The 56,472-nt window shown below is 62.2% G+C and carries 54 protein-coding genes and 3 tRNA genes (1 of these 57 only partly in view); 35 read left to right on the forward strand and 22 right to left on the reverse strand.

Going from position 1 to position 56,472, the window contains the following annotated elements; translation table 11 throughout:
- Positions 1-426: 426 nt before the first annotated feature.
- The 7 genes from BC443_RS08095 to BC443_RS08125 all read left to right on the forward strand — a co-directional run bounded on the left by BC443_RS08095 (position 427) and on the right by BC443_RS08125 (position 10,255).
- Positions 427-2,439 carry an NADPH-dependent 2,4-dienoyl-CoA reductase gene (locus BC443_RS08095; protein WP_139284272.1) on the forward strand — a complete coding sequence of 671 codons (2,013 nt, stop codon included), beginning with the start codon at positions 427-429 and terminating at the stop codon, positions 2,437-2,439.
- A gap of 263 nt (positions 2,440-2,702) precedes the next feature.
- Entirely contained in the window at positions 2,703-3,752 is a 1,050-nt protein-coding gene (locus tag BC443_RS08100; protein ID WP_071231340.1) for a low specificity L-threonine aldolase, read from the forward strand.
- A gap of 333 nt (positions 3,753-4,085) precedes the next feature.
- Positions 4,086-6,008 (forward strand): PrkA family serine protein kinase, encoded by a 1,923-nt coding sequence (locus BC443_RS08105; protein ID WP_071231341.1) that lies wholly within the window; start codon positions 4,086-4,088, stop codon positions 6,006-6,008.
- Between the two features lie 112 nt (positions 6,009-6,120).
- Positions 6,121-7,404, forward strand: a complete 1,284-nt coding sequence (locus tag BC443_RS08110; protein ID WP_071231342.1) for a YeaH/YhbH family protein — start codon at positions 6,121-6,123, stop codon at positions 7,402-7,404.
- A 50-nt stretch (positions 7,405-7,454) separates the two neighbouring features.
- The gene (locus BC443_RS08115; protein WP_071231343.1) at positions 7,455-9,011 is read left to right on the forward strand and encodes a SpoVR family protein; all 1,557 of its coding nucleotides are present in this window, start codon (positions 7,455-7,457) and stop codon (positions 9,009-9,011) included.
- Positions 9,012-9,118: 107 nt separating this feature from the next.
- Complete coding sequence (locus BC443_RS08120; protein ID WP_071231344.1) at positions 9,119-9,394, forward strand: Lrp/AsnC ligand binding domain-containing protein; 276 nt, start codon at positions 9,119-9,121, stop codon at positions 9,392-9,394.
- Positions 9,395-9,436: 42 nt separating this feature from the next.
- Positions 9,437-10,255: a DNA/RNA non-specific endonuclease gene (locus BC443_RS08125; RefSeq protein WP_247643242.1), complete on the forward strand. Its 819-nt coding sequence runs from the start codon at positions 9,437-9,439 to the stop codon at positions 10,253-10,255.
- Between the two features lie 153 nt (positions 10,256-10,408).
- Here the strand turns inward: BC443_RS08125 and BC443_RS08130 are convergent.
- The 3 genes from BC443_RS08130 to BC443_RS08140 all read right to left on the reverse strand — a co-directional run bounded on the left by BC443_RS08130 (position 10,409) and on the right by BC443_RS08140 (position 10,765).
- Positions 10,409-10,495, reverse strand: a tRNA-Leu gene (locus BC443_RS08130).
- 31 nt (positions 10,496-10,526) lie between these two features.
- Positions 10,527-10,613: transfer RNA gene (locus BC443_RS08135), tRNA-Leu, on the reverse strand.
- 65 nt (positions 10,614-10,678) lie between these two features.
- Positions 10,679-10,765, reverse strand: a tRNA-Leu gene (locus BC443_RS08140).
- Positions 10,766-11,034: 269 nt separating this feature from the next.
- Between BC443_RS08140 and rnr the strand changes: the two genes are divergently transcribed.
- From rnr to BC443_RS08190, 10 genes are all read left to right on the forward strand, one after another.
- Positions 11,035-13,473: a ribonuclease R gene (gene rnr / locus BC443_RS08145; protein ID WP_071231345.1), complete on the forward strand. Its 2,439-nt coding sequence runs from the start codon at positions 11,035-11,037 to the stop codon at positions 13,471-13,473.
- Between the two features lie 49 nt (positions 13,474-13,522).
- Positions 13,523-14,338, forward strand: a complete 816-nt coding sequence (gene rlmB / locus BC443_RS08150) for a 23S rRNA (guanosine(2251)-2'-O)-methyltransferase RlmB (RefSeq protein WP_071231346.1) — start codon at positions 13,523-13,525, stop codon at positions 14,336-14,338.
- 266 nt (positions 14,339-14,604) lie between these two features.
- Positions 14,605-15,024, forward strand: a complete 420-nt coding sequence (rpsF, locus tag BC443_RS08155; RefSeq protein ID WP_071231347.1) for a 30S ribosomal protein S6 — start codon at positions 14,605-14,607, stop codon at positions 15,022-15,024.
- Between the two features lie 26 nt (positions 15,025-15,050).
- Positions 15,051-15,278: a 30S ribosomal protein S18 gene (gene rpsR / locus BC443_RS08160; protein ID WP_035472385.1), complete on the forward strand. Its 228-nt coding sequence runs from the start codon at positions 15,051-15,053 to the stop codon at positions 15,276-15,278.
- A 76-nt stretch (positions 15,279-15,354) separates the two neighbouring features.
- Positions 15,355-16,206, forward strand: coding sequence for a hypothetical protein (locus tag BC443_RS08165; protein ID WP_071231348.1), 852 nt, complete (start codon positions 15,355-15,357; stop codon positions 16,204-16,206).
- Positions 16,207-16,222: 16 nt separating this feature from the next.
- Positions 16,223-16,669, forward strand: a complete 447-nt coding sequence (rplI, locus tag BC443_RS08170; RefSeq protein ID WP_071231349.1) for a 50S ribosomal protein L9 — start codon at positions 16,223-16,225, stop codon at positions 16,667-16,669.
- Between the two features lie 282 nt (positions 16,670-16,951).
- Positions 16,952-18,337, forward strand: coding sequence for a replicative DNA helicase (gene dnaB / locus BC443_RS08175; protein ID WP_071231350.1), 1,386 nt, complete (start codon positions 16,952-16,954; stop codon positions 18,335-18,337).
- A 119-nt stretch (positions 18,338-18,456) separates the two neighbouring features.
- Complete coding sequence (locus BC443_RS08180) at positions 18,457-18,750, forward strand: hypothetical protein (RefSeq protein ID WP_071231351.1); 294 nt, start codon at positions 18,457-18,459, stop codon at positions 18,748-18,750.
- A gap of 89 nt (positions 18,751-18,839) precedes the next feature.
- Entirely contained in the window at positions 18,840-20,612 is a 1,773-nt protein-coding gene (locus BC443_RS08185; RefSeq protein WP_170835862.1) for a bifunctional diguanylate cyclase/phosphodiesterase, read from the forward strand.
- Between the two features lie 169 nt (positions 20,613-20,781).
- Positions 20,782-21,084 carry a DUF6482 family protein gene (locus tag BC443_RS08190; RefSeq protein ID WP_071231353.1) on the forward strand — a complete coding sequence of 101 codons (303 nt, stop codon included), beginning with the start codon at positions 20,782-20,784 and terminating at the stop codon, positions 21,082-21,084.
- A 64-nt stretch (positions 21,085-21,148) separates the two neighbouring features.
- Here the strand turns inward: BC443_RS08190 and BC443_RS08195 are convergent, their stop codons facing one another.
- Complete coding sequence (locus BC443_RS08195) at positions 21,149-21,460, reverse strand: hypothetical protein (protein WP_071231354.1); 312 nt, start codon at positions 21,458-21,460, stop codon at positions 21,149-21,151.
- 138 nt (positions 21,461-21,598) lie between these two features.
- Here BC443_RS08195 and hemH point away from each other — a divergent pair, with 138 nt between their 5' ends.
- Positions 21,599-22,582 (forward strand): ferrochelatase, encoded by a 984-nt coding sequence (gene hemH / locus BC443_RS08200; RefSeq protein ID WP_071231355.1) that lies wholly within the window; start codon positions 21,599-21,601, stop codon positions 22,580-22,582.
- 52 nt (positions 22,583-22,634) lie between these two features.
- Here the strand turns inward: hemH and BC443_RS08205 are convergent, their stop codons facing one another.
- From BC443_RS08205 to BC443_RS08235, 7 genes are all read right to left on the reverse strand, one after another.
- Positions 22,635-23,033, reverse strand: a complete 399-nt coding sequence (locus tag BC443_RS08205) for a Na+/H+ antiporter subunit G (RefSeq protein ID WP_170835863.1) — start codon at positions 23,031-23,033, stop codon at positions 22,635-22,637.
- Between the two features lie 5 nt (positions 23,034-23,038).
- Complete coding sequence (locus tag BC443_RS08210; RefSeq protein ID WP_071231356.1) at positions 23,039-23,308, reverse strand: K+/H+ antiporter subunit F; 270 nt, start codon at positions 23,306-23,308, stop codon at positions 23,039-23,041.
- A complete protein-coding gene (locus BC443_RS08215) occupies positions 23,305-23,802 on the reverse strand; it encodes a Na+/H+ antiporter subunit E (RefSeq protein WP_071231357.1) in 498 nt (165 codons plus the stop codon). Before BC443_RS08215 ends, BC443_RS08210 begins: the two co-directional genes overlap by 4 nt.
- Entirely contained in the window at positions 23,799-25,316 is a 1,518-nt protein-coding gene (locus BC443_RS08220) for a monovalent cation/H+ antiporter subunit D (RefSeq protein ID WP_071231358.1), read from the reverse strand. The genes BC443_RS08215 and BC443_RS08220 overlap by 4 nt, the downstream gene beginning before the upstream one ends.
- A complete protein-coding gene (locus BC443_RS08225; RefSeq protein ID WP_071231359.1) occupies positions 25,313-25,663 on the reverse strand; it encodes a Na+/H+ antiporter subunit C in 351 nt (116 codons plus the stop codon). The genes BC443_RS08220 and BC443_RS08225 overlap by 4 nt, the downstream gene beginning before the upstream one ends.
- Positions 25,663-28,467 (reverse strand): monovalent cation/H+ antiporter subunit A, encoded by a 2,805-nt coding sequence (locus BC443_RS08230; RefSeq protein ID WP_071231360.1) that lies wholly within the window; start codon positions 28,465-28,467, stop codon positions 25,663-25,665. Before BC443_RS08230 ends, BC443_RS08225 begins: the two co-directional genes overlap by 1 nt.
- Before the next feature lie 296 nt (positions 28,468-28,763).
- Positions 28,764-28,958, reverse strand: a complete 195-nt coding sequence (locus BC443_RS08235) for a hypothetical protein (protein ID WP_071231361.1) — start codon at positions 28,956-28,958, stop codon at positions 28,764-28,766.
- A 490-nt stretch (positions 28,959-29,448) separates the two neighbouring features.
- Between BC443_RS08235 and BC443_RS08240 the strand changes: the two genes are divergently transcribed.
- The 3 genes from BC443_RS08240 to BC443_RS08250 all read left to right on the forward strand — a co-directional run bounded on the left by BC443_RS08240 (position 29,449) and on the right by BC443_RS08250 (position 33,658).
- Positions 29,449-30,717, forward strand: a complete 1,269-nt coding sequence (locus BC443_RS08240) for a lytic murein transglycosylase (protein WP_071231362.1) — start codon at positions 29,449-29,451, stop codon at positions 30,715-30,717.
- 215 nt (positions 30,718-30,932) lie between these two features.
- A complete protein-coding gene (flhF, locus tag BC443_RS08245; protein WP_071231363.1) occupies positions 30,933-33,188 on the forward strand; it encodes a flagellar biosynthesis protein FlhF in 2,256 nt (751 codons plus the stop codon).
- Positions 33,185-33,658, forward strand: a complete 474-nt coding sequence (locus BC443_RS08250) for a hypothetical protein (protein WP_071231364.1) — start codon at positions 33,185-33,187, stop codon at positions 33,656-33,658. The genes flhF and BC443_RS08250 overlap by 4 nt, the downstream gene beginning before the upstream one ends.
- Positions 33,659-33,715: 57 nt before the next feature.
- Here the strand turns inward: BC443_RS08250 and BC443_RS08255 are convergent, their stop codons facing one another.
- Entirely contained in the window at positions 33,716-34,426 is a 711-nt protein-coding gene (locus BC443_RS08255; RefSeq protein WP_071231365.1) for a 16S rRNA (uracil(1498)-N(3))-methyltransferase, read from the reverse strand.
- 216 nt (positions 34,427-34,642) lie between these two features.
- On the opposite strand from BC443_RS08255, the gene purD reads away from it, so the two are divergent.
- From purD to coq7, 4 genes are all read left to right on the forward strand, one after another.
- Entirely contained in the window at positions 34,643-35,938 is a 1,296-nt protein-coding gene (purD, locus tag BC443_RS08260) for a phosphoribosylamine--glycine ligase (RefSeq protein WP_071231366.1), read from the forward strand.
- A gap of 182 nt (positions 35,939-36,120) precedes the next feature.
- The gene (locus tag BC443_RS08265; RefSeq protein ID WP_071231367.1) at positions 36,121-36,993 is read left to right on the forward strand and encodes a phosphoribulokinase; all 873 of its coding nucleotides are present in this window, start codon (positions 36,121-36,123) and stop codon (positions 36,991-36,993) included.
- 33 nt (positions 36,994-37,026) lie between these two features.
- Positions 37,027-37,371, forward strand: coding sequence for a histidine triad nucleotide-binding protein (locus BC443_RS08270; RefSeq protein WP_071231368.1), 345 nt, complete (start codon positions 37,027-37,029; stop codon positions 37,369-37,371).
- 77 nt (positions 37,372-37,448) lie between these two features.
- Positions 37,449-38,090 carry a 2-polyprenyl-3-methyl-6-methoxy-1,4-benzoquinone monooxygenase gene (coq7, locus tag BC443_RS08275; RefSeq protein ID WP_071231369.1) on the forward strand — a complete coding sequence of 214 codons (642 nt, stop codon included), beginning with the start codon at positions 37,449-37,451 and terminating at the stop codon, positions 38,088-38,090.
- 160 nt (positions 38,091-38,250) lie between these two features.
- On the opposite strand, the gene BC443_RS19205 is transcribed toward coq7, so the two are convergent.
- Positions 38,251-38,382, reverse strand: a complete 132-nt coding sequence (locus BC443_RS19205) for a hypothetical protein (RefSeq protein ID WP_276232020.1) — start codon at positions 38,380-38,382, stop codon at positions 38,251-38,253.
- Between the two features lie 87 nt (positions 38,383-38,469).
- A complete protein-coding gene (locus tag BC443_RS08280) occupies positions 38,470-38,928 on the reverse strand; it encodes a hypothetical protein (RefSeq protein ID WP_071231370.1) in 459 nt (152 codons plus the stop codon).
- A 388-nt stretch (positions 38,929-39,316) separates the two neighbouring features.
- On the opposite strand from BC443_RS08280, the gene BC443_RS08285 reads away from it, so the two are divergent.
- Positions 39,317-40,084, forward strand: a complete 768-nt coding sequence (locus BC443_RS08285) for a hypothetical protein (protein WP_071231371.1) — start codon at positions 39,317-39,319, stop codon at positions 40,082-40,084.
- A gap of 9 nt (positions 40,085-40,093) precedes the next feature.
- Here BC443_RS08285 and BC443_RS08290 read toward each other — a convergent pair whose 3' ends face one another.
- A complete protein-coding gene (locus BC443_RS08290) occupies positions 40,094-40,606 on the reverse strand; it encodes an opioid growth factor receptor-related protein (RefSeq protein ID WP_071231372.1) in 513 nt (170 codons plus the stop codon).
- 190 nt (positions 40,607-40,796) lie between these two features.
- On the opposite strand from BC443_RS08290, the gene BC443_RS08295 reads away from it, so the two are divergent.
- Complete coding sequence (locus BC443_RS08295) at positions 40,797-41,495, forward strand: HEPN domain-containing protein (protein WP_071231373.1); 699 nt, start codon at positions 40,797-40,799, stop codon at positions 41,493-41,495.
- A gap of 102 nt (positions 41,496-41,597) precedes the next feature.
- Here BC443_RS08295 and BC443_RS08300 read toward each other — a convergent pair whose 3' ends face one another.
- The 6 genes from BC443_RS08300 to BC443_RS08325 all read right to left on the reverse strand — a co-directional run bounded on the left by BC443_RS08300 (position 41,598) and on the right by BC443_RS08325 (position 46,893).
- The gene (locus BC443_RS08300) at positions 41,598-42,368 is read right to left on the reverse strand and encodes a DUF3944 domain-containing protein (RefSeq protein ID WP_071231374.1); all 771 of its coding nucleotides are present in this window, start codon (positions 42,366-42,368) and stop codon (positions 41,598-41,600) included.
- A gap of 11 nt (positions 42,369-42,379) precedes the next feature.
- Positions 42,380-43,321 (reverse strand): GTPase, encoded by a 942-nt coding sequence (locus BC443_RS08305; RefSeq protein ID WP_071231375.1) that lies wholly within the window; start codon positions 43,319-43,321, stop codon positions 42,380-42,382.
- A gap of 33 nt (positions 43,322-43,354) precedes the next feature.
- Positions 43,355-44,386, reverse strand: a complete 1,032-nt coding sequence (locus BC443_RS08310) for a WYL domain-containing protein (RefSeq protein ID WP_071231376.1) — start codon at positions 44,384-44,386, stop codon at positions 43,355-43,357.
- Between the two features lie 297 nt (positions 44,387-44,683).
- Positions 44,684-45,103: an OsmC family protein gene (locus tag BC443_RS08315; RefSeq protein WP_071231377.1), complete on the reverse strand. Its 420-nt coding sequence runs from the start codon at positions 45,101-45,103 to the stop codon at positions 44,684-44,686.
- Positions 45,104-45,199: 96 nt separating this feature from the next.
- On the reverse strand, positions 45,200-45,865 hold the full coding sequence (gene murU, locus BC443_RS08320) for an N-acetylmuramate alpha-1-phosphate uridylyltransferase MurU (protein ID WP_071231378.1): 666 nt from the start codon (positions 45,863-45,865) through the stop codon (positions 45,200-45,202).
- On the reverse strand, positions 45,862-46,893 hold the full coding sequence (locus BC443_RS08325) for a phosphotransferase (RefSeq protein ID WP_071231379.1): 1,032 nt from the start codon (positions 46,891-46,893) through the stop codon (positions 45,862-45,864). The genes murU and BC443_RS08325 overlap by 4 nt, the downstream gene beginning before the upstream one ends.
- A gap of 356 nt (positions 46,894-47,249) precedes the next feature.
- On the opposite strand from BC443_RS08325, the gene lptD reads away from it, so the two are divergent.
- From lptD to BC443_RS08365, 8 genes are all read left to right on the forward strand, one after another.
- Positions 47,250-49,715 (forward strand): LPS assembly protein LptD, encoded by a 2,466-nt coding sequence (gene lptD / locus BC443_RS08330; RefSeq protein WP_071231380.1) that lies wholly within the window; start codon positions 47,250-47,252, stop codon positions 49,713-49,715.
- 88 nt (positions 49,716-49,803) lie between these two features.
- Positions 49,804-50,763, forward strand: coding sequence for a peptidylprolyl isomerase (locus BC443_RS08335; protein WP_071231381.1), 960 nt, complete (start codon positions 49,804-49,806; stop codon positions 50,761-50,763).
- Entirely contained in the window at positions 50,763-51,770 is a 1,008-nt protein-coding gene (pdxA, locus tag BC443_RS08340) for a 4-hydroxythreonine-4-phosphate dehydrogenase PdxA (RefSeq protein ID WP_071231382.1), read from the forward strand. The genes BC443_RS08335 and pdxA overlap by 1 nt, the downstream gene beginning before the upstream one ends.
- 15 nt (positions 51,771-51,785) lie before the next feature.
- Entirely contained in the window at positions 51,786-52,631 is an 846-nt protein-coding gene (gene rsmA, locus BC443_RS08345; RefSeq protein WP_071231383.1) for a 16S rRNA (adenine(1518)-N(6)/adenine(1519)-N(6))-dimethyltransferase RsmA, read from the forward strand.
- Complete coding sequence (gene apaG, locus BC443_RS08350) at positions 52,628-53,011, forward strand: Co2+/Mg2+ efflux protein ApaG (RefSeq protein WP_071231384.1); 384 nt, start codon at positions 52,628-52,630, stop codon at positions 53,009-53,011. Before rsmA ends, apaG begins: the two co-directional genes overlap by 4 nt.
- A gap of 105 nt (positions 53,012-53,116) precedes the next feature.
- Positions 53,117-53,965: a symmetrical bis(5'-nucleosyl)-tetraphosphatase gene (locus tag BC443_RS08355; protein ID WP_071231385.1), complete on the forward strand. Its 849-nt coding sequence runs from the start codon at positions 53,117-53,119 to the stop codon at positions 53,963-53,965.
- A gap of 197 nt (positions 53,966-54,162) precedes the next feature.
- A complete protein-coding gene (gene glpE / locus BC443_RS08360) occupies positions 54,163-54,492 on the forward strand; it encodes a thiosulfate sulfurtransferase GlpE (protein ID WP_071231386.1) in 330 nt (109 codons plus the stop codon).
- A gap of 33 nt (positions 54,493-54,525) precedes the next feature.
- Entirely contained in the window at positions 54,526-55,692 is a 1,167-nt protein-coding gene (locus BC443_RS08365; protein WP_071231387.1) for a polynucleotide adenylyltransferase, read from the forward strand.
- A 109-nt stretch (positions 55,693-55,801) separates the two neighbouring features.
- On the opposite strand, the gene BC443_RS08370 is transcribed toward BC443_RS08365, so the two are convergent.
- Positions 55,802-56,472, reverse strand: partial view of a gluconate:H+ symporter gene (locus tag BC443_RS08370; protein ID WP_071231388.1) — the final stretch only. The gene runs 676 nt beyond the window's last position; 671 of the gene's 1,347 nt are visible here — the last part of the coding sequence; its start codon lies off the right edge, out of view; its stop codon occupies positions 55,802-55,804.

Raw genomic sequence — 56,472 nt, forward strand, 5'->3', positions numbered from 1 at the left:
GACCGGTAGTTCAGCTGGTTAGAATGCCGGCCTGTCACGCCGGAGGTCGCGGGTTCGAGTCCCGTCCGGTCCGCCATCGACGTCTTCTGTTCCGAGCATCTCCTCGCCGTTTTCTCCGCTGTTGCGATGTCGTCAAGCCGACGCGTGACTCATTCGATGTTTTCACGCCATTCGGCGGTCTTCGCGCCATTCGATAGTCTTCACGCCATTCGACAGTCTTCGTGCCCCAGCCTCGCTCGTATTTTATCGATCTGTCTTGTTTTGCCTTGTCTTGTTCCGTTCGGCTCAGCGCTGCTCGTCCTCGGCCGCACCCTGATACCGCTTTGGTGGAATGGTTCCCGTCGGCGTTTTCGTTACACTGATGTTCATACGTGCGTTTGAAAGCCGCTATCGGCGGTAAGCGCCCCGACATGAGTGGATCCGACCGTGACGCGTTTTCCCCATCTCTTTCGCCCTCTGCAAGTCGGCTCGTTGACACTGCGCAATCGCGTGGTGATGGGGTCGATGCATACCAATCTGGAAGAAGCGCCGAACGGCTTCGAGCGTCTGGCGGCGTTCTATGCGGAACGGGCGCGTCACGGTGTCGGCTTGATCGTTACCGGCGGCATCGCGCCCAATGCGGAAGGGGCGGTCTTCCAGGGCGCAGCCAAGCTCACCAATCGCGCCGAGGTCGAGCGGCATCGCCCCGTCGTGGAAGCAGTGCACGCCCACGGCGCTCATGTCTGCCTGCAGATACTGCATGCGGGCCGCTACGCCTATTCGCCGGATCTGGTGGCGCCCTCGGCGATCGCCGCGCCGATCAACCGTTTCACGCCACGTGCGCTGAAGGGCGACGAGGTCGAGCGGCAGATCGACGACTTCGTCCGCTGCGTCAGGCTGGCCCAGGCCGCCGGGTACGACGGCGTCGAGATCATGGGCTCGGAAGGTTACCTGATCAATCAGTTCCTTTGCCGCCGTACCAACCATCGCGATGACGCCTGGGGCGGCGATAGCGCGGGGCGCCGGCGCTTCGCGATCGAGATCGTGCGACGGATTCGCGAAGCCTGCGGCACGGATTTCCTGCTGATCTTTCGACTGTCGATGATCGATCTGGTCGAGGAGGGTAGCACCCGAGAGGAGATCGTGGCGCTGGCGCAGGCGATAGAAGGCGCCGGGGCGGACATGATCAACAGCGGCATCGGTTGGCATGAGGCGCGGGTGCCGACCATCGTCACCAGTATGCCGCGTGCGGCGTTCGTTCCCGTCAGCCGGGCGGTACGCGAGGCGATTTCGATACCGCTGATCGCGACCAATCGTATCAACATGCCGGCGGTGGCGGAGGCGGTGCTGGCCGAAGGGCATGCCGATCTGGTGTCGATGGCGCGTCCCTTCCTGGCCGATCCGGCGTGGATGAGCAAGGCCGAGCAGGGCCGGGTCGACGAGATCAACACCTGTATCGCCTGCAATCAGGCCTGTCTCGATCACACCTTCAAGGGCAAGCTGACTTCCTGCCTGGTCAATCCGCGCGCTTGCCACGAAACCGAGCTGACGCTGACACCGACCGATACGCCCAGACGGATCGCCGTAGTGGGAGCCGGCCCGGCCGGGCTGGCTGCCGCCGTTGCCTGCGCCGAGCGTGGGCATCGGGTCACGCTGTTCGAGCGTGATTCAAAGATTGGCGGCCAGTTCCGGTTGGCGCAGCGGATCCCGGGAAAGGAGGAGTTCGCCGAGACTTTGCGCTATTTCACCACTCAGCTGACGCTGCGCGGCGTGGAATTGCGTCTCGATACCCAAGCCGATGTCCAGCAATTGCGGGGCTTCGACGAGGTTGTCATCGCTACCGGCGTCAAGCCTCGCGAGCTCGAGATCGAAGGCATCGATCACCCCAGCGTGCTGCCCTATCCCGTGGCGATCCAGCATCCCGAGCGAGTGGGGCGACGAGTGGCGATCATCGGTGCCGGCGGGATCGGTTTCGATGTGGCCGAACTGCTGGCCCATGCGGACTCGCCTGCCGAGGACGTCGAGCGCTGGTGCGACGAGTGGGGCGTTGACCTGTCGGTGGCTACCGCTGGCGGGCTGAAGCCGCGGGTGCCGCCAGCGGTGCCGCGCCAGATCACGCTGCTACAGCGCAAGGCCGGCAAGCCGGGCGAAGGACTTGGCGTGACCACCGGCTGGGTTCATCGTGCCGCGCTGCGGGCGCGCCGGGTCGAAACGTTGTCGGGCTGCGTCTATCAGCATATTGACGATGATGGATTGCATGTCAGCGTCAACGGGGAGGCCAGGCTATTGGCGGTCGACAATATCGTGGTCTGTGCGGGTCAGGAGTCGCAGCAGACACTTCATGAGGCGCTGGTCGCAAGCGGCGTGAGGGCTCATCGAATCGGCGGTGCCGATCTGGCTGCTGAGCTCGATGCCAAGCGTGCCATCGAGCAGGGCGTGCGACTGGCGGCGAGTCTATGAGCTGGGGCCGGTTGCGTTGAGTCAGCGTGAGTGGCGAGTGCTCGTGCGCTGCCGAGCGTGGAAGACAGGTGTTAGACTGGAATTTCACCAGTGAGCGCGAGCCGTGCGACGGCGACCCCGTCGCTCCCCGGGTCGCGCTTCTTGTTATTCAGGCTGCCGTGTCTTGCGACCGCCATGCCTGACCCTCAGAAAACGCAGACTCTCGTGCCGTGACCGGCCTTGGTCGCTTTTTCTCGATGGAGGGATCGTACAAGGACCCCCAGATGACATCCGATTGTAACCCTCGCTATCTGGCGAGCGATAACACCTCCGGCATCTGCCCGGAAGCCCTCGATTACTTGATCCGGGCGAATGCCAGCGATGATCTCGCTTACGGCAACGATGCCTGGACCCACCGCGCCGCAGACCGCTTCCGCGAACTGTTCGATTACGACTGTGACGTCTTCTTCGTCTTCAACGGCACCGCCGCCAACTCGCTGTCGCTGGCGGCGCTGGGCCAGAGCTATCACAGCGTGATCTGTCACGAACTGGCTCATATCGAGACCGACGAGTGCGGCGGGCCGGAGTTCTTTTCCAACGGCTCCAAGCTGCTGACCAGCCCCGGCGAAGATGGCAAGCTGACGCCCGAAGGCATCGAGCGGCTGGTGGTGAAGCGTAACGACATTCACTATCCCAAGCCGCGGGTCGTCTCGATCACCCAGGCCACCGAGGTGGGCACCGTCTACTCCCGCGAGGAGCTGCTGGCGATCCGCACCGTCGCGGACAAGTACGACCTGCGTGTCCACATGGACGGGGCGCGCTTCGCCAATGCCTGCAGTGCCTTGGAGGCGTCTCCGGCAGAGCTGACCTGGCAGGCCGGTGTCGACGTGCTCTGTTTCTCCGGTACCAAGAACGGCTTGCCGATGGGCGAGGCGATCCTGTTCTTCAACAAGGAACTGGCCGAGGACTTCGCCTACCGCTGCAAGCAGGCGGGACAGCTGGCATCCAAGATGCGCTTCATCGCCGCCCCTTGGCTGGGGCTGCTCGAGTCCGGCGCCTGGAAAAGCAATGCCGATCATGCCAATGCCATGGCGCGTTATCTCGCCGACGGGCTGGCCGCGCTACCCGGTGCTTCGCTGATGTTTCCGACGCAGGCCAACAGCGTCTTCGTCAGCCTGCCCGAGCCGGTCATTTCGCAATTGCGCGCCAAGGGCTGGACCTTCTACACCTTCATCGGCGCTGGCGGTGCGCGATTCGTGTGCTCCTGGAATACCACGTCAGAGCTGCTCGACCAGCTATTGGCCGACGCCCGGGCCGCTTTCGACGCGCCCTGATGCAGGCCGGCGCCCTGAGGGCTCGGGCGCCGGTTTTCCCGTCTTTTTCTCCTTGCTCGATTCGCGAAAGAATTTTGTCGTGATTTTTCTGTGAGTTACCGAAAACCGCGCGATGCGGCGCGTTTTGTCGGCGCAAAATTCCCCGTGCATCGAAACCGGATCGTGGTAGCGTGTTCTAAAGCGTGTGTTCCGACGCTGCGTTGAAAAGACTCGCGAAACGGGTCTGCCCGACGCTTCGTGCATCTGTCTATGTCTGTCTATGCTGTTAGTCAGCTAGCCCGGCTGGCAGGGCATCCGTCCTGCGCGGTTGGGGGTCATGACCAGGAGGCTTCCATGAGCATCTTCGATCACGTGCAGAGCCGTTACGAACAGGTTCAACAGGAAGAAATGAGCCTGCAGGAATATCTAGAGCTGTGCCGGAAGGATCCCCGTGTCTACGCCAACGCCGCCGAGCGGATGCTGAGTGCCATCGGGGAACCGGAAGCGATCGACACGGCCAAGGACCCTCGCCTTTCCCGTATTTTTTCCAACAAGGTCATTCGCCGCTATCCCGCCTTTGCCGAGTTCTATGGCATGGAAGAGGCGATCGAACAGATCGTTGCCTACTTCCGGCATGCGGCTCAGGGGCTCGAGGAGCGCAAGCAGATTCTCTACCTGCTGGGCCCGGTCGGTGGCGGCAAGTCGTCGCTGGCCGAGCGCCTCAAGCTGCTCATGGAGCGTGTGCCGTTCTACGCGATCAAGGATTCGCCGGTCTACGAGTCGCCGCTCGGGCTGTTCTCGCCGGAAGAGGATGGCGAGTTGCTCGAGAAGGAATACAACATTCCGCAGCGCCATCTGCGGGGGCCGATGTCGCCCTGGGCCGCCAAGCGCCTCAAGGAGTACGGCGGCGATCTGTCGCAGTTCCGCGTGGTGCGTCTGCATCCGTCGCGACTCAATCAGATTGCGGTGTCCAAGACCGAGCCGGGCGACGAGAACAACCAGGATATCTCGTCTCTGGTGGGCAAGGTCGATATCCGCCAGTTGGAGCTCTATTCCCAGGACGATCCGGATGCCTACAGCTTCTCCGGCGGCCTGTGCAAGGCCAACCAGGGGCTGATGGAGTTCGTCGAGATGTTCAAGGCGCCGATCAAGGTGCTGCATCCGCTGCTCACGGCCACGCAGGAGGGGAACTACAACCCTACCGAGGGCATGGGGGCCATTCCCTTCGATGGCATTATCATGGCTCACTCCAACGAGAGCGAGTGGCAGCAGTTCCGTAACAACCGCAACAACGAGGCATTTCTCGACCGCGTCTATATCGTCAAGGTGCCTTACTGCCTGCGCGTTTCCGAAGAGATCAAGATCTATCAGAAGCTGCTGGAGCATTCGTCGCTCAACGAAGCCCCCTGCGCGCCGGATACGCTGCGCATGCTGGCGCAGTTTTCGGTGCTGTCGCGGCTCAAGGAGCCGGAAAACTCGAGCATCTATTCGAAGATGCGGGTCTACGATGGCGAGAACCTGAAGGATACCGATCCCAAGGCCAAGTCGATCCAGGAGTACCGTGACGCGGCCGGGGTCGATGAAGGCATGAACGGACTCTCCACGCGTTTCGCCTTCAAGATCCTCTCCAAGGTGTTCAACTTCGATGCCCACGAGATCGCCGCCAACCCGGTGCATCTGCTTTACGTGCTGGAGCAGGCGCTGGAACGCGAACAGTTGCCCAAGGAGGTCCACGAGCGCTACCTGCGGTTCATCAAGGAGTACCTGGCGCCACGCTACGTCGATTTCATCGGCAAGGAGATCCAGACTGCGTATCTCGAGTCCTATACCGAGTACGGCCAGAACATCTTCGACCGCTACGTGACCTACGCCGACTTCTGGATCCAGGACCAGGAGTATCGCGATCCGGAGACCGGCGAGCTGTTCGACCGGCAGTCGCTCAACGAGGATCTCGAGAAGATCGAGAAGCCCGCCGGGATCTCCAACCCCAAGGACTTCCGCCACGAGGTCGTCAATTTCGTGCTGCGCGCTCGTGCCCACAACAACGGCATGAACCCGAGCTGGCAGTCCTACGAGAAGCTCCGCGGCGTGATCGAGCACAAGATGTTCGCCAATACCGAGGAGTTGCTGCCGGTCATCTCGTTCAATGCCAAGGCGTCGGCGTCGGATCAGCGCAAGCACGAGGATTTCGTCGATCGCATGGTGCAGCGCGGCTACACCGAAAAGCAGGTGCGCCTGCTCTCCGAATGGTATCTGCGGGTGCGCAAGTCGCACTAGCGCGTGGTTAGTTGATGTCAGCAGGAGCGGCGGCTGCGAGTCGGGCCGCGCTCCCCGAGGCTGAAGGCCATTCTCGGATGGCCGCTATCGCAGCCAGTCTGTGGGAGGTGCCATGAGTTACTTCATCGATCGACGCCCCAACGCACGCCACAAGAGTGCGGTCAATCGTCAACGGTTCTTGCAGCGCTATCGTTTCCACATCAAGCGCGCCGTGGAAGAGTCGGTGAATCGGCGCTCGATCACCGATATGGAGCGCGGCGAAAAAGTCTCGATTCCCACCAAGGACATCTCCGAGCCCTCGTTTCAACATGGGCCGGGTGGCCGGCGTACGGTAGTGAGTCCGGGAAACAAGGAGTTTGCCGAGGGGGATCGGTTGCGCCGCCCCGGGGGCGGAGGCGGTGGTGGCGGCAGTGGCGAGGGTCAGGCAGGGAATCAGGGCGAGGGCATGGACGAGTTCGTGTTCTCGCTGTCACGAGAAGAGTTTCTCGATTTCGTCTTCGATGGCCTGGAGCTGCCGCATCTGGAGCGCAAGCAGCTGCAGGTCCTGGAGGAGACCCGGCCGGTAAGGGCAGGCATCTCCAAGGAGGGCGTGCCGGCACGCATCAATATCGTGCGTTCGATGCGCGAGGCCCAGGCTCGGCGTATCGGCATGCGGGCGCCATTGAAACGAGCGCTGCGCGAGGCCCAGGAGGCGCTCGACATCGAAGAGCGAAAGGACCCGGTGTTGCGCAATCCGGCGCGTATCGATGAGCTGAAATCCGAAATCACCCGGCTGGAGAAGCGGATCGCGTCGATTCCGTTCCTGGATACCTACGACCTGCGCTACAACCACCTCACGCATCAGCCGATGCCATCGAACCAGGCCGTGATGTTCTGCATCATGGACGTCTCCGGCTCGATGACCCAGGCGCACAAGGATATCGGCAAACGCTTCTTCCTGCTGCTCTATCTGTTTCTTGAACGCAATTACGAGAAGGTCGAGCTGGTGTTCGTGCGCCACCACACCGTGGCCAAGGAGGTCGACGAAGAGGAGTTCTTCTATTCGCGGGAGACTGGCGGCACGATCGTCTCCAGTGCCCTGACGCTGGTCAACAGCATCATCGAGGCGCGCTACGCGCCCGAACAGTGGAATCTCTACGTGGCCCAGGCCAGCGACGGCGACAACTGGGATGACGACTCGTCGACCTGTCTCGAGCTGCTCAATGAATCGTTGATGCGCAAGTTGCAGTACTTCACCTACGTGGAGATCACGCCTCATGCCCACCAGGCGCTGTGGGAGGCCTACGATACGGTGCGGGCGGCCTATCCCGAGCGCTTCGCCATGCAGCAGATCGTTCAGGCGGAAGATATCTATCCGGTCTTCCGCGAGCTCTTTCGGCAGCGTGCGCAAGGCTGACATCGATATCGCGGGCAGCAGGATGGGACGGACGCAGCGAGGAAACCACGATGACGCGACGCAAGCCCATAGCCACCGGTTCGGATTGGAACTTCGAGGCGCTCGAGTCCTACGAGCGTGCCATCGCCGAGTTGGCCAGGGAGTATCGGTTGGACACCTACCCCAACCAGATAGAGATCATTACCTCCGAGCAGATGATGGATGCCTACGCCAGCGTGGGCATGCCGATCGGCTATCACCACTGGTCGTTCGGCAAGCAGTTCCTGTCGGTGGAGCAGGCCTACCGTCGTGGCCAGATGGGGCTGGCCTACGAACTGGTGATCAATTCCGATCCCTGCATCGCCTATCTGATGGAAGAGAATTCGCTGATGATGCAGGTGCTGGTCATCGCGCACGCCTGCTACGGGCACAATTCGTTCTTCAAGGGCAACTACCTGTTCCGGACCTGGACCGATGCCTCGGCGATCGTCGATTATCTGGTCTTTGCGCGCAGTTATGTCGCCAAGTGTGAAGAGCGTCACGGAGTCGAGGCCGTCGAGCAGTTGCTCGATGCCTGTCATGCCCTGCAGAACTACGGCGTCGATCGCTACAAGCGGCCTTCGCCGATTTCGGCCGATGAAGAAGCGCGTCGTCAGGAGGAGCGGGAGGCGTATCTGCAGACGCAGGTCAACCGACTCTGGAGCACGATTCCGCCGGTAGTGAGCGAGCTGGCCCAGGAGCCGCTGCATGATCACGAGAACGATCCGCTGGGGCTCCATCGTCACGGTCGCTATCCCAGCGAGCCGCAGGAAAACCTGCTCTATTTCCTCGAGAAGAATGCGCCGCTGCTGGAGCCCTGGCAGCGCGAGATCGTGCGTATCGTGCGCAAGCTTGCCCAGTATTTCTATCCGCAGCGTCAGACCCAGGTAATGAACGAGGGCTGGGCGACGTTCTGGCACTACACCTTGATGAACCGCCTTTATGACGACGGCCTGATCGACGAGGGCATCATGCTCGAGTTCCTGCAGTCGCATACCTCGGTCATCACCCAGCCGGGTTTCGACAGCCCTTATTTCAACGGCATCAATCCGTATGCGCTGGGATTCGCGATGTTCAGCGATATCCAGCGCATCTGCCGGGCACCGACCGAAGAAGACCGCGAGTGGTTCCCCGACATCGCCGGCAGCGACTGGCTGGAGACGCTGCATTTCGCGATGCAGAACTTCAAGGACGAATCGTTCATTCAGCAGTTCCTGTCGCCCAAGGTGATTCGCGATCTCAAGCTCTTCAGCCTGGTCGATGATGACCGCGACGACAGCCTCCAGATCGAGGCGATTCACGACGACCGTGGCTATCGCCGGATCCGCGAGGCGTTGAGCGTGCAGTACGCGCTATCCGCTCGCGAGCCCAACATCCAGGTCTGGGAAGCCGACATTCGTGGCGATCGATCGCTGACGCTGCGCCATGTGCAGGATCGTCGGCGTCCGCTGGGGCAGAGCCTGTTTCCGGTCATGCGCTATCTGCACCAGCTGTGGGGATTTCCCATCAAGCTCGAATCGACGGAAGAAGGCGATATCGTGCGCCGCTATCAATGGCCGATTCCCGAGCCGACGCGAGAATCGGCGTGAATACGCCCGTGCGGCATGCCCAGTCGCAGAGCTGATATACTCGCCCGATCGCTATCATTCTGGTTATGGGTCTGCCGGTTGCGGGCCTGATTCGGTGGGAGAGGGAAATGCAGAACGCCGTCATTCTGATCAATGTCGAAAAGGGCCGGATTCGCGGTGTCGCCGAACAGCTGGCCGACCTGGAGGGAATCAGCGAAGTCTATTCGACCTGCGGTCGCTATGACCTGATTGCCATTGCCCGCACGCGGGATTTCGAGTCCTTGGCCACGCTGGTGACCGAGCGCCTGATGAGCGTCGAGGGGATTCGCGATACCGAGACGCTCAATGCCATGCAGGTGCATTCGCGCCACGACCTCGATGCCATGTTCTCCGTCGGCCTCTGAGTTCCGGTGGCGCGTCGTCGAAGGCGAGGACTGCTGGGGCAGTTGGCTCGCTCGTCTCGGATAGGGCTTGTTTTTGTCGTCGTCATCAGCGGGCTGTGGTACTGGCAGGAAGGCGATGTTCGCGACCGGCTAAGCTGGATGGGCGTGCCCGAGTGGCAGTGGAACGACTGGCGGGGCTGGAACCGCGTGCTGCGCAACGACGGCTTCTTGGTGGGGTGGTCGGACGTGCGGGGCGAGGCGCTGTGGGCGGGCTATGTCCTGAATCGTGTCGATGATCCCCATAGCCAGCCGCGGCCCGATCGCTTCGAGTCCGACTGGCGTAGCCTGTGGCCGATCAGCAGTGATGACTACACCCATAGTGGCTACGATCGGGGGCATCTGGCGCCGAATTATGCGATGTCGGTCGTTCACGGCCGCGATGCGCAGCTGGCCAGCTTCCTGATGACCAACATCACCCCGCAACGGCCCAAGCTCAATCGGCAGCTGTGGCAACGCCTGGAAGAAGCCGTCATCGATGACTTCGTGCCGCGTTTCGGTCGCGTGTGGGTCATTACCGGGCCAGTCTTCGATGATCAACTGCTGCATCGGGTGGGCTTTACCCAGATCCCCGTGGGCTTCTACAAGATAGTGGTCGTTCCCGATCAAACGCCGCGGGCGCTGGCGTTTTTCATGCCCCAGAACGTGGCCGGCAACGAGCCGCTGGACCGTTTCCTGATCACCATCGACGAACTCGAGGCGCGTACCGGGCTCGATTTCTTCCCGCAACTGGCCGACTCCGTCGAGCGTCGAATGGAAGGGCGCGTAGAGACCGCCGGTTGGGGGCTGGAGGCCGTTTCGACACGTCCGGGGCGTTATCAGTAACGTCCGTGGGCGTCGTCGAGCCTGCGTCTTGATGCCGAGCGTTGATGAAACAGAAAGGTGTTGATGAAACAGGAGGGCGTTGAAAAACGGGAAAAGCAGAAACAATGACAAGAGATGAAGCAGAGTGTCGCGAGGAAACGATCACATGACACATGGTGCCCAGGAGAGGACTTGAACCTCCACGTCCGTAAGGACACTAGCACCTGAAGCTAGCGCGTCTACCAATTCCGCCACCTGGGCGTGTCATGCAAATCTGATACTGCAGTCTGGATGGTGCCCGGAAGAGGACTTGAACCTCCACGTCCGTAAGGACACTAGCACCTGAAGCTAGCGCGTCTACCAATTCCGCCATCCGGGCTTATCCGGCCTTGAATGCATGGATTTCGCGAATTTCATTCCCGAAATCCCCACCGCCGTAAGCGATGGTGCCCAGAAGAGGACTTGAACCTCCACGTCCGTAAGGACACTAGCACCTGAAGCTAGCGCGTCTACCAATTCCGCCATCTGGGCCAAGGCGCGATGCATAATACCGACTCTGTGTTCGAATGCAAGCCTCTCGTGTGCGGTATCTGTTTCGCTCCGGCATCACCTGGTGTTGCGGCGATACGCGCCGTCGGCACGGCAATTGGTCACGTTGGACAGTGCATGGTTGGGTCGAGCAGACGTGGCCGCTATACTTGGGGCATGAATCCCAAAAAATCGAACGGCCCAGGCCGCCCGCCGCGTGACTATTCTCTACAACCCAGGCCCCGCTGGCTCAACGCAAGGATGATGGTTGCATGACTCATTGGACGTTGAACGATGATCCGCACGCGGCTCGCGAAACCCAGAAATACGATAACCCCGTGCCCAGTCGCGAATACCTGCTGTCGCGTCTGGAGGAGTACGGCAAGCCGATTACTCATGAAAACATGAGCGCCATGCTGGGGCTCGAGGACGAGAACCAGCTGGAAGCCGTGCGTCGGCGCCTGGCCGCCATGGAGCGCGACGGTCAGATCCTCAGGGACCGCAAGGGCGCCTATGCCCTGATCGACAAGCTCGACCTGATCAAGGGCCGGGTGCAGGGCCACCGGGACGGCATGGGCTTTCTGATTCGCCATGATGGCGTCAAGCCCGACCTGGTGTTGCCGCCGCGCCAGATGCGCCGCGTCTTCGATGGCGACGTAGTGCTGGCACGCATCAGCGGTCAGGATCGTCGTGGCCGCGCCGAAGGCACCATCGCCGAAGTGCTGGCGCGCAATACCCAGACGCTGGTTGGCGTGTTCCGTCAGAACACTTCGGAATTCGCCGTGCTGATACCGGAAAATTCCCGCATCAGCCAGGAAGTGATCATCCCGCACAGCGTCAGCGGTGGGGCAAGAGACGGCCAGATCGTGTCGGTGCGCATCACCCAGCAGCCGGAAACTCGCAAGCAGCCGGTCGGCGAGGTGGTGGAGATCCTGGGGGAGAGGATGGACCCCGGTCTCGAGATCGATATCGCGATTCGTTCCCACGATATCCCGGCAGAGTTCCCGCCGGAAGTGGAGCATCAGATCGCTGGCATGTCGGCCGAAGTGAAGGAAGAGGACAAGGTGGCGCGCATCGACCTGCGCGAGATGCCGCTGGTGACCATCGACGGCGAAGACGCCAAGGATTTCGACGACGCCGTCTGTGCCTGGAAGACGAAAGCCGGGAGCTGGAAACTGGTCGTGGCGATTGCCGATGTTTCCCATTACGTCCGTGGCGGCAGTTCGCTGGATAACGAGGCCCACATTCGCGGCAACTCGGTCTACTTCCCCGGCCAGGTCGTGCCGATGCTGCCGGAGCTGCTTTCCAACGGGCTCTGTTCGCTCAATCCGCACGTCGATCGCCTGACCATGGTCTGCGAGATGAACATTTCGCAGAACGGCACGATCAGCCGCTACAAGTTCTACGAGGCGGTGATCCAGTCTCATGCGCGACTGACCTACAACCAGGTCGGCACCATGCTGGAGGAGCCGGACAGCGAAGAGGGAGTGGCGCTACGCGAGCAGTATCGCGAGCTGGTGCCGTCGCTCGAGAATTTGCACGCGCTCTACAAGGTGCTGCGCAAGGCGCGGGAAGTGCGTGGCGCCATCGACTTCGATACCACCGAAACGCAGATCGTCTTCAACGACGAGCGCAAGATCGAGAAGATCGTTCCGCGCACCCGCAACGACGCCCACAAGCTGATCGAGGAGTGCATGCTGGCCGCCAACGTGGCCACGGCTCGCTTCCTCGACAAGCATGACCTGCCCGCGCTCTATCGTGTTCACCAGTCGCCAGCCTCGGAGCGACTGGAGAACCTGCGCGTGTTCCTGGGTGAGCTGGGCCTGACCCTGGGTGGCGGCGACGAGCCGACGCCCAAGGACTATCAGGCGCTGCGAGAGGTGATCCAGGATCGCCCGGATTTCGACATCATCCAGACCGTGATGCTGCGTTCGATGAGCCAGGCCGTCTATTCGCCGCAGAACGACGGGCACTTCGGGCTCGCCTATCAGGCCTATGCGCATTTCACCTCGCCGATCCGCCGCTATCCCGATCTGCTGGTCCATCGTGCGATCCGTTCCGTCATCCGGGGACCGCGTCAGACCCAGACCGTGCTGCGTGCCGAGGGTGCGCCAGTGGAAAAACCCTCCACCTGGTGCCCGTATACCTTCGAGCAGATGATCGAGCTAGGCGAGCACTGCTCGATGACCGAGCGCCGCGCCGACGAGGCGACCCGTGACGTGACCGACTGGCTGAAGTGCGAGTTCCTCTCGGACAAGGTCGGCGAGGTCTACGAAGGCACGATCGCCTCGGTGACGCAGTTCGGAATTTTCGTGCGCCTCGACGACGTCTACGTGGAAGGGCTGGTGCACGTCACCTCCCTGCCATCCGACTACTATCACTATGAAGCCGAGAAACACCGCCTCAAGGGCGAGCGCAGCGGCGTGGCCTATCGCCTGGGCGACGGCGTGACCGTTCGCGTGGCGCGGGTGGACCTCGACGACCGCAAGATCGATTTCGATCTGGCCGATGCGACACCGCGTCATCACCGCACGCCACGCAGTCACAAGCCCGGTGCCGGAGCCGGCGACAGCGCTGCCCCGGCCAGGAAGTCATCGGGCAAGAATCGCCCCGGCAAACGCGAGCGTCAGGGCGCCTCTGCCGGCAACGAAGAGGGCGGTGCGCCCAAGCGCCGGTCTCGTGGCCCGCGTCAGCGTCGAGGCAAGCGATGAGCACGTCGATCGTTAGAGGCGCACCGGATGGTCCAGGGTGGGTGATGCCATGAGTCGTTCAGCGAACCGGCGTCAATCGGCCAGAACGGGGGAACGTCCCCGCACGCCAGACGGGCTGGAGCCGGTCTATGGCGTACATGCCGTTCGGGCGTCGCTCGAACGGGGCCAGCCGCCCAAGGTGCTGTGGATTCAGCAGGGGCACGCCGAGCACCGCCTGGAAGCCCTTTTACAGCTGGCTCACGCGGCGGGCTGTGATTTGAAGCGGGTGACGCGAGAAACACTGGACGGGATTTCCAACCAGGCCGCCCATCAGGGGGTGATCGGGTTCTGCGAACCGCTGGTCGCGGAGAGCGAAACTACCTTGTGGTGGCGTCTTGAGCAGTGGCTGGCGGACAAGCCCCCGCTGCTGCTGATCCTCGATGGCGTCACTGACCCGCACAACCTGGGCGCTTGCCTGCGCAGTGCCGATGCTGCCGGCGTCAATGGCGTGATCGTGCCCAAGGACAAGTCTGCACCGCTGAACGCCACCGTACGCAAGGTGGCCTGTGGCGCGGCCGAACTCGTGCCGGTGTTTCAGGTCACCAACCTGGCGCGCTGCATGGAGAAGCTCAAGCAGCAGGGCGTCTGGATCACCGGCACCGCCGGCGAGGCCGATGCGCTCGTCTATGACGCCGATTTCACCGTGCCCTGTGCGCTGGTGATGGGCGCGGAAGGCAAGGGCCTGCGCCGCCTGACTCGCGAAGCCTGCGACGGCCTGGTCAAATTGCCGATGCAGGGCGGGGTTTCCAGTCTTAACGTCTCGGTTGCCACCGGGATTTGCCTGTTCGAAGCCGTCCGCCAGCGCGGGCTCGTTGCCGCCGGTTAAACTTGCACCCGGTGGCCCCTGTCTCTACAATTGCGCGGTTCTATGGGCAGGCTATGCTCATGGAATGCGGCTCTGTTCCGGAGATGCCTGATGCGCCAGGTTCGCCTGACGGCTCGGGAGCGCCGGGATAGAGCGCCAATTGGTCTGAATATTCGGATATAGATGCGGTCGAGTACCGCAATCCGGTATCGACTCCTTGCTTCTCGTGGTGGCCCTCTATTGATGATCGGCACCGCGCGGAAGCTGCCAAACCGAAAGGAGCTAACATGCGTCATTATGAAATCGTGTTCATGGTCCATCCGGACCAGAGCGAGCAGGTTCCCGCCATGGTCGAGCGCTACACCAGCCTCGTGACCGAAAACGGTGGCACCGTGCATCGTCTCGAAGACTGGGGTCGCCGTCACTTGGCCTACCCGATCAACAAGATCCACAAGGCACATTACGTGCTGATGAACATCGAATGCAGCGGCGAGACCCTCGACGAGATCGAGAACATCTTCCGCTTCAACGATGCCATCATCCGCAGCATGATCGTGCGCAGCAAAGAGGCCGTGACCGAAGCCTCGCCGATGATGAAGCCGGCTGAAGAAAAGAGCCGTCGCCGTGACGACAAGTCCTCCGAGCGTGGCGATCGTGAGCGTTCCGAGCGCCCCGAGCGCTCCGAAACTGCCGCAGAAACCAACTGATCCGATTTCGCTAAGGAGAGACTCTCATGGCACGTTTTTTCCGTCGCCGTAAGTTCTGCCGCTTCACCGCCGAAGGCGTGAAGTACATCGACTACAAAGACATCGATACGCTGAAGGCCTACGTCACCGAAACCGGCAAGATCGTTCCGAGCCGTATTACGGGTACCCAGGCACGCTACCAGCGTCAGCTGTCCACCGCTATCAAGCGGGCGCGTTATCTGGCGCTGCTGCCGTACTCCGACAGCCACCAGTAAACCCTGATTCGATATCCTTGATCGGTAAACCCGGGTTCCGGTAAACCCAGGTTTCGGTAAACCACAGCGAGGCATCATGCTGGTACTGGCCCGTTGGATCATGCGCGGTACGCCGCAGGCCGTTGCGGCAGCCGCACTGACAGCGCTGGTGCCTTGGCTATTCTGGTTCAGCGCTGCCGTGGCGGGGCTCGTCACGCTGCGTCGAGGCATGACGACCGCAGCACCGGTACTGATCGCAGCGGCGCTGCCTGCCGGCTGGTGGTGGGTGCAGGGCGACGCGGTGCCGCTGGCCAGCATTCTGCTGGTAACGCTGATGGCGACGGTACTGCGATCGCGCATGCGCTGGGCGGAAGCCCTGATCGTCGGCAGCGTGGTCTGCATGGTGATGGTCCAGCTGGGGATCTTTCTCCCGGCGGGCGGCACCGGATCGCTGCTGACGGAGCTTCGCCAAAGCTCGTCAGAGGTTGCCCGCATGCTGGATCAGCTATCGGCGCAGGGCGTCGATACCGAAATGATGGCAGCGCTGGTGATCGGCGGTGCGACCGGCCTGGTGGTATTGCTCGCCGGCATTGCCTGCCTGGCATTGGCTCGTAGCTGGCAGGCCGGGCTCTACAATCCGGGCGGGTTCCGCGAAGAGTTTCACGCGCTGAGGCTCTCGCGGAAGCAGCTCCTGCTGCTGATCGCGCTGATGGTGCTGGGTGTAGTGCTGGCCGTCCCCGCTGCCAGCCTGCTGGCTTGGGTGCCGTTACTGGTCGCCGGTGTGGCGCTGGTACATGGGTTTATCGGTTTGAAGGGAATGAGCGGGTTCTGGCTGGTAGGCTTCTATGCCTTGCTGTTGACCACCTGGCCCACGATTCTGATTGTACTGCTGTTGGCGTTGGTAGATACCTTCGCGGATTTTCGCGGTCGTCTGACACGCAGTGATTGACGAGAGGTTCACGAGAATGGAAGTCATTCTGCTCGATAACATCGGCAAGCTGGGCGATCTGGGTGACAAGGTCACCGTCAAGCCCGGTTACGGCCGTAATTACCTGGTTCCCTACGGCCTGGCCGTACCGGCAACCAAAGACAACGTCGAAGCGTTCGAAGCGCAGCGCGCCGAGCTCGAAGCCCAGGCTGCCGAGCGCAAGGCTCAGGCCGAAACACGCGCCGCTCAGCTCGCCGAAATCGAGCTGTCTCTGGTCGCCAAGGCGGGTGACGAAGGCAAGCTGTTCGGTTCCATCGGTCCGCGCGATCTGGCCGAAGCCATGGCACAGGCCGGTATCGAAGTCGCCAAGAGCGAAGTTCGCATGCCGGAAGGCCCGCTTCGTCAGACTGGCGAATACGACATCGCGCTGCAGCTGCACGCCGAAGTCACTTCCAGCGTTCGTGTCGTGGTCGTAGCCGAGTAAAATCTCGACTGCTATCGTCGATTGACGTCTGGCTCAAGGCACGCAGGGCTCACGCCCTGCGTGCCTTTTTCGTGATCGGCCGGCGTGGCGATGGCCGCGACCGGCCAGGGTCTGTTGCTATTTCAGCGTGAACTGCGTTGCCGCGCCGCATGGCGCCATTTGCCGCGCCACCTGAAGGCGGGCATGAAACGGCAACAGGCCCTAGGTAGAATAGGCCTAGACCAATTCCGCTTGTCCAGCGCACGATCATTCAGCGCAAGATGACATAGGTGAACGCCAAGCATGAACCAACGCGTCGACAACGATCAGGAAACCGCGCAGCTGAAGGTACCGCCGCACTCGCTCGAGGCGGAGCAGTCGGTACTGGGCGGGCTGATGCTCGACAACAGCAGCTGGGATACGGTGTCGGAACGTCTGGTAGCAGACGACTTCTACCGCCATGAGCACCGGTTGACGTTCAATGCGATGGCGGAGCTGGCCGAGAGCGCACATCCGCTCGATGTCGTGACCCTGTCGGAAGCGCTCGAACGCCGGGATCAGCTCGAAAGCGTAGGCGGGCTCGCCTATCTGGCGGAGCTGGCACGCAATACGCCCTCTGCCAGCAATATCCGCGCCTATGCCGATATCGTTCGCGAGCGAGCGACGTTGCGCAAGCTGATCCAGGCTTCGCGCCAGATCGCCGACAGCGCCTATTCGCCGGAAGGGCGGCTGCCGGACGAGCTGGTCAACGAAGCCGAACGGCTGGTATTCCAGATCAGCGAGTCCCGGCCCAAGTTCGGTGGCCCCATCGGCATGAGCCAGCTGCTGACCAAGGCCGTCGATCGGATCGACGAGCTGTTCAACATGAAGGGCCAGATGACCGGGATCTCTACCGGGTTCCGCGATCTGGACGACATGACATCGGGTCTGCAGCCGTCGGACCTGGTGATCATCGCCGGGCGCCCGTCGATGGGCAAGACGACGTTCGCCATGAACCTGGTCGAACATGCCGTCGTCTCCAATGACAAGCCGGTCATCGTCTTCTCGATGGAGATGCCCGCCGAGTCGTTGATGCTGCGCATGCTCTCTTCCCTGGGCAGGATCGATCAGACACGCGTCCGAACCGGCCAGCTCGAGGACGAGGACTGGCCACGGTTGACTTCGGCGGTCAACCTGCTCAAGGATCGCCAGCTGTTCATCGACGACACTCCGGCGCTGTCCCCCAACGAATTGCGCTCCCGCGTGCGCCGAATCGCTCGCGAGCACGGCAATATCGGTCTGGTGATGATCGACTACCTGCAGCTGATGCAGGTGCCGGGGCTTTCCGAGAATCGTACCGCAGAGATCTCCGAGATTTCGCGATCGCTGAAGGGCATCGCGAAGGAGTTCAACTGCCCGGTGGTGTCGCTGTCCCAGCTCAACCGATCACTGGAGCAGCGTCCCAACAAGCGGCCCGTAATGTCGGATCTGCGTGAGTCGGGTGCCATCGAGCAGGATGCCGATGTCATCGCCTTCGTCTATCGTGACGAGGTCTACAATACCGACAATCCCGACAACAAGGGGTTGGCGGAGCTGATTATCGGCAAGCAGCGTAACGGCCCGATCGGTACCGTCCATATGGCATTCATCGGCAAGTACACCCGTTTCGAGGATCTGGCGCCGGATAGTTATGGTCAGCACTACGAATAAGTCGGTACGTCCAGTTCGCGATACGTCCAGTTAGATACATCTAGTTTGATACGTCCAGTTCGATACAACCGAAACATGTCGGCAGCGCCGACGTAGAAAAGACATCAAGGAGTCAAACCATGGCAGGCGGTTTTCAGCGGGGTCGTCGTCAGCGTGTGCCCAAGGTCGAAGTACGCGGCCAACTGGAAAAGCTCGAACGGGAAGGGCCGTTCAAGGAGTGGCTGGGCATGCCGGATCTCTACCGTCACTGGCTGACCGTCGACGGCGAGCTTTACAGCTACCAGACGGAAGACGCCGAATTGCCGGTAGCCGTCGGTGATCGGGTCGTATTCCGCTACAAGGAAGCCAAGGCAGGAAAGTGGATCGACCGCAACTCCCTGGGCAAGGCGATCGATCCTTCCGCTTACCAGTAGGCTGTCGATCGGTCCCTGAAACGGCGCGCTCTTGCCATGTAATGTTTTGTGTCACCATGTTGTCATGACCTTGCGGCTCAATGGCGTTCATGGACCAATCCGCCGTTTCTCTTGCCCCCGGCTCTCTCGAAGCCCTGATCGCCCAGCGCGATCTAAACGTGCACTTTCAGCCTATCGTCTCCGTCGCCACCGGTCGGGTGCTGGCTTACGAGGCATTGTCCCGCGGGCCGCGAGACTCTCGCTTCTCCAGCCCGCTGGCAATGTTCCAGACGGCCCGTGGCCGCGGTCTGCTGGCTTCCCTGGAGCGGGTCTGTCGCGAGAGGGCCTTCGAGCGCTGGGTCGAGACGGGACTGGATGAACTGCTGTTTCTCAATGTCAGTCCGGAAGTGCTGATCGACCCGGCCCACATCAGCGGCCAGACGTTACAACTGCTGTCCGATCATGGCCTGACACCGTCCCAGATCGTCATCGAAATTACCGAGCAGTCTCCCGGCATCGATCCAGAACTGATGGCCGAAGCCGCCGAGCATTATCAGTCGATGGGGTTCTCCATCGCGCTCGACGATCTTGGCGACGGCTATGCCGGACTCAGGCTCTGGTCACAGCTCAACCCCGACTACGTCAAGCTGGATCGCCACTTCGTGGCGGGAGTGGATCGCGACCGCGTGAAAAGGCGCTTCGTGCGGTCGATCATCGACATCGCACACAGCCTGGGAAGCCGCGTGGTTGCCGAGGGCGTCGAACGAGAGGAGGAGCTCGATACCCTGCTCGAGCTCGGGGCCGACTATTGCCAGGGGTGGCTGTTCGCTCGTCCCGAACCGGCGCCTCATCGATCGCGTGACGTACTGGATTCGCGTCTGATCGCCCTGGCGGCATCGCGTCGTCCGGCGGCGGCAGCCACGGAAATTCGCCGGCTATGCGTACCCTTGCCGGCGCTGATGGCCACGCTCAGCATCGGAGAGGCCGCGGAGCGCTTCAGCCGTCTGCCGGAGGCCAATGCCCTGGCGGTGGTCGACGAGCAGGGAGTGCCGGTGGGCTTGCTCGGGCGCCGGCAATTGATGGCCTTGCTCGGCAACCGCTTCGGCTTCGATCTCTACGGCCGCCAGTCCATCGACAAGATCATGCAGAGACGGGCCCTCTGCGTCGAGGCGGGGGAACCGCTCGAGCGTGTATCGCGCAAGGTGACCGGACGCGACGACTCGACGCGTGACGAGGACTTCATCATTACCGATGGCGGGCGCTATCTCGGCATCGGACATGTCATCAATCTTCTGCAGCTCTTTACCGAACAGCAGGTCCAGATCGCCCGCCAGGCCAATCCGCTGACTCAGCTTCCGGGAAATCGGCCGATCCGTGCGGCGCTGGAACATTATCGAGGCCAGGCAAGACCCTTCGTTGCCTGTTATCTCGATCTGGACCATTTCAAGCCGTTCAACGATCGTTTCGGCTACGCAATGGGTGACCAGATGATCCTGACACTGGCGAGAGTGCTGAGCGATGCGGCGGGGCGGAACGACTTCCTGGGCCATCTCGGGGGCGACGATTTCATTCTTCTGTTCAACGACGACAGCCGCTTGCAGTCGAAACTGAGCCGGATCCAGCGCTGCTTCCGCGATGAGAGCCTGCAGTTGCTGCCGGAATCGGAACGGCAGGCGGGCGGCTTTCATGCCAAGGATCGCTTCGATCAATGGCGATTCTTCCCCATCACCCGGCTTTCCATCACGGCGTTGCGGGTACCACCCACCGCGCGGATCGACAATTTCGGTGATCTCTGGAGCCGCTTCAAAGGTGCGGCCAAGCGGGCCGAGAATGGGCGCGTTGTCGTGACCGTTCGCACGAATAGCGACGAAATCCCGCGCTGAACTCTCGTGGTGCAACATAGTCTTAATAAAGATACGGCTCAATTGGCCGATTGTCCCGGTAAGGCCGAGGCGGATTCCGCATCGGCACTCGGGAAGCGGCTAGTCAAAGGTTCGGCAAGGAGTGCCGGCCTGCCGTAACGATTCCATACTCAACCCACAGGAGGGAACCATGGAGCTCAAGGAGCTTGAACACTATCAGCGACACCATGAAGACTTTGAAATACGGGTCATCGCCCATGCCGGCAGTCGCTACTATCAGGTCATGCTGGAGCCCGGGGATGGCGCCACGCAGGCCTTGACCCGGCGCGGCAAGCCGATGCTGTTTCGTTCGCTCGAGGACGTCTACGGCGAATTGAAACGGGCCGGCATCCATCGTGCCTACCTGGTTCAACAGGTCGCCAACGACGAGATCGTCGGCCACGAGCCGCATTATCATGATCCGCTGCTGTCGCGAATGCCGCTGGTCTTCTGATCCGGAAAGCGTCGGCTAGTCGACACGTCATTCATCAATCCATTTCATTCGCCAACCATTTCATTCACCAATTCAGTTCCCTCCGGCGAGTCGAAGAGTGACTTGCCTCGACACGGAGGGAAGTTCGCCATCCACGCCTTTCCCCTCGTTCCTCTCCAGCTTCTCTGCCCCCGTTGAAACCGTCCAGGATGCCGAAACGATCGCCGAAGTGCGCTTCGATCAGCACGTTGACTTGGCTTGTGATGTCGTTCCGATACGGATACGGCGGCCGCTCGGCTTTCTGGAGCAGATTGCTGCTGGTTGCCATCGTCTTCGGGTCTGCTGTATGAACCTGATACCCTTTGTCGCGCAGGGTATCGGCAAAGTGGCGCATCATCGACAATATCAGCGGGCGGACGCGCCCATGGGTTATCCATAACTTATACACATGGTATTGATCGTATAAGATGATCGGGCCGGTTCACGCGGCAGTGGTAGAATTTCGTCCAAAGTCGGCAGGGAAAGGAGTGGTTTTATGGCGGCCCGTTTCGGAGTGCTGCTGGTCAATCTGGGAACGCCCGAGGCACCCACGCCCAAGGCCGTGAGGCAATACCTTGGCGAGTTTCTCGGCGACCCGCGGGTCATCGATGCGCCGCGCTGGCTGTGGTGGCCGATTCTGCATGGCGTCATTCTTCGCATCCGCCCGCCCAAGGTCGCCAAGGCCTATGCGTCGGTATGGCAGGAGGAAGGCTCGCCATTGCTGGCGATCGGCCGCCGCCAGCAGCGAGCGCTACGCGAGCGGCTGGCGAGTCAGATGGGCGAGTCTATCCCCGTCGAGCTGGCGATGACCTACGGCAAGCCGAGCATGGAGGAAGCCGGCCTCAAGCTGCGCGAATCCGGCGTCGATCGTATCCTGGTGCTGCCGCTCTATCCGCAATTCTCGCGCACCACTACCGCTGCCGTATTCCAGCGGCTGGCCAAGGCGCTGGACCCTTGCCCGCACCTGCCGGAGCTGCGCTTCGTGCGCGACTATCACGATCACCCCGACTACATCTCGGCTCTCGCTGCCAGCGTTCGCCAGCACTGGGAGGCCAACGGCGACCGCGGCCGGTTGCTGATGTCCTATCACGGCATCCCCAAGCGCTATGTCGACAACGGCGATCCCTATGCCAGGCATTGCGAGAAGACCAGCCGGCTGCTGGCGGAAGAGCTGGGACTGGGCGAGGGCGAGTGGTTCCAGAGCTACCAGTCGCGCTTCGGGCGTGAAGAATGGCTCAAGCCCTATACCGACGAGACGCTGAAGGCATGGGGCGCGGACAAGACCGAATGCGTCGACGTCATCAGCCCGGCCTTCGCGGCGGACTGCCTCGAGACGCTCGAGGAGATCGACGCCGAGAATCGTCACTACTTCCAGGAAGCCGGAGGCGGGCGCTATCGCTATATCCCCGCTCTCAACGATCGTCCGGAGCACATGACTATGCTGACCAGGCTGGTCGAACAGCACACCGCCGGCTGGTGACGCCGACGGCGCGCGCCGTCTCGGAAAGGCGGTGCGTGCCTTTCAGGAGCCTTCAGGGGAGAGGAGAGTCGCCCTGGGGAGCTTCCTCGATGGTGTGCTTGGGTTTCTCGCTCTCCAGCTCGACCGGATTGCCGCGGGTGCGAGGATCCGGCTTGAGCTTGTGGTGCAGGGCGCTCTTGGCCAGCATGTGTGCCGACACCGGCGCGGTAATGAACGCGAAGATCGTGATCAGCAGTTCCTGAACGATCGGGCCGTCTTCCTGGCTGAAATAGATCAGCGAACCGATCAGGGTACAGCCGACCCCCAGCGTCGTCGTTTTCGAAGGGCCGTGCAGCCGCATGTAGAAATCCTTCAGGTGCGTCAGGCCCAGCGAGCCGATGAAGGCGAACGCGCCCCCGGCGATCAGCATGAAGGCGATCACGCCCTCGATGACCGTATTCAGCATCGTCATCCCTCCTATTCGATGATGTCGCCGCGAAGCAGGTACTTGCAGACGGCGATGGTGCTGACGAAGCCGAGCATCGCGATCAGCAACGCCGCCTCGAAGTAGTCCTTGTTGTCGACCCAGATACCGAACAGCACGATCAGAGCGATCGAGTTCATGTACATGGTATCCACCGCCAGAATGCGATCCGGCAGGCTCGGTCCGACCACGGCACGATAGAAATTGAGCACGACGGCGGCGCAGAACAGCGCCAGCGCGATCCACAGAGCCATATCGATCATGATTCGAAGATCTCCAGCAGTGGGCGCTCGTAGCGCTGGTGAATGTCGTCGATCAGGGCGTTGATATCGCCCACGTCCAGCGCATGAATGAGCAGGGTCTTGCCATCCAGGCGCAGGTGGGCCGAGACGGTACCCGGCGTCATGGTGATGGTGCTGGCCAGGATGGTGATCGGGAAGCTCTCCTTCAGCGTCAGCGGATATTCCACGAAGGCGGGGCGCATCCGGCCGCGGGGATCGAGAATCAATTTCGAGACCTGCAGATTGGCGGTCACGATGTCGCCCAGTACCCGAAAGAAGTAGCCGACCAGCTTCAGAGGGCGCTTGATGGTCGGCTGGCGCTCCCAGAACGGTCGGCAGATCACCGGAATCAGGATCGCCAGGACGCCCCCGAGAATCCATTGCCCGAGCGCCACGCTCTGCTGCAGCAACAGCCAGACGACCAGCAGCAGCAGAGACAGCACCGGCATCGGCAGCCAGCGAATGGGAGGAATCATGAGTCACCTCCGGTAACGTTCGGGGAGAGAATCGCCTCGCTGTAGGCGCTTTGATCGAGCAGCTGCGTAGCACTGGCATCGGTGAAGCGAGTGATCGGCCCGGCCAGGATCGAGAGTATCGGCGAGGCGCCGAGCAGCAGGATCAGGCCCGCCAGCATCGCCGTTTTCAGCCTGGGGCCGTCGTTGTCGCCGCGGCCGGCCTTCCAGAAGACGGTGGAGCCGCTGCGCGCCATGGCGACGAGACCGGCGAGGCTCGACAGCAGCAACAGCGACCACAGCCATGGCTGTTCGCTCGGCAGGGCCGAATCGAGCAGCAATGCCTTGCCGATGGCACCCGAGAACGGCGGCAGCCCGATGATGGTCGCCGCACCGACGAAGTAGAACAGGCCCAGCAGCGCCGGCTGGGTGACGCCCCGGCCGGGCACGATACGCGCCCCGGCCTTGCCGCGCTGTTCACCGATCGCATCGGACAGCAGGAACAGGCCGCCGCTGACCAGCGTGGTGTGGATCATGTAGTAGAGCAGGGCGGCAATGGGCGCCTCGCGATTCATGCTGACGCCGACCAGCAGCGTGCCTACCGAGATCAGCAGCAGATAGGCTACCTGATTGCGCAGATCCCGCGCCGACAGGACGCCCAGCCCGCCGAGGGCCAGCGTCGCCAGCGCGAACCACCAGAGCCAGGGCTGAACGAAATTGGCGAGCTCGCCAGCGCTGTCGCCGAAGATCAACGTGTAGACCCGCAGAATGGCGTAGATCCCTACCTTGGTCATGATCGCGAACAGGGCGGCGACGGGCGCTGGCGCGCTGCTGTAGGCCCGCGGCAACCAGAAGTAGAGCGGCAGAATCGCGGCCTTCAGCCCGAACACCACGAGCAGCAGAAACGCCCCCGCCTTGAGCAGACCAAGACGATCCGGGTCGAGCGCGGCCACCTTCTGAGACATATCGGCCATGTTGAGCGTGCCGGTGGTGCCGTAGAGCACCCCGAGCGCGATCAGAAACATCGCCGAGCCCGCCAGGTTCAGTGCCACGTAGTGGAAGCCGGCCTGGGTGCGATCCTTGCCGCCGCCGTGCATCAGCAGCGAGTAGGAGGCGATCAGCAGCACTTCGAAGAAGACGAACAGATTGAAGATGTCGCCGGTCAGGAAGGCGCCGTTGATCCCCATCAACTGGAGCTGGAACAGGCCGTGAAAATTGCTGCCCTTGCGATCGTCGCCGGCGCAGGCGTAAGCCACGCTGCCTAGCGCCAGGAAGCTGGTCAGGCACACCATCAACGCGGAGAGTCGATCGAGTACCAGCACGATACCGAACGGCGGCTGCCAGTCGCCCAGGGCGTAGTAGGTGATGTCACCGCTGTCGCTCTGGACCACCAGCATGGCACTGACCGCCAGCAGCAGCGCCGTGCTGACCAGGGCGATCGCCCGGCGAGGCAGTACGGCCGAGTCCCGCTTGACCAGCATCAGCAGGCCGCTCAACAGCGGCAGAAGGATCGGAAGGATGATCAGATGATGCATCACGCCTTGTCCTCCTTCGACTCTTCGCCACGCTGGTCGTTGACCTGATCGCTGCCCAGGTCGCCGCGCACGCGCATCGCCAGGATCACCGAGAACGCGGTCATGGCGAAGCCGATCACGATGGCCGTCAGCACCAGGGCCTGTGGCAGCGGGTCGGCGTAATAATCGACGCCGTCACGAATCACCGCCGCGCCATTGGTGGTCAGGCCGCCGGTGGAAAAAAGGAACAGGTTGACCGCGTAGGAGAGCAGCGTCAGCCCCACGACCACGGGGAAGGTGCGGCCACGCAGCGCCAGGTAGAGCCCGCTGGCGGCCAGGAAACCGGTTACGGTGGCAAAGAGCGCTTCCATCAGACGGTCTCCTTTTCATTCTCTTTGCTGGGACGGTGCCGTGTCGTCAACTTGCCCAGATTGGCCAGAATCATCAGCGTGGCGCCGACGACGGTGAGATAGACGCCGAGGTCGAACAGCATCGCCGTGGCGAGCTCGATCTCGCCGATATAGGGAATCGAGAAGTGCCCGAAAGCAGAGGTCAGGAAGTTGTGGCCGAAGGCCCAGCTGCCGAGTCCGGTCAGCGCGGCGATGGCGACACCGACCACGGCGATCGGCTGGTACTGGAACGACATCCGCTGCTGGGTCCAGTCGACCCCGCGGGCGATATACAGCAGGATCAAGGCCACGGCCGTCACCAGGCCGGCGATGAAGCCACCACCGGGTTCGTTGTGACCCCGCAGGAAGATGAACACTGACACCAGCAGCGCCAGCGGCAGCAGACTCTGCGATACCGTACCCAGCAGCATGGGATGCAGATCCCGGGACCAGGGGCGCCCTTCGCTGTCGCTCGAGGGCATGAACAGACGCAGGCGGTTTAGCAGCTTGTAGATGCCGATGGCGGCGATGCACAGCACTGTGATCTCGCCCAGCGTATCGAAGCCGCGGAAATCGACCAGGATGACGTTGACCACGTTGTGGCCGCCGCCGCCACTGACACTGTTCTCCAGGAAGAAGCCGGAAATGGTGTCCAGCGGTCGCGTCAGCATCGCGTAGTTGAGGCTCGCGACGATGCCGCCGAAGCCCGCCGCCAGCAGAACATCGCGGACCACGCGCGCGCCGCTGGACTCCTTGGGCGTGCGCTGGGGCAGGAAGAACAGCGCCAGCATCAGCAGGATGACCGTCACCACCTCGACCGCCAGCTGGGTCAGGGCGAGATCGGGGGCCGAGAAGCGGGCAAAGGCCAGCGAAACCATCAGCCCCACCACCGACAGCATCATCAGCGAGACCAGACGTCGGCGATGCAGTACCGCCGTGCCCAGGCCCGCCAGAATGGTGATCAACGCGCCCGCGATCAGCAGGCCATCGAGCGCCTGGAGCTGGCGCGGCCCGCGCAACTGGGTAAGGTCCAGCAGGCCGCTGCCGGTGAGGAACAGCACGGCGATGATCAACCACAGCATATAGCGCTGCAGCGAGCCGTTCTCGAAGCGATCGATCGCTTTCTGGGTCCACTGCAGCAGGCTGCGGACGTTGTGTTCGAAGATCATCAAGGCGTTGCGCTGCGGGAACTGGCGCTGGAAGGCGAACAGCTTGCGACGTACGGCGTAGATGCCGACCCCGCCGGCCAGGGCGATGACACTCATCAGCAGGGGCAGATTGAAGCCGTGCCAGATCGCCAGGTGCAGCTCCGGTCTCGGCGGCAGAATCGTGACCTGTGCGGCAGCGTCGAGCAGCCCGGTGACGATCAACGCGGGCAGCAGGCCGATCGCGACGCACAGCGCGACCATCAGCAGCATCGGCAGGCGCATCAGGAAAGGCGCTTCGTGAGGTGTCTTGGGCAGCTCCTGCGCTTCCGGGCCGAAGAAGACGTTGCGCACGTAACGCAGCGAATAGGCCACCGACAACACGCTGCCAAGGGTCGCGAGCACCGGGATCAGCCAGGCCAGGCCGCCGAGGATCCCGGTTTCCAGCGTCTCGGTCAGCATCATCTCCTTCGATATGAAGCCGTTGAGCAGGGGAACGCCGGCCATGGAAGCCGCGGCGAGACCGGCCAGTGCCGCCGTCATCGGCATGCTGCGTCGCAGGCCGCTCAGCTTGCGGATGTCTCGCGAACCGGTCTCGTGATCGACGATGCCCGCCGACATGAACAGCGTCGCCTTGAACATGGCATGGTTGAGAATATGAAACAGCCCGGCCGCCACCGCCATCTTGCTGTCCAGCCCGAACAGCATGGTAATCATGCCCAGATGGCTGACGGTGGAAAATGCCAGCACGCCCTTGAGATCGTACTTGAGCAGCGCGAAATAGGCGGCGTAGATCATCGTCACCAGCCCGGTGAGGGTGACGATATAAAGCCAGAGCTGCGAGCCGGCCAGTGCCGGATGCATGCGCGCGAGCAGGAAGACCCCGGCCTTGACCATCGTGGCGGAGTGCAGGAATGCCGAGACCGGCGTCGGCGCCGCCATGGCGTGGGGCAGCCAGAAATGGAACGGGAACTGCGCCGACTTGGTGAAGGCACCCAGCAGCACCAGCAGCAGCGCCGGCAGATAGCGCGGATCGGCCTGGATCAGATCACGGCTGTCGAGCACCGTCTGCATGTCGAAGGTCCCGACGATATGGCCGATCAGCAGGAAACCGGCCAACATCGCCAGCCCGCCCATGCCGGTGACGGCCAAGGCCATGCGGGCGCCGCGTCGTGCCTCGCTCTGCTGGTACCAGTAGCCGATCAACAGAAACGACGACAGGCTGGTCAATTCCCAGAACACCCACAGCAGCAGCAGGTTGTCGGCCATGACGATGCCGATCATGGAGGTCATGAACAGCATCAGGTAGGCGTAGAACCGAGGCATGCTGTCGTCCGGCGACAGATAGTAGCGGGAATACAGAATGATCAGCAGCCCGATGCCCAGGATCAGCAGCAAAAACAGCAGCGAGAGCCCGTCGAGCCGGAACGCCAGATCGAGCCCCAGTTGCGGCACCCAGCTCATGCTGAAGTGATACACCTCGCCGGAGATCACTCCAGGCGCATGCGCAATGACGATGCCCAGCGCGATCGCAGGGAGCAGCGCGGTGGACCAGGCGTTGAGCGTGCGTTGCCGGTTGTTGCTCAGCAACGGTACCAGGCTGCCCAGTAGCGGCAGTAGAACGATCAGCGGCAGTGACATGAAATCGTCGCTCTATTCTTGGATCAGGGAGGCTCGATCATCGGTCCGGCGCAGGGCGACGTTCCGGTGGGTTCGAGCTTCGTTCTCGCGTTCATCGCGATCGGTCCGCGACCGTATCTCGCTCCAGTGTAAGCGATGTTGCCAGCCGCACGAGCGTAGGTCGCGAGACTATGGCAGAGAGTCGGTGCGGTAGGGATCTTCCCCGCGTGACATGCTTGTGTTCGCGGGCAAGAGACGACGGCGAGCGGCGATCCCGCAATGGCGGCGCGCATGGCGCCACGGGACTCGTCGCCGGATCAGAGACGCTGGGGCGGATCGGTCAGATAGGGGCGGCGCACGCCGCGAGGCGCCAGCATCCAGGCGGGGGTCTGGTTCAGGGTCGTGATCGTGCTGGCACGGGACGGCAGAGCCCGGGCACCGATACGAGTCTGGGCACCAATACGACAGGTCGCGCATGTCAGCGACAGCTGGCTAGGCATGTGGCCCGGCATGGTGTCTCTCCTCCCTTCAGAAAGCGCCCGATCATAATTTGCGATACGCGAAATTATTGAAAATATTGATGATTTATGAGAATCGGGCGACAGCGTTGAACCGACTTTACCACGCCGATATGCCCCTAGCCATAGGGGGCGGTACCGGAGAAGGTCACCTGGGCAGAGTCGCCGGAGGGCGTCGAAAAGAGGGATTCGGGCCGTGAGCCTGGCGCTTCCTTCGGTGTATCCGGGTGTCGGGGCGATCACCGTTCGAGGTTTCCGGGACGGCGGGATACGCTACACTGCGGGAGCAATTTGGTTGGCGTATCCACGCCGACATACAGGATATTCAGCATTAAGGATGTGCTTCGTGAAGCGTTCACTGCCGGTCAAGGCTCCTGCCACACTCTCGCTCTGTCTTTGTCTAGCGCTTCTGGGATGTCAGAGCGTTGCCGATACGAATACTGCGTCGAACGCCGCGAGCGCGAGCGCGAGCGCGAGCGGCGCCGTGGCCGGAGAGGCCTCGTCATCGTCGTCTTCCGCCACCCCGGAGTCGGCCTCCTCGGGCTCGGCTGATGCTGCGGACAACGCTGCCGAGCGTGCCGAGGCCACCGCTGATGCTGACGCGAACGCAAGCCCGGAGACGCCGAAGGATCCGGCGGCGTTCGACGCCTGGGTGGCCGATTTCCGGCAGCGGGCCGCCGCCGAAGGTATCGACCCGGCAACCCTGGCCGAGGCGTTCGACCCGGTCAGCTATCAGCCCCGCATCCTCGAGTACGACCGCTCCCAGCCCGAGTTCACCCGCCAGATCTGGAGCTATCTCGACAGTGCCGTCTCGGCGCAGCGTGTCTCCACCGGCCGTGCACGTCTTGCCGAACATCGCGCTACGGCGGATCAGGTGGCGCAGCAGTATGGCGTACCGGGGGAGGTGATCGTCGCCATCTGGGGAATCGAGAGCAATTACGGCAGTAACTTCGGCAACTTCGAGACCATCGACGCGCTGTCGACGCTGGGGTTCGATGGCCGCCGCCAGTCGTTCGCGCGCGGCGAGCTGATGGCCGCGCTCAAGATCCTGCAGAACGGCGATATCGACCGCGATCGCATGCGGGGTTCCTGGGCCGGGGCGATGGGTCATACCCAGTTCATCCCGAGCAGTTTCCTGGCCTACGCAGTGGATGAAGATGGCGACGGCCGTCGCGATATCTGGGGCAGCATTCCCGACGTGATGGCGTCGACCGCCAACTATCTGGAGGCTTCCGGCTGGCAGCGGGGGCAGCCTTGGGGCGTCGAAGTCACATTGCCGGACGACTTCGACTATTCGCAGACCGAGCTGTCGGTACGCCACGACGCCCGGGCGTGGCAAACCCAGGGGGTAAAGCGTCTCGACGGCAGCCCGCTGCCGGACTTCGATCAGGCCTCGGTCATCGCGCCCGCCGGCGCCAAGGGGCCGGCGTTCCTGGTCGGCCACAACTTCCGCGTGATCATGCGCTACAACGCCTCCACCAGCTACGCGCTGGCAGTGGCGACGCTGTCGGATCGACTGGCCGGACGGCCAGGCATCCAGGGCGAGTGGCCGCGCGAAGAGCCGGCCTTGTCACGCGATCGCATTCGGCGCATGCAGCAGGGGCTCAATGACCACGGCTTCGATGTCGGCACGCCGGATGGCCTGGTCGGCCCCAATACCCGTGCCGGATTGCGCGCCTACCAGCGCAGCATCGGTGTCATTCCGGACGGTTACCCCACGCAGTCGCTGATCCGGCGCCTGACCGAGAGCTGAACCGGCACGGAAGGCTGAGCCGGAAGCAAGCGCTGCTCCAAGTGCGGGTCCGGCAGGGCTCGCTGTCTGGCTGTCCGGTCAGCCCTCGAATTGGCGCCGGTTTGATGGCCATTCCAACCCATGCCCGCGATCTGCCGACTGGCAGACTGTGGGCGCGAAACTCCAGAGGCGGTCAGCGGTAGAGCGGCAGACTGCCTCGAATCATCGAGGAAGTCATGGGCGTCCAACGTTTCACTGCCAGCAATAGCCGCGAAGCCATGCGTCAGGTGAGGGCGGCGCTGGGGGATCAGGTACTGATCCTTTCCAACCGTTCCGTCGAGGGTGGCGTCGAGATCATCGCCATGCCCGAGCAGGAGCATGAGCAGACGCTCTCCAGCCTCGAGTCGCCGGCGGCGGAAGCTCCCGCTGCGGAAGCGCCGGCGCCGGCCCCCAATCCGACCCTGGAAACGCTGCAGGCGCTGAACCGCCAGCTGCTGGAGGACGTGCGCGCCATGCTTCGCGAGGGCACGGCTTCCTCGCAGAGCGACTCGGCATCGTTGACGGCCGCATTGCGCCAGCGCCTGATCCAGGCCGGTTTCAGCGCTTCGCTCGCCGACGAGGTCATTCAGGATCCGCCGGAAGAGCTGCGCGACGAACAACCGGAGTCCCCTGCCGCGAAGGCCTGGCTCGTGCGCCAGCTGCGCGCTCGCCTGTCGCTGCTGGATGACGAGGAAGCCCTGTTCGAGAGCGGCGGCGTGTTTGCCCTGGTTGGCCCCACCGGCGTCGGCAAGACCACCACCACCGCCAAGCTGGCCTCCCGCTACGTGATGCGCCACGGCCCGAAGGACGTCGCGCTGGTGACGACGGATAGCTACCGTATCGGCGCGGCCGAGCAACTGCGCATCTACGCCCGGCTGCTGGGCTCGGAAGTCCACGCGCTCGAGGAGAACGGCAATCTCGGCGACCTGCTGACGCGTCTGACCCAACCGCGCCGGGCGCTGCTGTCACGCAGCGGCGGCAAGAAGCTCACGGTGATCGACACGGTCGGCATGAGCCAGCGGGACCAGCGTCTGGTGGGCGAGATCGCGCGTCTGGGAGCCGGCCCGGCGCCGGCTCGACGGGTGCTGGTACTCAACGCGGCCAGTCACGGCGACACCCTGGCCCAGGTCATCGAGGCCTGGCAGCAGGCCTCGCAGGAGGCGGGAGAGCCGCTGTGGGGCTGTATCCTGACCAAGCTCGACGAGGCGGCGCGATTGGGGAACGTGCTGGACGTGGTCATTCGCCATCGGCTCAGGCTCTGCTACGTCTCCCGCGGGCAGCGCGTGCCGGAAGATCTCGAGCTCGTCGATGCCGACGCCCTGCTCGACGAGGCGCTGGCACTGGCCGGCGATTCGCCTTTCGTCAGCGAGGCGGCGGCCACGGTGCCTCCGCAGCAGGCGCGACAGCAGGCGCTTTCGCGCGGCGTTCTGCGCCAGCGCGATGCCCTGGTCACGACGCTCGATACCTTGAGACAGCACAACCTGGGCATGACGCTGCTCGAGCAGATCTGGCGCCGTGCCAAGCGCTCGACGCAAGCCGGGAGCGACGAGTTCGCCCGGCTCATGGCGGGCGCCACCCAGCAGAGCCTGCTGTCCGCGGCGGATGTGCCCCACGCGCTCTACTGGTCCAAGACCTCCAGCGTCAGTGGCGCCGAACAGGCAATGCCGCTGGTGTCGCTGGATCATCACGGCATGCCCCAACCGCTGACCTGGCCGCGACACCGGCTCCCCGCGGGCAGTGCCGAACAGTTTCGCTGGGCCGACGATCTCGGCGCGGGCTGGCATCTGCTGGCGCAACTGCCGGCCGTCGCCGACCTCGAACGTTTCGAGGCCGCCGGGCGCGGCTGGCTGGCGGCCGTGACCGGCGCTCGCCGGATTCGTCATGCCGGCGAATGGCTGCCGCTGTCTCGGGCGATGACGCTGGGCGAAGCCGTCGAGCCGCAACCCCTGCGCCACCAGGGGCGTGCCGCCACTCTTCACCTGACGCGGCTGGAAACGAGCGTCAGCCAGCGGCGCCAGGATGCCTACAGCCTGCCGGTGGTGGCGTGGTACGGCGAAATTCGCGACGCCGACGATGGCCGCAGGCTGGCCAGACGTTACTGGCTGAGCAGCAGCCAGGCGGGGCTCGATATCGCATCGCGCCTGCCCCCGGCGGTCATGATCGAGACCCTGCCCGGGCTGACTCGGCAGGCCGATCAGGCAATGCAGGAGCGCGGGCTGGTGAAGGATCGGGAGCAGCGCTGGCAGCTGGCCTCGACGCTGGCGGCGCTGGCGGTGCGCTTGAGTGCGGAAGAGGCGGGCTGGGCGATGGACGTTCGCGCACGGCTTTCCGGTATCGCCCAGCGCCGTTGCGGTCGTCGGCCCAAGGCGCTGATGGAAGCGCTGATGGATACGCTGAGCGCCCATGACGCACTGATGGGGCTCGACGCCAGCGACCGGGTGCAGGCGGCATGACCGATCAGGCGGCAGGGCTGCGCGCCTGGGCTGCTCCCGGTTCCGTGTCGCTGGGGGTGATCGGCGAACCGGACGACGAGGCGCTGATGCAGGCGCTGGCGCAACTACCAGCTCCTGCGGGCCGGCGCTGGCAGGTCACGCTGGAAGCTCAGGCCGCGTCGGCGACCGTGCGGGCCTGGGTGCTGTGGGTCGATGCCGCGCAGGTCGACGTGGCCGATCTCTACCGGCGGGTGAAGCGGATGCTGGCACCGGTTGCCTCGAGCGCTGGCCCTGCCGTGCCTCTGCTGCTGTGGGTGCAAGACGCCGGCAACAGCGGGGCCAGGCCCACCCTGGATGCCGCGACGGCGCAGCTGCTCACCAACCTGGGCACGACGCTGTGGCGCTTTCTGAATATCGAACTCATCCGCGACCTGGCTGACTGGCAGCGCCGCCTGCCCGAGGAGTTACCGAAGCCGGCCACGAATGTCTGACGCGTGCGGGCGCTCTCGGCCCAGCCGTCACGCCGCGCCATCGGGCCGGCAGCCGGCTCAGAACAGTCGAGACAGCAGCGCCGTCACGGCCGTCTCGACGCGCAGGATGCGCTCTCCCAGATGGATCCCCTCGAAGCCCAGTTCGAGAAACTTCTCCACCTCGTAATCGACGAAACCGCCTTCCGGACCGATGGCCAGCAATGTGGCATCGCTGATGCCGCGCGGGCAGGCCTGAGCCAGCCCGGGGTGGGCCAGCAAACCGCGATGATCCGCGAGCATGGCCGGCAGTCGATCTTCCACGAACGGCTTGAAACGGGTTTCGAACGCGATCTCCGGTAGCCGGGTATCGCGGGCCTGCTCCAGCCCGAGCAGCAGATGCTGGCGGATCTTTTCCGGCTTCAGCTCGGGAGATTGCCAATAGCTCTTCTCGACGCGGCGGGTATGCATCAGCGTTACGCGTTTGACCCCCAGCGCCGAGACGTGCTCCAGCGTTCGCGCCAGCATGCGCGGCCTCGGCAGTGCCAGCAGCAGGTGAACCGGCAGCGGCGCCGGCGGCTCGCGATCGAGGGTGACCCGGAACTGTGCTGCGGTATCGGTCAACGACAGCAGCTCGCCGCGGCCGATCAGGCCGTCGAGGGCGCCCACGGTCAGGCAGTCTCCCGGCGCGGCGCGGTGGACTTCGCGGAGATGGTGCAGGCGGCGCGGATCACGGAGACAGGCGTGAGTGTCGTTCGCCCAATCTTCGGGCTGGAGCAGAATCAGGTTCATGGAGATGGCGGTTCAGCGCATGGCAACAGGGAGTCGGGCAGGCGGCCATTCTGCCTGAACGGCGCACGCGAACATAGCATGCGAATATAGCCGCCCAGGGCCAGCGGGATGCCCGAACACAGCGGCGAGCAGGACACCTTTCTGACATAATGCCCGTTCACTCTCTCACTCAGCCACTCACTCAGCCAATCAAGGCTCGGCAGAAGAAGGTTAGCGATGAAGGTTCTGATCATTGGCGGGGGCGGGCGCGAACATGCGCTGGCATGGAAAGCGGCACAATCACCGCAGGTCGAGACGGTTTTCGTGGCACCGGGCAATGCCGGCACCGCGCGGGAGCCGGGGCTGACCAACGTTGCCATCGATGTCATGGACAGCGAAGCGCTGATCGTCTTCGCGCGTGACAACGCCGTCGATCTGACGATCGTCGGGCCGGAAGCGCCGCTCGTCGCCGGCGTCGTCGACGCGTTCCAGGCGGCGGGGCTGGCCATCTTCGGCCCGACCGAGGGCGCCGCGCAGCTCGAGGGCTCCAAAGCATTCACCAAGGACTTCCTGGCACGCCACGCGATTCCGTCCGCCGACTACCAGACGTTCAGCGAGGTCGAATCCGCGCTGGCCTACCTCGGGCGGAAGGGCGCGCCGATCGTGATCAAGGCCGACGGGCTGGCCGCGGGCAAGGGTGTGGTCGTGGCGATGGCCGAAGCCGAGGCCGAAGCGGCGATTCGTGACATGCTCGAGGACAACGCCTTCGGCGATGCCGGAGCGCGGGTCGTGATCGAGGATTTCCTCGAGGGCGAGGAGGCCAGCTTCATCGTCATGGTCGATGGCGAGCACGTGCTGCCGATGGCCACCAGCCAGGATCACAAGCGCGCCGGCGACGGCGATACCGGGCCCAACACCGGTGGCATGGGCGCTTACTCGCCGGCGCCGGTGGTCACCGATAGCGTTCATCGACGCATCATGGATGATGTGATCCTGCCCACGGTGCGGGGCATGGCCGCCGAAGGCCACCCCTATACCGGCTTTCTCTACGCCGGGCTGATGATCGATGCCGACGGCGCCCCTAGAGTGATCGAGTACAACTGTCGTTTCGGCGATCCGGAAACCCAGCCGATCCTGATGCGGCTGAAGAGCGATCTGGTGGCGCTGTGCCAGGCCGCGCTGGAACGGCGTCTCGATCAGGTCGAGTGCGAATGGGATTCCCGTGCCGCCGTGGGCGTGGTGCTGGCGGCGAAAGGCTATCCCGGCAGCTATCGCAAGGGTGACGAGATTACCGGGCTCGACGCGGCGGACGCGGCCGGCTGCAAGGTGTTCCACGCCGGTACCCGCATGAGCGACGATGGTCGCGTCGTCACCAGCGGCGGGCGCGTGCTATGTGTGACCGCTCTCGGCAACACGGTCGGCGCGGCGACGTCGCAGGCCTATGCCGGGCTCGAGATGGTCCGCTGGGACGGCGCCGAATATCGCCGCGACATCGCCCATCGCGCCATTGCCCGAGAACGTCAGTCGTCCTGAACGATCGGGCATCATAGAGACAAGGAAACCCGCCATGCAGCGTGCGATGCGCCAACGACCGGCCAATCGCCGGCTCGATCTGTCGAGCTATTGCGGGGCCACGTCGAATGGCCGCGGCAGCGCGCTGATCTGGCGAGAGCGGATCTGGCGAAAGCGAGTTTGGCGAAACAGAGAGGCATCGCATGTCGCGTGAATTTCCGATCATCGCGGTAACCGGCTCGTCGGGAGCCGGTACCACCACGGTCAAGCGAACGTTCGAGCGCATGTTCGCCCGCGAGGACGTGCACGCCGCGTTCATCGACGGCGATGCCTTCCATCGCTACTCGCGGGCGGAGCTGGCGCAGATTCTGCAGACCGAGCCGGAGCGCAAGGCCGAGCTTTCTCACTTCTCGGTCAACGCCAACCTGCTCGACCGGCTCGACGCGCTGTTTCAGGAGTACGGCGAGAGCGGCAAGGGGACCTATCGCCACTACATTCATGCCGAAGACAAGCGCATGATCGAGGCGGGCTGGCAGGTCGGCACCTTCACCGACTGGCAGCCGATCCCCAGCGGCACCGACCTGATGCTCTACGAGGGGCTTCATGGTGGCCTGGTGACCCACGAGGTCGACATCGCCCGCCACGTCGACATGCTGATCGGCGTGGCGCCGACGATCAATCTCGAATGGCTGCAGAAGATCGATCGCGATACCAAGCTGCGGGGCTACTCCCAGGAGGCGGTCATCGACACGATTCTGGGCCGCATGCACGACTACGTGCGCTATATCCAGCCCCAGCTCTCCCGTACGCACATCAACTTCCAGCGCGTGCCGACGGTCGATACCTCCAACCCGTTCGAGCTTCAGGACGTACCCAACGATGGCGAATCCTTCGTGGTCATCCGCTTCCGCGACCCGGCGGCCGTCGACTTCCCCTATCTGGTCACCATGATTCATGATGCCTTCATGAGTCGCCCCAACACGCTGGTCGTGCCCGGCGCGCGACTGTCGCTGGCGATGGATCTGATCCTCGCGCCGCAGGTACGACAGCTGCTGGCCCAGCGACGCTTTCGCTGAGGCCGGGACATCATTTCGATATCAGGAGTTCTCATGGAGCCGACACTTTTCAGCAAGATCATCGATCGCGAGATACCGGCAGACATTGTCTACGAAGACGACGAGGTACTGGCCTTCAACGACATCGACCCCAAGGCACCCACGCACATTCTGATCATCCCCAAGAAGCCGATCGCCACCCTCAACGACATCGAGGAAGAAGACCTGGCGCTGATCGGCCGGCTGCAGTACACCGCCGCCAAGCTGGCCAAGCAGCTCGGATTCGCCGAGGACGGCTACCGCGTGGTGATGAACTGCAACGAAGCGGGCGGGCAGTCGGTCTATCATATCCACATGCATCTGCTGGGCGGGCGCCGGATGCAGTGGCCGCCGGGCTGAGGGCAACGGCGCAACGCGCGCCGGCCCACTCGACAGTGACCGACCTTGTTCAGTTGCCAGACCGCCAGGAGACTCCGATGACACGCCAGATTTCCCATGCCGACAATCTGATCCATCAGTTCGATACCGTGCTGCGCACGCTGGTACCCAAGGCGGCCCAGCCGAGTCGCCCATCCCCGGCCAATGTGCAACCCGAAAGCTTTCTCGACGAGGAGCAGCGTCGTCAGGTCGCGGGATTGATGCGCATCAACCATACCGGCGAGGTCTGCGCGCAGGCGCTCTATCAGGGCCAGGGCCTGACGGCGAAATTGACCGAGACCCGCGAACGCATGGAAGAAGCCGCCGCGGAGGAGATCGATCACCTGGCATGGTGCGACCAGCGCCTGCAGGAGCTCGACGGCCGCACCAGCTATCTCAACCCCGCGTTCTACGCCGCCTCCTTCGGCCTGGGCGCGCTGGCCGGCGCGATCGGCGACCGTGTCAGTCTCGGCTTCGTTGCCGCCACCGAGGAGCAGGTGGGTCGCCATCTCGAGTCGCATCTGCGCAAGCTGCCGATCGACGACAAGCGCTCGCGGGCGGTACTGGAGCAGATGTGCATCGACGAAGCGCAGCACGAACGCTGGGCGCTGGAATCCGGCGGCAGCCGCTTCCCGCTACCGGTGAAGTGGGGCATGCGGCTGGTGTCGAAGGTCATGACGAAAAGCGTTTATCGGATCTGAACCGGGCTTTGTCCGGAGCTATAAGCCATAAGCTTCAAGCGGGAAGAAAAAACGAAACCCCATTGCTTGTTAAGACTAATTGGCTGCGTTCTGGCTTACGGCTTACGGCTTACGGCTTACGGCTTACGGCTTACGGCTTACGGCTTACGGCTTGCGATGGTCATATTTCCGCTTCGGAGGTGTCACCGCGGGACGTTCTCTCGCGCTTGAGTTCGCTGTATTCACGGTAATGTTCATAGGCCGCCTTGGCGACCACGGCCAGCCCGATAGCGGCGAGAATGTTCTTGAGCATAGGTTTTTCCTTGGTTAGGTCGACAAGCGTATGCACTGTCATTGGCAAACTGGTTCGAAACGTGCCGGTCAGACGTTGGAAACACCGCTACCAGGCGGAACGACAGCTATTTTCGGGACTGTCCAGGGGCTTGAGAACGGCAGCAATATTCTTGGTTGGCAAAGTGACCTTGCTGCCTTCAGCGGAAATCTGTAACCGATTGGCCTTGCGCAGCACTTCCCAGAAAGCGGGGAAATTGGCACCGCAAACGTGGCAGTCGGTATAGAAAGGGTTGGTGTAGGTCTCGCCATCGACGATTACATCGAACCCCTCATCCTCCGAACTATATGACTTGCCATGAATGGTGGCGTAGGCACTGACATAGCCGTCTTCCGCGTAGTCTGGGCAGGAAACGTTCAACTCGTTGCCATTGCCGTCATCCACCAGGTGCTCACTCACGCCCATACCCCAGCCGGAGGTCCACTCGTAGGTGCCGGCGGTGGCTGAGCGGCCTGCCGCAATCATGGCGCAGAACAACAGGAACGAAAGGCACAAACGTTTATTCATGGTGATCTCCAGCGTCTTCGGGGTTTTAGGCAACCATCAACCGATACGGCCTAACCATGATGGGATGAAGAAAGCCACTCGATGCCAAGCTGCCATCTTTCCCTCAGCGTTGCCGGCCTGGAGTCCAATTGTTCATGCTCGCACTGCGGACACTGGCGGAACCAGCTCCGGCCCGGCACGAGAACATCACTGGAAGGCAGGGTGATTTTCTCCCACTCGCAGGCAGGGCAAGAGAAATGGATTGGCTTGGCAGGGATAGGCATGATTTTCCGTTCTGGTTGCCGATTCGATAGCCACTATGCCAGCGCAGGGCGACAAGCTGTGTCGCTTGAATCGATCCATTCAGATCGTCGGTGGTAGTGTTTAAAGCCTATATGGAGAGTGATAAGTGAAAGTCACCCAATATGAATCCAAGACGCTGTATTACAGCAACCCGGATAGGGAGCGAGGGGCACGCGTTACACGTGACATGATGGTGAGGTTATGCAGTGCCTTGGGAGACGTTTTCAATGAAGAAGATACACGGGAGTTTATTGGAAATACACGGATTCCCAATGAACGTGAATTATACGGATTGTTGGTCAAGGCACTAATCAGAGAGTTCGAATCGGAAATTGGTCATGTGGCGACTGAAGTTCAGGTAGCCAGGGAATCAGAAGGCGAGAATGGCAAGGGGCGAGTAGATATCATTTTCGATTATCGAAGCACGAGCTTTCTTGTCGAACTGAAAGTCATCAGGGCTTCAGCCAATGCCCGCTTTATGGAACAGGAAGGTTCTCCAACGCAGCGCTTGGTCCGTCCATGGAGGAAGGCCGTTAAGCAGCTACGAGAGCTTGATACGACCAGTTTGGGAAAGGCGCTGAAAAAGAAAGTAGTTAAACTCCCTATGGCTATTTACCTGCATATTGATAGTAAAAAATTGCAAGACGAGATCCCTAAATGGCAGGATCTCTCTGTTACAACCCATCATAATATCGTGAATCATCTTGAAGCCTCTGCCTACAGCAATGAGACTGAGACCTGTTACTTTAGTTATTATCAATCATTGGGAAGGCCGGTCATGACTTCGAAGCGACGAGATAGTCTGGTCGAGGGCATACCAAGCGTAGGGTTCTATGGCTTTACCATCATTGCCGGTATGCCGGGAGAAAAGTGATAGTGCTACCTATGCTTCATGCGCTCTTGCCCAGTATTGAATAGATGTATCCGAAACGATGCCCTGTTCCGTACCGATCTTGATTACGGCTGACTGAAGGGCCTGGGCCAAGGATGGCTGATGGCAGAGGTGCAGGCTGCGGATGATCCGCGAGATACGCAGATGGTTGTGGCCGCCCCGTTTCAGCCAGATATGCTTGCGCATGTTGAGTTCGGGCAGCGCCTCAATGATGAGCTCCCGACGAGTCAGCCCGAAGAACGCCAGCATCACATCTAACGAGCTGTGCTGGTTGGCCCGAAGTACTTCGTCAGCAGCGAAGGCGGCCCGCTCCCTCTCTCCCAGCAGCGGCGCGAAGCCATTGAAACGCCCCGCCTCTGGAATCGGAAACAGCCACTGAATATAGTCATGGGTATGTTCCAGCCAAAAGGGTGACATTGCCCAGATAACTTCGATGTAGCGTCCCTTATGGTCTGGAGATTCTCCTCGATAGAAGTTGACCAAAGGTGAATTGGCCTGGCTCATTCGGCTTCCTCGTTACCTGCTTGAATGTCAGAGTGGGAGATTTTACGCGCTATTTGCCGGTTCAATAGCCACTATGCCAGCACAGGGCGGCAAGCTGTGTCGCGCGAATCGCTCCATTCAAAGCCTCGAAAAGCCGCCTTGTCGCCTATTGTTTGATATCGTTGTGTGACTCTCCGTGAAGGAACGTCACATGCAATACGCGACCCTGAAACAGCGCCACCGCCAGGAACGAGATAGCCAGCCCGTGAATCTCAGCCTGCGATTGCATCGTGCATTGAGCTGGCTCAACCGCGCCGAACAGTTCGAGGATGACGACGGACGTTTCATTTTCTTGTGGATCGCCTTCAATGCCGCCTATGCCACGGAAATCGACGAGCGCTACCGCCTTTCCGAACAGGCGACATTCAGGGAGTTCTTGAAAAAGCTCTGCGATCTCGACACCAGCCAATGCCTTTCCAATCTAGTCTGGCAGACATTCCCAGGCGCCATTCGCGTACTGCTGGATAATCCTTATGTTTTCCAGAGTTTCTGGGATTTCCATAGTGGCAAGATAGACGAGGCCGAATGGCAGAAACGCTTCACGGAGGGCAAGCGGCGTGCCCACCAAGCGCTTGCCAACGGCAATACCCCTGAACTGCTCGGCGTCGTCTTCAACCGTATCTACACCTTGCGCAACCAACTGATTCATGGAGGTGCCACCTGGAATAGCGCCGTCAATCGTGATCAGCTACGAGACTGCGTCAGACTCATGAGCCAGCTTGTTCCGCTGGTGATTACGGTGATGATGGATAACCCGCATGCCCTGTGGGGCGATGCGTGTTATCCGGTGGTGGGAGTAATGTTTTTCTTGTTTGTAACGAAGCCTAGGATTTCACTTGGGCGACACTAATGTTTCTTGTGGTTCTAATAGCACCGCTATATTGTATTATTTTTATGTGGTGCTTTTGATGGATGACAAGAAAAATTGCCTTGACGTCCTATAAGTCGTGAATCACTTGTTCATCTCTTCTTCTATATCTTTCAAGATGCCATCCCGTTCGGCTTGGTGTTTTTTGCGAAGTAGAGCCACTTGAATGACTGCTGGCATTGTGACCCGATAGGCAGGCCCAGCAATATCCACCACAGTCCAAGCCCCCGTCAGTGCCCATCCTACAGGACCAGTTAACAGTGCTGTAGTTCTCATCAAGGCGGCATTTCCTGCAAGAGCCAGTCCACGGCCTAGGACCGCTCGACTCACTGCATTGGCAACAATAACCGTCAACTGAAAGGACCTGAATCCCCCAGCCTTGAACGCCAGTTGGATCGCGGCAGAGAGGGCGTGCGGAGTGAACGTTTCCAAGTTGGCGATGCCGATGGTTTTAGCAAATTCGGCGCGTTCTGCATCCGACATCTTCTCCAACGTATCGTCGAGGATTTTTTCCAGCAGTTTGTTTTCGATTTCCAAAACACTGCCTTTTTTGTCATATTTAACTTTTAATTTGTCACAGACATCGGTTAATACCTCTTTGTATAGGACGCCTTTCCCTGCTCTTAATAGTGTCGCCAGGCTGTTTGCGCCAAAACATTGCAGTTCGGCAGCAATGAAAGGCCAGTACTTGGAGTGATCTGGGTAATAGAGCTTATATGAATCGCTTTGCGTCAGTTCTTCTGTCCAGAGAGGGTCTCCCCCCTTGTCTTTGGTCAAGCATTCCACTAGATCATTCAAATCGGCGCTCGACATCTCTCCGAGAAATTTTAATTCCGAATCTTCGCGATAGGCCATTATTTTTATCCTTATTTTGCTTTTTTAATCAAGGAGAGGAGTGTTGTGATAGCCAATTTTATGTTGTTAGGGTCGGTAATAATGTCCCCTAATTCCTTTGCGAGTTTTTCAGTTATATCTTTGGCTATCTCTTTTATTGAATTCCAGATAGACTGTTCTGCCTTTTCATGGTAGTCGTCTTTATCATCATTGGATTGGAAGTTGGCCTCGTTTTTGTTAATATTGAAGGCAATAGTTACTCTCTTTTTTTTGGGCAACCTATCCAGTATGAAGCTAAGAAGTTTCTGCAAGTTGTATGGTCTTGATAACACTTCTCCACCAATCATGCATCCGGCCGAATAATAAATAGGATCGATATCCAAGCCTGTATCATTTTTAATGCGATTTTTGACGGTCTGGGAAAGTTCATCCAATCGTTCGACCAATTTGGATTCTGGCTTGTTCTCTTCCTTGTTCCAATAATGACCCTTCATGGCTTGGTCCGCTTGGTTTAGACCAATCAAAATACGGTTCTGATCACTCTCGTCCAGATTGGGTAGGATAACATCCCTGATCAAGATATAAGCAGAACTGAAGTCCCGGCTTCCAGCATCCAGGATCAGAAATACCAAGTCAATCAGGGGTTGATTATTCTCATCCTTTCGATGCAGTAGATCGACGATTTTCTCCTGATGTGCCTTGTCCTTTTCTGGACTGTCGCCCAGCCCTGGCGTATCCCAGATGACGAGGTTTTCCAGTGCATAATCGCCAATTTCCATGGTTTCGGGTGTAGTCCCCTCTCCAACCACGGCATCGCTTTTCTTCTCATGGCTTTGGAATAAGGCATTAATAGTCGAGCTTTTTCCTACGCCGGTTCCGCCTACTAACAAGACGTTGATCTTGGTTTGGCGGATGCGGTCACGGATTTTGCGAAGTTCCTCATTGCTGAGTTCTGAAAGGGGATTGTATGTCATTTTATATTCCTATCTAGTGTTGATGGTTAGGGTTTACAGACTGTATCTACTTGTAGCCATAGTTGGGGAATACCGCGAAAGCATATGATGACCTTTTTCTATGATTGAATTCCTCATCTGGATTGGAGCATAAACAACGATGTTTTCCCCTAACCCAAACACCCACCACAAGGTTTCCTGATCATCGGGTACCTTGGCGTGCAGCCGATACCAGTCGCTGTCTGGCAGGGCTTCCAGCCGTTGTTCGGCACTCAATGGGGTTTCGCTCAAAAGCCAGGCGATCGATGGGGAAACATCGGCAACCAGTTCGACTTCCGTTACAGGAGTCGGATTGTTGAATCCGTTGCTCAGGAATTCGTCGATATCGAACGTGGCATGTTCTTTTGCCGGTGTGTCGAGGCATTCCGCGTATTGAATACGGTGCAGGGCGAATTGGCGCGGGTCGTCGTAGCCTTCGACGGTAGCGATCAGATAGCTGATGGAGTGGCGGGAGACGAACCCTGCCGGATGAATCACCAGTTCCTTGAGCGTTTCCTTGCTGCGGCTGAGGTAACTGACTTTCAGGCATTGGCGTTCCAGCAGCGCCATCGACACGGCCTGCCATACGGCACTATCTACCTGTGCCGGTTGCAGGGCCTTGCCATTGGGTTTGGTGCGCACCCGACGCGCCCAGTCGGCTAGGCCATTTTCTTCAAGACCATCGAGATAATCGCGCGCGCGACGAAATTGCGGTGCCAGTAGATCGAGCACGCTTTGAGGCAGTAGAGATGTCAGGTGGCCTTCCGCTAGGTAGAGGGCCAGGGCAGCGGATGGGTCAATGTCCCTGAGATCCAGTGAGGCGTCCTTGGTGAAGCTCCAGCGATAGGGCGTTACGCGCTCGTCACACATCAAGGAGAACATGCTCGAGAGTCGATTAAGATCACGCTGCACGGTACGCATGTCGACTGAAAACCCGCGGTCGCGCAATTTTTCCAGCAAGGTAGTCGTGGCGATATAGCCGGGTGCGCGGGGAATGTGACGTAACAACGTCAGCAGACGGGCGATGGTATCTTTAGCTCGTGACACTCACAGACCTTTCGATTCGTAAATGAAAGTCATCTCACGCTAGCAAGAAAGGGCGACAAATCTTGTCGCGCTATGGCGCAAATGGCTTCTTTCGAATATCGGCCGGCGATATTGTAACTGGAGGGTAAGCGGGAAAATCGAGGAGAAAATGGTGGGCAGGATAGGGAGGGGAGAATGAGGTGGAGGTGGGGATGGGGCATATAACGAAAATGCCAGCGATAAGCATCGCTGGCATTTTGCGTTTGCGGCAGGAGCCTGCTCTTCGCGTCTCGCGTCTCGCGTCTCGCGTCTCGCGTCTTACGCCTCGACGATCTCGTAGGAGTGGGTGATTTCCACGCCGCCCTTGGCGAGCATCAGCGAGGCGCTGCAGTATTTCTCGGCGGAGAGGTCGACGGCGCGTTTCACCACGGCATCCTTCAGCTCTTTGCCGGTGACGACGAAGTGGACGTGGATCTTTGTGAACACGCTGGGGGTGCCGTCGAAGCGCTCGGCTTCCAGGGTGGCGACGCAGTCGGTGACGTTGGCGCGGGCCTTTTCGAGAATCTGGATGACGTCGAACGACGTGCAGCCGCCGAGACCCATCAGCACCATTTCCATTGGCCGCGGGCCGGTGTTGCGGCCGCCGTGGTCCGGGTTGCCGTCGATCACGACACTATGGCCGCTGCCGGATTCGGTGACGAACTGGCGGCCGTCGGTCCATTTGACTGTGGCTTTCATGAGTAGAATTCCTTGCTGGGGATTCGTTGTCGAATCACGTGTTGATCGATGAGGGCAGGATAACATTCCCGGCGCTTGCTGGTGATGTCCGCGCCGTCATGACCGCAGCCTGGCTTCCAGTTCGGCCAGCCGTTGCGGGGTGCCGACATCGACCCAGTCGCCGCGATGGTGCCAGCCGCCGACACGGCCCTCCTGCATGGCCTCGGTCAGCAGCGGCGCCAGCTTGGCGACCATGCCGATCGGCAGATCGGCAACCAGTTGGGGGCGGATGACGCCCAGGCCGGCGTAGATCAGGCGCGGTTCGCCTTCGGCATGCAGGCGGCCGTCGGTATCGAGGTGAAAGTCGCCGCGACGGTGGAAATCGGTGGTGTCCACCATCACCAGCGAGGCCAGGTCGCCTTCGGCCAATGCCAGCCGCTCGAGGGGGAAGTCCGTCCAGACGTCGCCGTTGACCAGTGCGAAAGGCGCTCCGCCGAGCGCGGGCAGCGCCTTGCGCAGGCCGCCGGCGGTTTCCAGCGGGGTCTCTTCGACGCTGAAGGTGAGCGAGACCCCGTAACGGTCGCCGTCGCCGAGCGCATCGATGATCTGCTGCGCTCGGTAGCTGACGTTGATCACGATGTCGTGAATCCCCGCCGCTGCCAGACGTTCGAGATGATGGACGATCAGCGGTTTGCCGGCGACCGGCAGCAGCGGCTTGGGGCAGTGGTCGGTGAGCGGGCGCATGCGGGTGCCGAGGCCGGCGGCGAGAATCATCGCCTTCATGAGTCGCCTCCGCCGCCGTTGGCCGCGCGGTGCTCGGCCAGGCGCGCCTCCATGGCCGGGCGATAGCTTTCACGTAGCCAGGCGTGGAAGTCGCCGAGGGCGGGCAGTGCTTCCAGTCCGTCGTCGAGATGCGCGTAGAAGTGGGGCAGCCATTCGAGATAGCGCGGCTTGCCGTCGCGCAGGCAGAGCCGGCAGAACTGGCCGAGGATCTTGAGCTGGCGCTGGGCGCCGATCGCCTCGACGCTCGTGCGGAACGCTCGGGCGTCGATGTCAGGTGCGATGCGCCCCGCGGCGAGACAGCGCTGGCGGAAGCCTTCGATCCAGTCGTCCATCTGCTGGCGCGACCAGCGATGGTAGCGCCCCCGCAGCAGCGAAATCAGATCGTAGCCGAGCGGCCCGGCCAGCGCGCCCTGGAAATCGATGATCCACAGCCGGTCCTGGTGGATCATCAGGTTCATGGCGTCGAAGTCGCGGTGTACGGCGACGTTGGGAAGTCTGGCGATGCTGTCGAGCAGATGGCGCTTGACCTCCGGCCACTGTGGCGGCGTTTCGATCCCGAGCCAGCGCGTCAGGCCCCAGTCGGGGAAGCGGTCCATCTCTTCCTCAAGAAACGCGGGCTCGTAGCGCGGCAACGAGGAGAACGGTGCGCGCTGTTCGATGGCGTCGAGCAGGTCGAGCGCCTGCGCGGTGCCCGCCCGCGCGCCGGCATCGGTATCAAAATGGTGATGCAGGCTATCATTGCCGAGATCGTCGAGCTCGATGAATCCCTGTTCGAGGTCGACGGCATGGATCGTTGGCACCGGCAGCCCTGCGGCGTGCCATTCCCGGCCGATGGCCACGAAGGGGCCGCTATCTTCCAATGCCGGCGGCGCATCCATGACGATCCGGGTGGTGGCGTCGGGAAAGGTGACACGGCAGTAGCCGCGCAGGCTGGCATCGCCGGCGACCGCTTCCCATCGGCATTCATCGGGTGAAAGATGGTGCTGGGTAGCGATCCAGTGACGAAGGGAGTCGAGGCGCAAGGTCATGCAGGCTTCCGGTCGTGATGATAGGGCGTGTCGATGCGTCGCCGCGGCCAGCTCGCGTGGCGAGTTGACGGGCCGGAGATGGCACCGCATGCTGGGCCCTAATCTGGGTGCGCCGTGCGAGTCGTCGATGCATCGATCGGGTGCAGGGCGATACGTTTTCGAGCGCGACGGCGAGACATCGAACGGCTGGCGAGCAGTGTGCCGCGTTTGGCCCGCATCGCCAAATCGAAAGGTGGCGTCGAATTCGATGTAATGGACGCGGTAGACACTCGGACGGTTCAACAAGGAATGGCTTCGCGGCAACTCCCGTCGAGGTCTGTATAATACCGACTCCACTCGGCAAGGACACAGAGGACATGGGCAAGCGACTGGTCTGGACTGCCCTGACTGGCCTGATTTCATCGACGGCCCAGGCGGCGCCCCCCGCACCGTTACCCGCGGATCAACTGGATTGGGCGCCATGGGGCGATCAAGCGCCGGCCGGCGCCCTGTGTGGTGGCCGCTATATTGAACCGGGCTATTTGCTGCCCGAAGGCAAGACCCCCGAAGAGGTGCTGTCCGACTCGGGATCGGCTCTGTACGGCAACGATGGTGAAACCATCCTGGGCGGGAACGTCGTGCTGCGGCGCGGCGAGAGCCAGCTGGAATCGCCGCGGGTTCGCGTCAATGCCGCGCGCGACACGGCATTCGCCGACGGGCCGCTGGCCATTCGCTATCCGGGCATGCTGGTACGTGGCGAAGAAGGCCAGGTATCGCTCGATAGCGATGCCGCGCGTATCGATGACGCGCACTACGTGGTTCACGATCAACGGGTTCGAGGCGACGCGCAGTCGATGCAGCGTCTCGCCGATGGCCGCTATCGCATGACCGAAGCCAGCTTCACCACCTGCGCACCGGATAGCCGGCTATGGCGCCTGGTAGGCAGCGACGTCACCATCGATCGCGAGCAGGGTTTCGGCACGGCGTCCAACGCGCGGCTGGAAATGGGAGACGTCCCCGTCTTCTACTGGCCGTGGGTGCGTTTTCCCATCGACGATCGGCGTCAAAGCGGTTTTCTGTGGCCGACGATGGGGATCTCCAGCGACGGTCTCGATTACAGCCAGCCCTACTATCTCAACCTGGCACCCAATTACGACGCCACGATCACGCCGCGGGTCATCTCCGATCACGGCTTCATGCTGGGCGGCGAATTCCGCTACCTGTTCGGCAGCGACCAGGGCTCGATCGAAGGTTCCTACCTGCCCAACGACAACGGTGGCGAGAGCGACAATCCCAACGACCCCCACGATGCATTCGAGGGAGAGGATCGCTGGTATGTCGATTACAGCCACTACGGTCAGTTCACCGAGCGGCTGGATTACGCCATGCGCTACGGCGCCGCGAGCGACGGGCGCTACTTCGATGACTTCGGACGCGACTTCGGCGAGCAGGATACCGAGTATCTCGAACGCCTGGCGCGGCTGAGTTACCAGGGCACGACCTGGAACCTCGATGCGCGGGCGCAGGGCTACCAGCGGATGGATTACCCGTTGGACGAGGATGACCGGCCCTATTACCAGTTGCCGAGCCTGACCGCGAATGCGCGCTGGGATCAGGACAACGGCTTCTATCAGGAGTGGAATTCCAACGCGACCTACTTCTGGCGCGATCTGCACGGCGTCGACAGCGACGGCTTCTGGGAAGACGAGGAAACCGGCAACACGCGTCGCATACTGCTGCGCGAAGCGGCCAACGGTACGCGCGTCAACCTGACACCGGCCATCGGCTGGCGTGCCCAGCCCAGTTGGGGCTTCCTCGAGCCGCGCTTCCAGCTCTGGCAGACCAATTACGAGCTCGACTACGGCAACCGGGATACCGACCGCGACGAGAGCCTGTCTCGCACCGTGCCGGTGTACTCGGTCGACTCCGGGCTGATCTTCCAGCGCGACGTGTCGCTGTTCGATAGCGACTGGAAACAGACCTTCGAGCCGCGTCTCTACTACGCCTACGTGCCCGAGCGCGACCAGTCGGAGTTCCCGGAATTCGATACCGATGAGCGTTCGGTCTCCTGGAGCCAGCTGTGGTCGCCTTACCGGTTCACGGGCGCCGATCGCGTGGGAGACGTCAACAAGCTCTCTTATGGGGCCTCGACGCGCTTCCTCGAGGACGATACCGGTCGTGAGCGGCTGTCGCTCTCCGTGGGGCAGAGTGCCTACTTCTCCGATCGCAACATCGATATCGAGGGCGATCCGGAGACGTTGCCGGACAAGGAAACCAACTACGAGGACTGGTACCGCGCCACCCGTGACCGTTCGCCGGTCATCACTCAGCTCGATTGGCGCATCAACGACCAGTGGCGCTCGCGTTACGAATGGTTCTACGATCCCGATCGTTCCACCACCGAACGAACTTCGGCTTACCTCCAGTACCTGAGTCCTGTCGGCCACGTAGTGAACCTTGGCTATCGTTGGCAACTCGAAGGGTTCGATCCCTCGGGTGAGGCGGAGGATCGTCTGGGCTACGACCGGGAGGATTTCGACGTGTCGTTCGCCTACAAGGCGACGTCGTCCCTGGATCTGATCGGCCGCTACCTCTACGACAATACCAACAGCCGCGATCTGGAAACCCTGGCCGGCGTCCAGTTCAACAGCTGCTGCAGCGCGGTACAGGTGGTATGGCGCGAATGGGTCGAGGACAATGACACTGCCAACACTATCGAAGACGACTACACCGACCGCGGCCTGTTCCTGCGCTTCGTGTTCAAGGGGCTGGGCGGCGTCGGTCAGGAAGCCGACAGCTACTTCGCGCAGGCCGTGCCGGGTTACGAAGCGACGCAGTTCTGAAGCATCGAATCGTCGAGAGATCGCAGTCAATCAATGTTTACGGCGAGCCCAAGCGGCTCGCCGCTCCATCAAAGCAAGAGAGGTAGGCATGCGTCCTAGAGTATGGATCCCCCTGGCGCTGGTAATGCTGCTGTCGCCGTTGTCCGCGATGGCGGAGGTGGTGCCGCTGGATCGTATCGTTGCCGTGGTCAACGACGATGCCATCATGCACAGCCAGCTCGAAAGGCGTGTCGTCCAGGCGCGCGACCAGCTGCAGGCCAACAATATCCCGATGCCGCCGGGACAGGCGCTGGAGCGCCAGGTGCTGGATCGCATGATCGTCGAGCAGATCGAGCTGCAGATGGCCGAAGATGCCAACCTGAGCATCGATGAAACCCAGCTCAACAGCACCATGCGCGGCATTGCCGAAAACAACGGCATGAGCCTGGACGAGTTTGCCACCACGCTGGAACAGCAGGGCCAGAGCCTGGCCGAAGTGCGCGAGCAGGTTCGGCGCGAGCTGCTGATCCGCCAGGTACAGCAGAGCCGGGTCGCCAGCAGGGTCACGGTGTCGGATCGGGAGGTCGATCGTTTCCTGAGCCAGCGCAGCGAAAACAGCAACGTTGCCTACCATCTCGCTCAGATCCTGGTCGCCGTGCCCCAGTCGCCGACACCGGATCAGGTCACCCAGGCGCAGGCCGAGGCGCAGGAGCTCTATCGGCAGCTGCAGGATGGTGCCGACTTCCAGCAGCTCGCCGTGGCCGAGTCCGACGACGCCCAGGCGTTGCAGGGTGGCGATCTCGGCTGGCGCCAGTCGGCGCAGATTCCCACCATCTTCTCCGACGTCATTCCCGATCTCTCTCCGGGAGAGGTCAGCGAGCCGATCCGCAGCCCCAGCGGCTTCCACCTGGTCAAGCTGATCGAGACCCGTGGCGGTGACAGCGGCCAGATGAGCCGGGAGCAGGCCAGCCAGGCGATCTTCCAGCGCAAAGTGAGTGACGAGCTCGAGGCGTGGACGCAGGAAATCCGTGCCAGCGCCTACATCGACAACCGTCTCGACCGGAACTGATGACATTGCCGGTACTGGCATTGACCACCGGCGAACCGGCCGGTATCGGTCCCGAGCTCGCCCTGGCGGCGGCGCGGGACTGGCAGCAGCTGGATGCAACGGTAGTCGCCGTCGGCGATCCGGACCTGCTGGCTGAACGGGCAAGGCGGCTGGGCTGGTCGGTCGAGCTCGACGTGCTAGCTCCCGGCGATGCATTGCCGGCGCCAATCAATGGCCGGCTGCCGGTCTGGCCGGTGTCGCTGGCAGCGCCCTCGACGCCAGGACGGCTCGATCCCGCCAACGCCGGTTACGTGCTGAAGACGCTGGATGTCGCCATCGAGGCCTGTCAGCAGGGCATCGCCGATGCGATGGTGACGGCGCCGCTGCACAAGGGCGCGATCATCGAAGGCGGGCATGTCGGCTTCACCGGACATACCGAGTATCTGCGTGACGCCTGCGGTGTCGAGGAGGTGGTGATGATGCTGGCCACCGAACGCACCGCCAGACCGCTGCGGGTCGCCCTGGCCACCACGCATCTGCCGCTCTCCCGGGTCTCGAGCGCGATCACCGGCCCCGGCCTGATACGTGTCGTCCGGATCCTGGCGGCTGAGCTGGTACAGCGCTTCGGCATCGCGTCGCCGCGAATTCTGGTCTGCGGGCTAAACCCCCACGCCGGCGAGGATGGCCATCTGGGCCGCGAGGAGATCGAGGTCATCACGCCCGCACTGAACCGGCTGCGCGAAGAAGGGCTCGACCTGATCGGGCCGTTGCCGGCGGATACGCTGTTCACGCCGCGCCATCTCGATCACGCCGATGCGGTGCTGGCGATGTATCACGACCAGGGCCTGCCGGTGCTCAAGTATGCCGGGTTCGGACAGGCCGCCAATATCACGCTGGGGCTGGGCATGGTACGGACCTCCGTCGATCACGGCACTGCGCTCGACCTTGCCGGCACCGGCCTGGCCGACGCGGGTAGCCTCCGGGTGGCATTGCAGGTGGCCCGCCAGATGACGGCCCGCGTTCACTGAAGGAATTCGCTTTTCATGTCTACACGCTCCTCCGACCGCTCTCCGATGCCGCGTGCCCGGAAGCGTTTCGGTCAGAACTTTCTCCGCGATGCGGGGGTGATCTCCCGCATCGTGCGTGCCATCGGTCCGCGTGGCGGCGATCGCCTGATCGAAATCGGCCCCGGCCAGGGCGCGTTGACCGGTCCGATCCTCGAAGCGGCCGGCGCGCTGGAAGTGATCGAGCTCGATCGCGACCTGATTCCCGGGCTGCGGGTACAGTTCTACGACTACCCCGATTTCAAGATTCACGAAGGCGACGCGCTCAAGTTCGATTTCCACGAGCTGTCGCAGCAGGATGGCAGACCGTTGCGGGTGGTGGGCAATCTGCCCTACAACATCTCCACGCCGCTGATCTTCCACCTGCTGGCCGCGCGCGGCGCCATTCAGGACATGCACTTCATGCTGCAGAAGGAGGTCGTCGAGCGTCTCGCCGCCGAACCCGGCGGGCCGGACTGGGGGCGGTTGTCGGTGATGACCCAGTATCACTGCGCGGTCGAATCGCTGTTCGTCGTGCCGCCCGGCGCCTTCGTGCCCCAGCCCAAGGTGGACTCGGCGATCGTGCGACTGACGCCCTATGCCGAGCTGCCGTCGCCCGCTCACGACGAGGCCCATTTCGCCGACGTGGTGCGGGTGGCCTTCGGCCAGCGTCGCAAGACGCTGCGCAACAATCTCAAGGGGGTGATCGACGCCGAGGCGCTGGAGTCGCTGGGCATCGACCCCGGCCGACGCCCACAGACGCTGCGCGTCGAGGAACTGGTCGCCATCAGCAATCACCTGACGGGCAGCGCGACGAGCCACCCAGTGACGGAGAAGACCTCATGAGCGAGGCGACACCAGACATCACGGTCGACGTCGAGCCGGCGTTTCGCGAAGACGAATCGTCGCCCAACGACAAGCGCTTCGTGTTCAGCTACACGGTGACCGTTCACAACCATTCCGACCGCAGCGTGCAGTTGCTGTCGCGCTACTGGAAGATCACCCAGGGCCACGGCAAGGTGCAGGAAGTGCGTGGCAACGGCGTGGTCGGCAAGCAGCCGACGATCACCGCCGGGCACAGTTTCCGCTATACCAGTCGCGCGGTCATCGAATGCCCCGTCGGCGTCATGCAGGGCAGCTATACCTGCATCGATCTGTCCACCCAGGCTTCCTTCGACGTCGCCATCGCGCCGTTTCGGCTGGCCGGCCCCAACCAGATCCACTGATCGACGCGGGCGAATCGATCCTCGCGGCCGCGTCTCGAACGGCATCGAATCGCCAATCCGATCGCGCCATCAATACGAGATCGCATCATCAACACGAGGAAGCGCATGGCGACCTACGCAATTGGCGATCTGCAGGGCTGTTACGCCGAATTCGAGACCCTGCTCGAACGTCTCGACTTTTCGCCCTCACGGGATCATCTGTGGCTGGCGGGCGACCTGGTCAACCGCGGCCCGGACTCGCTCGGCTGCCTGCGCAGGAGCGTTGCCCTGGATGGCGCCGCCAGCGTGGTACTGGGCAATCACGACCTTCACCTGCTGGCGGTGGGGCGTGGTCACGGTAAGCTCAAGCGCAACGATACCCTGACGGACATTCTCGAAGCCCCGGACCGCTCGGAGATGCTCGAATGGCTGCGCGGCCAGCCGCTGCTGGTCGCCGATCACGAGCGTAGCCCTATCAAAAATGGCTATGTGATGACCCACGCCGGCCTGCTGCCGCAGTGGTCGCTTGCCGAAGCCACCGAATTCGCCGCCGAAGCGGAAGCGGTCCTGCGCGGCGACGACGTGGATGCGTTCCTGAGCGTGATGTACGGCAATCGTCCTGCCCGGTTCACGCCCGAGCTGACCGGCGAGGATCGGATTCGAGCCATCGTCAACGTCTTTACCCGCATGCGCTTCATCGCCGACGACGGCACGCTGGACTTCGCTGCCAAGGAGGGGCTGGACAGCGCCCCGGCTGGGTTCGCGCCCTGGTTCACTTATCCGCGTCACGATGAACTTGCCGGCGGTGGCAGGCTCACGCTGCTGTTCGGCCACTGGGCGGCGCTGGAAGGGCAGACGCCGGGAGCGCGAATCAACGCGCAAGCGTTGGACACCGGTTGCGTATGGGGCGGATCATTGACCGCACTCGATCTCGACAGTGGCGAGCGCATTAGTGAACCGTCGCGTCAGCCCTAAAGACCAATCCCGACACTGAATGTTAGGGAAACGCTGAATAAATCGGCGAGCAGGATGAAGCGCAAGACGCACGGAGCGCAGGAGCCGGAGCCTATGGGGTATAGGTGAGGATTCCGACCGGGCTGGCGCTCCAGCACCGCGCAACGCAGCGATTCGCCTGCGCAGCTATTTAGGCAGTGTTTCCCAAGGAGCGATCCATGACAACCCCGTCTTTCCAACATCTCGACCCGGCGACGCTGGCGCAGTGGCTGAGCGAGGGGCGCTCATTGCAACTGGTCGACATCCGCGATCCGCTGAGCTTCTCGCAGGGGCACATTCCCGGCAGCCGCCACCTCGACAACACCACGGTGGCGGAACTGGTGGACAACACGCCCAGCGAAACGCCGCTGGTGGTGGTCTGCTATCACGGCCACTCCAGCCAGCAGGCCGCGAGCTGGCTGGCGGGCCAGGGCTTCGACGAGGTCTACAGCCTGGATGGCGGCTTCGTGGACTGGGCGCATCGTCGACCCGAAAGCGTCGAGCGCTAGACTGTCTTATCGAACCCAACCCGGAGCCGGACGATGAACTCGCAACCCGATTCCCGTCTCGACCCTCAAACCGATCCCAGGCTCGACGGGCTGGAGGTCTATCTCGTGGGCGGCGCCGTCCGCGATGCCCGCCTGGGCTGGCCGATCGGCGACCGGGACTGGGTCGTGGTCGGCGCGACGCCGGAAGCGATGCGCCAGCGCGGGTTCAAGCCGGTCGGCCGGGACTTCCCGGTCTTTCTGCATCCCGACACCCACGAGGAGTACGCGCTGGCCCGAACCGAGCGCAAGCAGGGGCGTGGCTATACCGGATTCGAGGTCCACGCCAGCCCCGACGTGACGCTGGAGGCCGATCTGGCGCGGCGCGATTTCACCATCAACGCGATGGCCGAGACGCCCGCCGGTGAACTGGTCGACCCCTACGGCGGTGCTGCGGATCTCGAGGCCAGACAGCTCCGGCATGTATCGGCCGCCTTCGTCGAGGACCCGCTGCGAGTGCTGCGAGCGGCCCGGTTTCTGGCCCGCTACCGCAAGCTGGGCTTCACCATCGCCGCGGAAACGATGACCCTGATGCGCCAGCTCACCGACAGCGGCGAGATGTCGTATCTGGTTGCCGAACGCGTCTGGACCGAGACGCACAAGGCGCTGGGGGAAGCCGATCCTGCGGCCTATTTCCAGACGCTGGAATCCTGCGGCGCCCTGGCGGAGCTGATGCCGCCCCTGTCGACGCCAGCGTTGGAACACGTGCTGGCGCGACTCGAGCACGTCCCCGACGAATCGGCTGCCTACCCGCTGACGCTCTGGCGCTGGGCGCGGCTCGGCGAGCACCTGCTGGACGACGAGCAGTCCCGACTCAACGACGCCGTCAAGGCACCCAATGCGTTCCGTGATGCCATGCGGCTGGCGGCGCTATCCTACCGGTTGCGCCAGCAGATCGGCGGGCAGCGGCCCGGTGTCGAAACGATCATGGCCTGGCTCGACGCCATCGACGCCTGGCGCCGCCCCGAACGGGTCGCACCCTTGCTGGCCTTGGTCGCCCACGACGACGGCAGCTTGGCGGACGATCTGGCGCTGGCCTGGCGACTCGCCTCGCAGATCGTGCCGAAGGCGCTGCTCGACGAAGGCTTTCGCGGGCCGGCGCTGGGCGAAGAGCTATCCAGACGGCGGAAGGAAACGGTGCGGGAAGCGCTGGGAACGTCATAAGATCATTGGCCCAAGGTCGGTTCGGTCCATGAAAACGTCCGAGCCATGAAAAACGCCCGCTGCGGAAAGTCCTCCACAGCGGGCGTCTTGTATTGCATGGCGGGTCGGGTCAGATGAACAGCCCGATGATCAGCGACATGACCAGCCCGACCAGCCCGATGATGGTCTCCATCACCGTCCAGCTTCTCAGGGTCTGCGCTTCGGTGAGGCCGAAGTAGCGGTTGACCAGCCAGAATCCGGAATCGTTGACGTGGCTCAGCACCGTGGCGCCGGAGGCGATCGAGATCACCAGCAGGCCGAGTATCGGGCCATCGAGGTTGAGCGTGGTGATGACCGGCGCCATCAGGCCTGCAGCGGTGATCATCGCGACCGTGGCCGAACCCTGGATCACGCGCACCGCCGTGGAGATCAGGAACGCCAGCAGGATCGGGGGCAGGGCGCTTTCGGCCATGATGTTGCCCATCACTTCGCCCACGCCGGAATCGATCAGTACCTGCTTGAAGACGCCGCCGGCACCGGTGACCAGAATGATGATGCCGGCCGGCTCCAGCGCCTTGGTGGCGACTTCCATGACCTGCTCCCGCTTCATGCCGCGGCGGGTGCCCAGCAGCGTGAAGGCAAGCAGCGTGGCCAGCGTCAGCGCCACGAACGGGTGGCCGAGGAAGGTCAGGGCGGCCAGGACCGGGCTATCTTCCGCCAGGATCACGCCGGAAACGGTGTTGAGCACGATCAGCGCCAGCGGCAGCAGGATGATCGACAGGATCAGCTTGAAGCTGGGCA

This window comes from Salinicola sp. MIT1003, assembly GCF_001858555.1.
Lineage (GTDB): Bacteria > Pseudomonadota > Gammaproteobacteria > Pseudomonadales > Halomonadaceae > Salinicola > Salinicola salarius.

Excerpts from the sequence above, each read along its gene's own strand:
- BC443_RS08100 (WP_071231340.1), top strand. The coding sequence starts at position 2,703 with ATGACATCCGATTGTAACCCTCGCTATCTGGCGAGCGATAACACCTCC.
- BC443_RS08105 (WP_071231341.1), top strand. The coding sequence starts at position 4,086 with ATGAGCATCTTCGATCACGTGCAGAGCCGTTACGAACAGGTTCAACAG.
- BC443_RS08110 (WP_071231342.1), top strand. The coding sequence starts at position 6,121 with ATGAGTTACTTCATCGATCGACGCCCCAACGCACGCCACAAGAGTGCG.
- BC443_RS08115 (WP_071231343.1), top strand. The coding sequence starts at position 7,455 with ATGACGCGACGCAAGCCCATAGCCACCGGTTCGGATTGGAACTTCGAG.
- BC443_RS08120 (WP_071231344.1), top strand. The coding sequence starts at position 9,119 with ATGCAGAACGCCGTCATTCTGATCAATGTCGAAAAGGGCCGGATTCGC.
- rnr (WP_071231345.1), top strand. The coding sequence starts at position 11,035 with ATGACTCATTGGACGTTGAACGATGATCCGCACGCGGCTCGCGAAACC.
- rlmB (WP_071231346.1), top strand. The coding sequence starts at position 13,523 with ATGAGTCGTTCAGCGAACCGGCGTCAATCGGCCAGAACGGGGGAACGT.
- rpsF (WP_071231347.1), top strand. The coding sequence starts at position 14,605 with ATGCGTCATTATGAAATCGTGTTCATGGTCCATCCGGACCAGAGCGAG.
- rpsR (WP_035472385.1), top strand. The coding sequence starts at position 15,051 with ATGGCACGTTTTTTCCGTCGCCGTAAGTTCTGCCGCTTCACCGCCGAA.
- BC443_RS08165 (WP_071231348.1), top strand. The coding sequence starts at position 15,355 with ATGCTGGTACTGGCCCGTTGGATCATGCGCGGTACGCCGCAGGCCGTT.
- rplI (WP_071231349.1), top strand. The coding sequence starts at position 16,223 with ATGGAAGTCATTCTGCTCGATAACATCGGCAAGCTGGGCGATCTGGGT.
- dnaB (WP_071231350.1), top strand. The coding sequence starts at position 16,952 with ATGAACCAACGCGTCGACAACGATCAGGAAACCGCGCAGCTGAAGGTA.
- BC443_RS08180 (WP_071231351.1), top strand. The coding sequence starts at position 18,457 with ATGGCAGGCGGTTTTCAGCGGGGTCGTCGTCAGCGTGTGCCCAAGGTC.
- BC443_RS08185 (WP_170835862.1), top strand. The coding sequence starts at position 18,840 with ATGGACCAATCCGCCGTTTCTCTTGCCCCCGGCTCTCTCGAAGCCCTG.
- BC443_RS08190 (WP_071231353.1), top strand. The coding sequence starts at position 20,782 with ATGGAGCTCAAGGAGCTTGAACACTATCAGCGACACCATGAAGACTTT.
- BC443_RS08195 (WP_071231354.1), bottom strand. The coding sequence starts at position 21,460 with ATGATGCGCCACTTTGCCGATACCCTGCGCGACAAAGGGTATCAGGTT.
- hemH (WP_071231355.1), top strand. The coding sequence starts at position 21,599 with ATGGCGGCCCGTTTCGGAGTGCTGCTGGTCAATCTGGGAACGCCCGAG.
- BC443_RS08205 (WP_170835863.1), bottom strand. The coding sequence starts at position 23,033 with ATGACGATGCTGAATACGGTCATCGAGGGCGTGATCGCCTTCATGCTG.
- BC443_RS08210 (WP_071231356.1), bottom strand. The coding sequence starts at position 23,308 with ATGATCGATATGGCTCTGTGGATCGCGCTGGCGCTGTTCTGCGCCGCC.
- BC443_RS08215 (WP_071231357.1), bottom strand. The coding sequence starts at position 23,802 with ATGATTCCTCCCATTCGCTGGCTGCCGATGCCGGTGCTGTCTCTGCTG.
- BC443_RS08225 (WP_071231359.1), bottom strand. The coding sequence starts at position 25,663 with ATGGAAGCGCTCTTTGCCACCGTAACCGGTTTCCTGGCCGCCAGCGGG.
- BC443_RS08230 (WP_071231360.1), bottom strand. The coding sequence starts at position 28,467 with ATGTCACTGCCGCTGATCGTTCTACTGCCGCTACTGGGCAGCCTGGTA.
- BC443_RS08235 (WP_071231361.1), bottom strand. The coding sequence starts at position 28,958 with ATGCCGGGCCACATGCCTAGCCAGCTGTCGCTGACATGCGCGACCTGT.
- flhF (WP_071231363.1), top strand. The coding sequence starts at position 30,933 with ATGGGCGTCCAACGTTTCACTGCCAGCAATAGCCGCGAAGCCATGCGT.
- BC443_RS08250 (WP_071231364.1), top strand. The coding sequence starts at position 33,185 with ATGACCGATCAGGCGGCAGGGCTGCGCGCCTGGGCTGCTCCCGGTTCC.
- BC443_RS08255 (WP_071231365.1), bottom strand. The coding sequence starts at position 34,426 with ATGAACCTGATTCTGCTCCAGCCCGAAGATTGGGCGAACGACACTCAC.
- purD (WP_071231366.1), top strand. The coding sequence starts at position 34,643 with ATGAAGGTTCTGATCATTGGCGGGGGCGGGCGCGAACATGCGCTGGCA.
- BC443_RS08265 (WP_071231367.1), top strand. The coding sequence starts at position 36,121 with ATGTCGCGTGAATTTCCGATCATCGCGGTAACCGGCTCGTCGGGAGCC.
- BC443_RS08270 (WP_071231368.1), top strand. The coding sequence starts at position 37,027 with ATGGAGCCGACACTTTTCAGCAAGATCATCGATCGCGAGATACCGGCA.
- coq7 (WP_071231369.1), top strand. The coding sequence starts at position 37,449 with ATGACACGCCAGATTTCCCATGCCGACAATCTGATCCATCAGTTCGAT.
- BC443_RS19205 (WP_276232020.1), bottom strand. The coding sequence starts at position 38,382 with ATGCTCAAGAACATTCTCGCCGCTATCGGGCTGGCCGTGGTCGCCAAG.
- BC443_RS08280 (WP_071231370.1), bottom strand. The coding sequence starts at position 38,928 with ATGAATAAACGTTTGTGCCTTTCGTTCCTGTTGTTCTGCGCCATGATT.
- BC443_RS08290 (WP_071231372.1), bottom strand. The coding sequence starts at position 40,606 with ATGAGCCAGGCCAATTCACCTTTGGTCAACTTCTATCGAGGAGAATCT.
- BC443_RS08295 (WP_071231373.1), top strand. The coding sequence starts at position 40,797 with ATGCAATACGCGACCCTGAAACAGCGCCACCGCCAGGAACGAGATAGC.
- BC443_RS08300 (WP_071231374.1), bottom strand. The coding sequence starts at position 42,368 with ATGGCCTATCGCGAAGATTCGGAATTAAAATTTCTCGGAGAGATGTCG.
- BC443_RS08305 (WP_071231375.1), bottom strand. The coding sequence starts at position 43,321 with ATGACATACAATCCCCTTTCAGAACTCAGCAATGAGGAACTTCGCAAA.
- BC443_RS08315 (WP_071231377.1), bottom strand. The coding sequence starts at position 45,103 with ATGAAAGCCACAGTCAAATGGACCGACGGCCGCCAGTTCGTCACCGAA.
- murU (WP_071231378.1), bottom strand. The coding sequence starts at position 45,865 with ATGAAGGCGATGATTCTCGCCGCCGGCCTCGGCACCCGCATGCGCCCG.
- BC443_RS08325 (WP_071231379.1), bottom strand. The coding sequence starts at position 46,893 with ATGACCTTGCGCCTCGACTCCCTTCGTCACTGGATCGCTACCCAGCAC.
- lptD (WP_071231380.1), top strand. The coding sequence starts at position 47,250 with ATGGGCAAGCGACTGGTCTGGACTGCCCTGACTGGCCTGATTTCATCG.
- BC443_RS08335 (WP_071231381.1), top strand. The coding sequence starts at position 49,804 with ATGCGTCCTAGAGTATGGATCCCCCTGGCGCTGGTAATGCTGCTGTCG.
- pdxA (WP_071231382.1), top strand. The coding sequence starts at position 50,763 with ATGACATTGCCGGTACTGGCATTGACCACCGGCGAACCGGCCGGTATC.
- rsmA (WP_071231383.1), top strand. The coding sequence starts at position 51,786 with ATGTCTACACGCTCCTCCGACCGCTCTCCGATGCCGCGTGCCCGGAAG.
- apaG (WP_071231384.1), top strand. The coding sequence starts at position 52,628 with ATGAGCGAGGCGACACCAGACATCACGGTCGACGTCGAGCCGGCGTTT.
- BC443_RS08355 (WP_071231385.1), top strand. The coding sequence starts at position 53,117 with ATGGCGACCTACGCAATTGGCGATCTGCAGGGCTGTTACGCCGAATTC.
- glpE (WP_071231386.1), top strand. The coding sequence starts at position 54,163 with ATGACAACCCCGTCTTTCCAACATCTCGACCCGGCGACGCTGGCGCAG.
- BC443_RS08365 (WP_071231387.1), top strand. The coding sequence starts at position 54,526 with ATGAACTCGCAACCCGATTCCCGTCTCGACCCTCAAACCGATCCCAGG.